Raw genomic sequence first — 46,351 nt, forward strand, 5'->3', positions numbered from 1 at the left:
GGCATCATCATACTATCAAAGTTCCTATCGCGGGAGAGGGGGTAGATCGAAGTGAAATTAAAAAATCTGTGACCAATTCAAAATAAAATCTTGTCTATAAAAACTTCAGGGACGTTGCCTAGTGATAAATTAATAAAAACATTGAATTAAAATAAGCAGACAACAAATATAACCAATAAACCAAGTGAGGGAGCGTAAACTCGCTAAATCCATTAGATATAAAACGTGATAAGCCACTCGCGAAATGACATAAATGATGGCTAAAATTTGAATGACTAAACTGCTGTGCTGAGTAGCAATAGCGGCAAGAATAGCCGTAGCAAATACACTAAGGGCTTCAAAACTATTTTGATGGGCTGCTAAGGCTCGCGCCCCAAAACCGGTTAATTTAGCTTGCTGTTCCCGGGGTTGATTATTGTCATAACCCCCTAGTTTATTCATTGCATAGCCCAAAGGTAATTTGGCTAAGTAAGGCAAAATAAGCATAATCAATAAGCAGGCCAATAAGGTCGTCATTAAGCATCACCTTGATTAATAAAAAAATTATCTTACCGAGAAATGGCCTTTATTTCAAACGTAGACTCAAGTTATTTGCTTGGTGTTAACCTTATATTCTATTAATCTTAGGTACTTCCTACTAAGTTCTTGCAAAAACAGAAATTAATTAGTAAGTTAATCCTAATTAACTATTCATTTCTACTTCTTGAACAACAAATAAGTAAAATAAGGATATGAACATACTTATATGTTTAAGCCTCGTAAATCCATAATTATTCTTAGTGTGGTATCAATAATTGTTATTGTTCTTTTTTTACACGCTCGTGAAGCCGCTCATCGCCTTCATCGAGATCCAGAAGTGTTAATGAATCGCTATTATTTACTACGCCAATCAAATCCAGAAGCAGCAAACAATGCCCTACTTATCCTCTTACAACAAGATAAAAATCATGTACAAGCCTTGGAAGAGCTGAGCCAGATTTATCTGCAACAGCATCACTTAGCGCAAGCTAAACCCCTATTAGCCCAATTACACCAGCTAAAACCAGAAGAGCAAGCTTATACCTTCGAATTAGCTTCTCTTTATTATGAGGAGGGCAACTGGGATAAAGCCCAACAGCTATTGGATGAATTAAAAAAAGGAACTAACTGGGATTATAAATTAAAGGCACAAACTCTATTAAGCCAAATGGACTCTTATCTTCCCTTTTATCAACATAAAGCACTAGTGAGCTCTATAAGCACAGAGGAGCAACCACAGGCCTCAGGACTCACCACTATCCTCCTTAATTACTTTTATACTATTCAACACAATGAACCAGAAAAAGCAGCTCAATTATTAAGCCTATTAGACACACTCACCGCCGACAATACCGCTATTCCCTTAGAAATGGGGTATTTATCCCTACAAAGGAAGGAAAACAAGCAAGCTATAAGCCATTTTTTAAAGGCTTATGCCTTAAAACCTAATCCCGAGCTTGCCTTACAACTGGCTTATCTCTATGCCAGCGACAAACAAGAATCCGAAGCCGCCCAATTTTTCCTACTTGCCATGACCGCGCAAGATCTAAAAATAAAGAGAGCTGCAGCAAAAGGCTATGCTGTAGTAAACTCGAGCCAGCCCTCCCCATCTAAGCTAGCATTAACACAAATACCTAAAACTCATGATAGTTTACTACTAGACCAATTCTACCTGCTTAAAAAACACAATAAACAAGCGGCCTGGGAATTAATCCAACAAATTATTACTCAATACCCCAATAATCTGACCGCCTTGAAAGAAGCTGGCTTTTTAGCAATTGATCTAAAACAGCGAAATGATGCTATCCGCTATTTTAGTAGAGCCTATGAACTTTGTTACCAACCTGATTTAGCGATGCAATTAGGCTATCTTTATGATGAGCCTAATGGAATGAAAACCATTAGTACTGACAAATATTGGGCTTATCATTATTTTAATTTAGCGACCCGGGCTGCTGACAAACAATTAGCCTTACGGGCGCAAAACGCGATGACTAATCTCTCAGGCTTACAAACCAAAGTCCTCCCCCCTCCCTACTTCAGTGAAGTATTTTTCGACCCCTTCTCACAAAGTCGTTTTGGGATAACGGTTCGACCCTTGGTAGGCCGTTTAGGGATTGAGCATGATAATCGCTGGCAATCCAAAACTTATTTTGTCTTTCGTCGAACTCAAGATAATAAATCCGAAAATGCAGGCCAAGTTCCGCAAATTTATGAGGATAATGTGCAAATCTTGGGAGTTGGTGAGCAAATAACACCCTTTGCGGCGATACCTCTCGTAGGTTTTTTTGAAGCAGGCAGAGCTTATGATCTAGTCTATAGAGATAGGAATAGATGGCGCAATGATGTCAGGGCTGGTCTTATGTATTACAATGAATTTGGAGCAAAACCCGCCTATTTCGAGCACATTACAGCCAATGCGAAGTATTACAGCACCGTATATGGTGATGTGACTTATTTTTCCCGTTATAAAAATAATATTATTGCAACGGTAAAGACACACCAGGGATTGCGCTTGTGGCAATACCATAGCACCATGCTCAATGTTTATCTTTCAGGACGCGTAATAGAAGACACAAACCGTGACTTTTTTAACAATATTGCGGAAGTGGGACCCGGAATTGGCTTTATACCCTCTAATCGCTATAAAATAGAACTGCGGTATGAACACATCAATGGCATGTATTTACCGGTAGGAAATAGTACTAATCCTTATGGAAAATACTATATTAATAACTTAGTTCAATTATTCTTTTATACAAAACTCTAATGGCTAATGAACTCGTACTCAGTCTTTTTTTCCTCTTTTGGTATTTTCTTACCATTTTGGCCGTATTGTTTATTATATCCGGCTTAGATGACTTATTTTTTGATGTTTATTATTGGACCCGGTACTTAATTCGCCTGTGGCGAACTCGTAAGTTTGAGCCTTTAAGTTATGAGCAGTTAGCCAAGAAAGAAGAACAGATGATTGCTATTCTCGTCCCCTGTTGGCATGAAGCGGGGGTTATTGGAACCATGCTAAGGCATAACTGCTATTCCATTGATTACACTAATTATTATATTTTTGTCGGGGTCTATCCTAATGATCCTGCTACCGTTAATGAGGTGCAGGAAGTTGCCAAAACCATTAAAAACGTCCAATGCGTCATCGGAAAAACTCCAGGCCCCACCAACAAAGCCGCCAATTTGAACGGTGTTTATGACTATGTGCGCGAGTTTGAAAAAACCTTAGACCAGCCCTTTAATATTTTTGTGTTCCAAGACTCCGAAGATATTATTCACCCTTTGTCACTCAAATTATATAACTACCTGATTCCTCGTAAAGAGATGATTCAAATTCCGGTTTTTCCACTTCAAGTTCCTTATAAAAATTTTACCCATTGGCTTTATGCAGATGAGTTTTCCGAAAACCACACTAAAGACATTATTGTGCGTGAATCGATTCAGGGGCATGTACCCTCGGCAGGAGTAGGAACTGCCTTCTCTCGCCACGCCTTACATGTACTTGAGGATCCGGAAACCAAAGCCCCTTTTGCGACTAATTCATTAACAGAAGATTACCGGACCTCTTTGGCAATTCGCGTGCATAAGCTCAAACAAATCTTCGTTTCTCAATACATCACTAAGATGAAATGGCAAAGACGTAGCTTTTTCCGCAAAGGTTATGTACAAAAGCCTACCCGAGAATACATCGCCACCCGCGCCTTATTTCCGATGGAATATAAAAAAGCAGTCCGCCAAAAAGCGCGTTGGATCATAGGAATTGTATTTCAAGAATGGCAGCACACCCAATGGCCGAAAGAGTGGCGGATTAAATTTACCCTCGCCCATGATCGCAAAGCATTTTTAACTCATTTTATTAATGGTTTTGGTTATTTTGTCTTCCTATTTTGGCTTTTATACTCTCTTTTAACTTTTAGCTCCCCCCAATACCCCTCTTTACAGGAAGAATTAAATAATAACCCCTGGGTTTGGTGGCTTATCGTTGCGGTGACCATTATTATGCTTGAACGCATGCTCCAACGCATGATTGCAGTAAAACGAGTTTACCATAGCTGGATCCCGGCCCTACTTTCAATTCCACGGGCTTTTTATGGTAATGTGCTTAATCTCCACGCCTTAATTCGTGCTTATAAAGTATATTATGAAACCCCAAAAACACCGCAAAATAGTACTCAACCCACGCAACCAGCCTGGGATAAAACGGATCATCATTTTCCAGGCAGTCATATCCTAACCCCCTATAAAGTTAAAATTGGTGATCTGTTGCTTAAAAATAATGTCATCACTAAACAGGAATTAGAGCAAGCTATTTTAGAACAACAAAAAACAGGAGAACGTTTAGGTGAGGTTTTAGAGCGCTTAAAGCTCCTCACCCCACAAAAACTGGTGCAATTACTCTCTGAGCAATATAATTTACCCCTCTTCCCCCAAAGCCAACTAAAGGATATTACCCTGCCTGAGCATACCTTAAGCAAAAGAACCTTGCGCTGGTTAACCGAACATCACGTACATCTTATTAATTTTGAGCCTCAATCTAAGCGTCTTGTTTTAGGTTTAAATGATCCTACTAATGAATTACTTATTGAAAAAATCATTAACCGCACCCTGCCTCTTAAAACTGAATTCGTTTTATTAGATCCAAGTGCATAAGACTGAGCAGAGCCTTACTTAAGCTCAATCCCTTGAGAGGCCGACCGGATCATATCTAGCATAGACTCCCCCAACCAGGGTTCAACTACCGCTTTAGGAACCATAAACTCAATGATCGTCTCGCCGAGCTTTTGATTTAAATCGACAAAAGAGCGCATTTCTTTTTCATATTGAGGAAAAGCGCTAGCATAGTCACCCTTAGCCTGCGCTAATTCTTTGGCAAGTACATAAGCTGCTACTAAGGCTAGGCTTGTACCTTGACCTGAAGCCAGGCAAGGGCTAAAGGCGGCATCCCCAATAAGTATGGTTCGTTCTTTATACCACTGGGGCATACGAATTTGTTTGACTTCGTCAAAGTAGAACTCAGAAGACTGCTGCATAGATTTTACAAGGTGCGGCACTTCCCACGCCGCATCAGCATAAATTCGGGATACAATCGCTTTTTGCTGTTCGAGATCTCGATGCTTAAAAGTCAGATTGGGGGCACGAAAAACAAACAAGGCTTTAGCAGCGGCTCCCGGGGTACAATAAAGATTTAATAATTTATCAATTTGGGAGTAGAAAAATTCGTGTCGGTTCAAATTTAAATCAGTTTCTATAGAGCAAATGGCCGCATAATAGTCACCCAAGTTATGTGAAAATTGTGCTTCATTACCAAAAACTAAATGACGCACATTGGAATGAATACCATCTGCGCCAACTAAAAGATCAAAATCTTGTTCTGGGCCATTATTAAACTCAACCTTCATCCCTTGCGCATGTTGCTCAAGCGCTTTAATTGATGTGCTAAACAAATACTGACACTGCTTGTTCGTAGCATGATAAAGAATACGGCTCAGCTCCCCTCTTAATAATTCTATATCATCCCCCACATGCATTCCCATTAACTCAGCAGGGATTTGATCAATGAGTTCACCTTGTTCATTTAGGACTGAGCCACTAAGCTGTACCACTTTAAACCGACAAGCTTCTTGGTAAAGGGCCATTTTTTTCATTACCTCAACTGCTTTGCCGCGGATATCAATTTTATAGCCACCCAGCCTTAAGCTATCGGCTTGCTCAACAATAGTTACTTCAAAACCATAATGATTTAGCCAGTACGCTAATGCGGGGCCTGCAATACTCGCCCCCGAAATTAAAACTCGTTTATTGTTCATAGTATTTGTTCAATATCCTGTGTAGTAAGGAAGATGTTGTCTTCTTTATAAAAAAGAACCTAGCTTTGCGAAGAGATCGCGCGCCAAACATTCTACGATCCGCTGTGAGGCTAAACCATCGCCATAAGGAGAGACTCCTTTAGCCATTTGTTCATATGCTCTTTTATCGGTAAGTAAATGATATACTGTTTTTATAATCTGTTCAGAGTCTGTCCCCACGAGTACCCCTACCCCTGCGGTGACAATCTCAGGACGCTCGGTAGTATTTCTTAAAACCACCACCGGTTTCCCTAAAGCAGGCGCTTCTTCTTGAATACCACCTGAATCGGTCAGAATGAGTAAAGAACGGTTCATTAAATGGGTAAATTCATCATAGCGCAGAGGGTACAATAAATGGATGCGCGGCCGTTTATTTAATAAAAATAAGATATCCTTTTGTACATTAGGGTTTGGATGCACAGGAAATACAAAATTAATATGCTCTAATTTTTCCGATAATTCGATGATCGCATGGCAAATATTGCGCATGTTTTTACCGAAATTTTCCCTTCGGTGGGCCGTCACAATTACAATGTTATCTAATTCTAATAAAACACCAGGATCGGGAGTATTTTTTAATACCCACTGGAGGGCATCTATCACCGAATTTCCGGTAATGAGGATTTTAGATGCTGGAATATTTTCCCGCATCAAATTTTCTTTTTCTATTTTAGTAGGGGCAAAATGCCATTCAGATAAAGGAGCCGTTAAAACTCGGTTCACCTCTTCGGGAAAAGGCTCCTTAATATTATAGGTCCGCAAGCCTGCTTCAATATGCCCAAAGGGGATACGGTTATAAAAGGAAATCAAAGAAGCTACAAAGACTGTCGTGGTGTCCCCAATTGCTAATAAAGCATCAAATGGGTACTGTTGTACCAGAGCCTCTAATTTAATACATAAATTTCCGGTTAGACTACCCAAGGTTTGATTCTCGGTCATACTATTAAGATCAACATCCGGGCTTATGTTAAAAAGAGTTAACATGCCATCCAGCAGACTACGATGTTGGGCTGTATTAATTACAATAACCTTAGCCCAGTGACATTGTTGGAGTTGAAAAATAATAGGGGCCATTTTTATGACTTCGGGTCGAGTACCGACCACACAACCAATGGTTAACCGTTTTTCTACTGCACTCATCCTTAATCTCTATTCCTACTAACCACTAAACTCTATACATAGGATAGATGAAGTTTGATGAATATTAAATAAAGCAAGTGTTGATTTTTTGTTTTATTTTTTTTTCCAAACTTAAGGTCCACCCAGATGATGGAGTTTTAAAGGGGTACGCACCCCCAGCACATCACGCTTTGCAACCTAACTATTGCCTGATCTTAGCCTTAACTTCTGCTATTTTCCTGCTACTTAAGTCTATTTTCATCTTCAACCGATGCATCTCTTCTGCTATGATAAGGCTCAAACTGAGCAAGATAGACGATTTTCTTGCTAGAAATTAAAAGGACTATGAAATGACACACGATGAGTCTAAGAAAAAATCTAAAAGTCATATTGTTTTAACCTCTCACCCAGCAGGCCATACCGCAGCGCATTATAAAATCAAATGGAATGCCGAACACCCTAAAGAGCGTGGTCCTGTAATTGCCTCACTAACTAATATTAGAAACCGGAATGTGATTGGCACTCATTCGGGCTCATATTCGGTTTATCGAGCTCTTGCAGTGGCAGCCGGAGTACTCGATGCAGAACATGTTCCTGATTTAACCAATACTACTCCCCCTGTTGATATTGGGCCGCATCCTCAATGGAGTGAACCAGGTAAAATTGTATCGATGGATCCCTGGGGACATTTAGTGGCTTCAGTTTATGCTGATGAGATTCATGCGGGCTACGATATCCGCCCGACTATTGCGGTAACAAGAGCGCATATTAATATTCCAGAATTACATACAGCCATGCAAAAAGGCCGTCTAAAGCCTGATGGAAAAATTTTAAGTGAAAGCGGGGATGTAGTGGTAACGAAAGCAGCCATTGAGCCCGTATGGTATCTCCCGGGAATTGCTGAACGCTTTCAAATTTCTGAGTCGCGCTTAAGAAGAACGCTTTTTGAGCAAACCGCCGGAATGTTCCCTGAATTAGTTACTCGTAGTGATTTGGATGTTTTTTTACCGCCTATTGGGGGATTAACCGCATACTTCTTTGGTGATGTCACCAAGATTCATGACCCAAATGTGGAATTAACTTGTCGAATCCATGATGAATGTAATGGCTCTGATGTGTTCGGTTCGGATATTTGTACTTGTCGCCCTTATCTAACCCATGGCATTGAGCTTTGCATTGAATCAGCCCAACGTGGAGGTACAGGTTTAATTGTGTATAACCGGAAAGAAGGCCGTGCTTTAGGTGAAGTGACTAAATTCCTAGTATACAATGCCCGCAAACGTCAACAAGGCGGGGATACGGCTGCCAAATACTTCGAACGCACGGAGTGCGTAGCCGGAGTACAAGACATGCGTTTTCAAGAATTAATGTCTGATATTCTGCATTGGTTAGGTATTACTAAGATTCATCGCTTTGTTTCAATGTCTAACATGAAATACGATGCATTGATACGCTCGGGAATTGAGGTGGTGGAACGCATTAAAATCCCCGATGAGCTAATCCCCCCCGATGCCAATGTCGAAATGGATGCAAAACGCGCTGCCGGCTATTATTCACCGGATCGCATCTTAGATATCAATGAGCTTGCTGCAGTCAAGGGGCGCGATCTCCATGAATAATGTTTTAGCACGTTTAAATAATTTAGAGACCATCCGCTCACGCGCTCATCAACTCTTAGCTTTAGCAAAAGAAGATAAATTGAATTATTTTTCTTTACACCAAGAAAAGATGGCCCCTACTGCGTCGTTCATCATGGACGTTATTACTAAAAACTATCCTACTCTTGATATTCCTTATCATAGTAGGTGGCGTCATTTTGAAGTAGGTGGCCTAGATCGCATCAGCAAAATGATGGCCACGCTCAGCCATCTTCCCGCCAAAGATCAGGGAAAAATCTTATATGAACTAGTCATTATTAGCGTCTTTCTTGATGCGGGTGCAGGTGCACGGTGGCGATATTGGGAGGAAGAAAGTCAACAATATTACACTCGCTCTGAAGGCTTGGCCTTAGCCAGCTTAAAGTTATATCAAAGCGGCATGCTAAGCTCAATGGCGAATGAACCCTTCCGAGTGGATGCCCAAAAGCTAATAGAATTTACTGAAACTGACTTAAGCAAAGCCTTTCAAGTGACTCAAGATAATCCTTTGGAAGGCTTGAAGGGGCGAGTTGCGTTATTAAATCATTTAGGAAGAATTGTAAAAACCCAACAAGCCTGTTTTGGTGAACAAGGCCGTTTAGGGGATTTTTATAGCTACGTGCTTTCTTTAGCGAAAGAGCATAGTTTATCGGCTATAAACTTATTTGAGGCAGTTTTAAAAGCATTTAACCGTATTTGGCCTCAACGTTTAAGCTATGAGGGTACCTCCTTAGGGGATGTATGGATTCATAGTGCCTTAAAAACGGAGCAAGCAGGTTCTGAATTTATGCCTTTCCATAAATTATCACAATGGCTAAGTTATTCCTTAATTGAACCTTTAGAACAGACCGGTATTCAAGTGCAGGATATTGATAAGCTCACCGGGTTGCCGGAATACCGCAATGGCGGACTTTTGATTGATACAGGTTTATTATCTTTAAAAGATGAGGCGATGCTGACACAAGCTCATGAACCGAGTTCTGAGTTAATTGTGGAATGGCGGGCATTAACGGTCGCCCTCCTCGATGAATTAGCCCAGTTAATTCGTCAACAACTCCATAAAGACGCCCTAAGTCTTCCGCTTGCAAAAATTCTGCAAGGGGGGACCTGGGAAGCTGGCCGACAGATCGCAAAGCAAAAAAGAGAGGGTGGTACACCTCCGCTGCAAATTATCAGTGATGGCACTGTGTTTTAACAAGGACTTAAATATGGAACAGAAACAAGTTGAAGTAATCACTCACCCTTTATTGCAACATAAACTGACGATTATGCGCAAACATGATACGAGCACTGTTAAATTTCGTACCTTAATGAACGAAATAAGCATGCTTTTGGCCTATGAAGTTACGCGCGATCTAGAGATAGAGTACGAAGAAATTCAAACCCCTCTAGCCACTATGCGCTCCCCTGTTTTAAAGGGAAAAAAATTAGTTTTTGTTTCAATCTTAAGAGCAGGAAATGGGCTTGTTGAAGGCATGTTGCAATTGGTTCCTAGCGCCCGCATCGGCCATATTGGTTTATATCGCGATCCCAAGACGCTAGAAGCTATCGAATATTATTTTAAATTACCAGAACATACTCATGATCGGGATGTCATCGTAGTTGATCCTATGCTTGCAACAGGAAATTCTGCCATTGCAGCGGTGCACGAAATAAAGGCATTTAATCCTAAATCGATTAAGTTTCTTTGTCTTTTAGCTGCGCCAGAAGGAATTGCCGCTTTTCATCAGGAGCACCCTGATGTGCCTATATTTACAGCGGCCATTGATGAAGCCCTTGATAGTCATGGCTATGTAATACCCGGTTTAGGTGATGCAGGCGATAGGCTCTATGGCACCAAATTAGAGAATTAATAAGATAGGTCGCGCCTTTGGCTCGACCTTACTTACCCCTTCTTAAGACTCCACTAAACTCGATGTTTTCGACGCAAATTTTTCGCCATTAAGTTCTTTTTGTATACGCTCATAGTCCAAAGATTTTTGCCATGCAGAAATGAGAATCGTTGCAATCGCGTTACCAATCATATTAATAATCGCCCTTCCTTCATTCATGAATTTATCGATACCCAAGACCAACACCACACCAGCAACCGGGATATAACCAATGGTTGCTAAAGAGCTTGCTAAGACGATAAAACCGCTACCAGAAACACCCGCAGCCCCCTTAGAACTAATAATCATTACTCCTAAAAGAAATAATTCATGCCAAATAGTAAGAGGCGTGTTTGTAGCCTGAGCAATAAATAAAGCAGCCATAGTTAGATAAATAGCTGTCCCCGCTAAATTGAAAGAATATCCTAGGGGCAAAACTAAGCCAACTACTGATTTCTCACAACCTAATTGTTCTAACTTTTCCATCAGTAAGGGTAAAACTGTTTCAGAGGAGGCAGTACCCCACACAATAATTAACTCTTCTTTTAAATAACGCAGTAAATGAATAATATTAATTTGACAATAGCCATATAAAATAGAGCCTAAGATAAGCACGATAAATGCAATACAAGTTAAGTAATAACATAGTAACAAACCCATTAAGCTAAATAAGGGCGCTATTCCAAATTTACCGACACTAAAGGCCATAGCGGCAAAAGTTGCCACGGGAGCCAAATACATCACCAAATGAATTATTTTAAAAAAGACCGTAGCTAATTTTTGCATCCCATCTACAATAGGTTTGTTGGTGGGACCTAAGAGAATTAAACCAATTGCGAATAGAATAGAAACAAAAATGACTTGCAGCATATCGCCATCCACAAAAGCACTGATGAAGGTATGAGGAATCATATTAAGAAACAAATCAGCAACATTACTAATCGGAGCAGCCTTACCTAAATAGGTGCTAGCGACTTCCATGTTCAACGAGCCGGGATTAATATTTAGCCCCATCCCAGGTTTAAAATAATCAGCAGCAAGCAAGCCAATGATTAAAGCAAAGGTAGTAGTGATCATGAAAAAGACTAGTGCACTGCCCGCCAATTTGCTGATCTGGCGCATGTCATTCATCGCCGCAATCCCAGAAACTAAGGTGAGAAAAATGATGGGGGCAATAAGCATTTTTATTATTTTAATAAAAATATCGGATAAAATTTTAAATTGAACCGCTAATTCAGGATAGACATAGCCCACTAAAATACCAAGAAATAAACCGATAAACACTTGCACATATAGTTTTTTTAAAAAACTCATTACACTCTCCGAGCATTAGCAGTCAGGGGTAAACGTTTAGATTTAAGGTATAGAATGCCACACTAAAGAATTTAGTTTCACATAACTAAGGCGGCCATACCAAAAAACGCGCAATTTGCCTATTCAAACTGCTATAATTAACTGGGTGATTCTACGATGTGTTTTATATTTTAGCGAGAACTTTTATTTCATTTGCTCTATTTTAAGATTATGTTAGTGTATCGCTTGCCTTATTAATCTCGGATGGGTTAAAAATAATATGAGCTTGTTCTCTTCTTTCATTGATTACATTTTACATATAGATGTCTATCTAAACACTTTTGTAAGCAGTTATGGGTTCTGGACTTATTTGCTATTATTTCTAATTATTTTTTGCGAGACTGGTTTGATTATTACTCCCTTTCTACCAGGAGATTCGCTCTTATTTGCCGCAGGAAGCATTGCCGCCCAACCGGGGAATTCATTGAATAGTATTTATTTATTCCTACTTCTAAGTCTAGCCTCCATTTTGGGAAATCAGATCAATTTTATGGTCGGTAGGCTGGTTGGTCCTCGCGTATTTACGGCTAAAGATTCTTGGTTATTAAATAAAAAACATCTAGACCATGCTCATCAATTTTATAAGCAACACGGTGGAAAAACACTGATTTTCGCACGTTTTCTTCCTATTATCCGTACCTTCGCACCCTTTATTGCTGGCATAGCAAAAATGCATCTGGTTCGCTTTTTCTTATATAATTGTTCTAGCGCTATTTTATGGATAGGAAGTTTGCTTGGTTTGGGTTATTTCTTAGGTTCTCTACCTTTTGTTAAAGAACATTTTACCGTGGTAATCTATGGAATAATCGGCGTTTCTCTGCTTCCTGCTGTCTTAGCTTATTTGGGTAAAAGAAGCCACCATCCGGCTTAAGTAGAGCAGCGAAGCAGGCGGAGTACTGTGTATGAAACCCTTTAGTGTTCCTGAAGAAAATTAACAATCCATTGGGCAATTAAAGCATCATCTTCCGGCAATTTTAAGGATTCAAGGCCTCGTTGGAATAACTCTTCACCCAGTATTGATTTACGGTAGTCCATTAACGCTTGCGAATAGGCTTTGGTAAATTCCGGATGCCCTTGGACGGTAAGGACATGTGAACCAATTTGGGTCATATAATAAGGACAAAACTCACTGCTGGCTAAAATTTCCGCTTCTTTAGGCAACTCTAACACCTGATCTTGATGACTCACTAATAAATTAAATTTATTTTGGTTAGGCTGCATCCAGTTTTTGAATTGATTAATTTTATTTTGCGACATTCCCACCCCCCAACCATGGGGCCACTTAACGACTTTGCCGCCTAGGGCTTTAGCAATAAGTTGATGCCCAAAACATATACCAATGAGTTTTATATGAGCCTGATATAAACTACGAACAAAGTCTTCAAGCTCGCCTATCCAGGGAAAATTATCATTAACGCTATGACGGCTACCCGTAATTAAATAAGCATCTGCTGCATGAATATCCTTAGGCAATTCGCCGTGTTCTGCATCAAAAACAGTAAAGCAAATGGAGGGATAAATCGGTTTCAAAAGTGTAGCAAATCGCTCTGAATGTTGGCCATGAGAGGCAAATTCTTCTCTTACTGTATCACACTGTAAAATACCTAAATTCATCTTACCCCCTATTGCTTATTTAAGAGCAAGTACTAGCGCGGGTATTGGGAATCTCCAATAGCCGCAATTAAAATATTTTTATATTCTTCTTGCGTAAATAAAATAGGATTAGAACCCGAAGCAGCATCTTCTGTTGCCATTTTTGCAATCTTATCGACGTGTTCCTGATTAATCCCTATATGAGCTAAGCAAGATTCGATCCCTAATTCCATTCTTAATTGTAAAATCCAATCCATAAAACCATCGAAACCATTAGAAATAGTTAAATAAGTTGCCAGTCGAATAATTTTCTCTTCAATTGCCGCACGATTAGCCAACAACACATAAGGCATTAAAATAGCATTAAGACGTCCATGGTGAGCATCATACAAGGCCCCCAAAGGATGAGCGAGAGCATGCATCGCTCCTAAACCACGTTGAAACGCTGTGGCCCCCATGCCGGAAGCGACGAGCATATGTGTACGTGCCTCTATATTAGCTCCGTCATTATAGGCAGCAATTAAATTTTCTTTAATTAAGCGGATTCCCTCTAAAGCAATAGCTTCTGCCATCGGATGATAAGCAGGCGCGCAATAAGCTTCAAGACAGTGGGATAAGGCATCCATTCCCGTTGCCGCCGTGAGTTTAGGAGGCAAACTACAAGTTAATTCAGGATCTAGAATAACTAGTTTAGGTAACATGTTCGGATGAAAAATAATTTTTTTAACTTGTTGCGCTGTATCAGTAATTACTGCTGCACGTCCAACCTCTGAACCAGTACCTGCAGTGGTAGGAATAGCAATCACAGGAGCCATTGTCTCCACCCGGACTTTCTGCCAATTGCTGCCAATATCTTCAAACTCCCAAAGCGGCAGCTCTTGTCCAACCATTAGGGCAACTGTTTTGGCAACGTCTAAACTAGAACCTCCGCCACAAGCAATAACACCATCATGAAGACCAAGCTGATATGCGTGTACCCCCTCTAAAACGTTTCGCTCGGTAGGATTGGCTTGGATTTGGGAGAAGATACCCACTTGTAATTCGGCCTGCTGGCATAGGTGCACTAAGCGACCTATTAATAAAGAACCGGCTAAGCCGGGATCAGTAATAATTAACGGCGCTTTAATACCCAATTCGTGACAAAGGTCTGACAATTCATTGACGCGCCCCGCACCCACCCGTATTCGAGTAGGATAATTCCAATTGGTAGTTAGAGTAGTTTTATTCATATCACCCATCCATATACTAGTGTTAGTTCAAAATTAGAGAATAAGCAAATAAGCCGCTAAGACGTTTATTCAGGATAAATCCCAGCTATTGTAAGGTTGACCATTCCTCAATGCCAAGTTTAGGCTGGTGCTTGCCCGTATTCGGTCGAGCAATCCCTAGGATGATTAGCTTGGCACTCAATCATCCATTTTTATATGGAAGGACTTAGGGCGAGTCAAATAATCATACCCTAAGGTTGATAAACTACAGCCACGACCTGATTTCTTTATACCCGTCCATGCTAAGGCAGGATCCAAATAATCACAACGATTAATAAAAAACGTGCCGGTATTCAATCGCTCACCGATTGCGACCCCAGCGGCAAGGTCCTTAGTAAATACTGCCGCAGTTAAACCATAGTCACTATCATTCATTAACTCTATTGCTTCCTCATCATTGGCAACAGGCATAATACCGACTACGGGGCCAAAAGATTCTTCCCACATGATCCGCATGTTATGGTTCACTTGGGTTAATACTTGTGGGGCTAAATAAGGGCTCCCTGGTTTATCCATGGGAAAGTCATGCGGATTTATATGTGCCCTTGCCCCCATTTCTACTGCTTCTTTGATTTGTTCGCGCACAAAATCAGCAGCTGAGGCACGTACCATTGGACCTAAAGTAGTGTTAGGATCGTCTGAACGCCCTAATTGATATTGTTTTACTAAATCGACTGCTTTCCGAATGAATGCATCATAAATCGAGACATGAACATAAATACGCTCAATGCCACAACAGGATTGGCCAGAATTAAAAAAAGCCCCATCAATAGCAAGGGCAACCGCCTCATCTAAATTAGCATCAGCCCTAATATAGGCAGGATCTTTACCGCCTAGCTCAAGTCCAATAGGAATAAAACGTCCCGCTGCTGACTGTTCAATTTCAACACCCGCGGTTACAGAACCGGTAAAGCATACAGCATCCACCGAAGAAGACTGGATACAACATTTAGTTTGCTCATGAGTTAGATGTAAATACTGAAATACCCCCGCCGGCAGATCCGCCGCCTTGAATGCTTCGGCAAAACGTTCAGCTACTAAAGGCGTTTGTGCTGAGTGTTTCAAGAGGACGCAATTCCCGGCCATAATCGCAGGTATAATGGTATTTACCGCGGTTAGATAGGGGTAGTTCCACGGCGCAATGACAAAAACTAAACCCAGTGGCTCACGTTTTATATAACGAGTAAAGCGTAATTTCTCAGGAAGATGCACGTCTGCTAAAGAATCTCGCGCCTGCTCAATCATATAACGAGCCCGCTCTTCAAGCCCTCTTAGTTCATTTTTTGCATACCGAATTGGACGTCCCATTTGCCAGCTTAATTCTTCACCTAAAATGTCTTTATGAGCGACTAAAAAATCCACAGCAGCCTGACAAGCTTTTTCCCGGGTAGTTAGGGAAGATAATTTCCACCGCTCTTGAGCTTGTTTTGCTTTGCTCACCGCCAGTTCAATCTTGTCAGGCTTAGCGTAGCTCCGTTCTACATATAAAGAATTATCAATAGGAGAATAGGTTTTTAAGGTTGGCATCATGCTAAATCCCTTATTTAAATGATTTCAAAATAGCGATCGAGTTCCCAATCAGTAATATGCTTTCTAAATTCCCGCTCTTCCCATTCACGCGTGGCGGCGAAATGATTAACGAAATCCGCGCCAAATAGCTCATGCGCCGCTTTAGAGCTGCGTAAATTTTGGGCTGCATCCCATAAAGTGCTCGGTAAGTGCAATTCCTTAGGATGCTCTTGAGTATAAGAATTGCCTCTAACTTCAGCTTCCGGTTCTAATTGCTGTTCTATGCCGTATAATCCTGAGCCAATGGCTGCGGCTAACGCAAGATAGGGATTAGCATCAGCAGAACCTAAACGATATTCAATGCGTTGACTTTTTTCAGTTCCAGGGATAAGCCTTAAGGCAGTAGTTCGATTTTCAACCCCCCAAGTGGCAACTGTAGGCGCCCACGCCCCGGGGATAAGTCGGGTATAACTATTAATGGTCGGGGAAAACAGAGCTAAAAACTCTGGCATTAAACGCTGCTGCCCGGCTAAAAAATGCCGCTGAATTGCGCTCATATTATGGGGTTGACCCGCTTCATAAAAGGCTGAACGGCCGTTTTCTTTGTGCCGCAGTGATAAGTGGATATGCCCACTTTGACCGGGGTAATTTAAAGACCACTTAGCCATAAAAGTGGCCATTTTATTATTACGCTGGGCTAGTACCTTCATAAAGGTTTTAAATAAAGCCGCTTTATCCGCCGCAGCCTGGGCTTCATCGAAAAGGAGAGCGGCTTCTAAAACTCCAGGGCCGGTTTCAGTATGCAAACCTTCAATAGGAAAATCCATCCGCTCGCCCATGGCTAAAATTTGGTGATATAATTCAGCGTGAACGGTATTACGGATAATGGAATAACCAAAATTATCAGGAGTAAAGGTTTTAAGATTACGAAAGCCTTTTTCTCGCACGCTTTGCGGTGTTTCATCAAATACAAAAAATTCATATTCTAAGGCTGCAAACACCTCAAAACCCAGCTGACCTGCTTTGTGGATGACACGATTTAATAAAGCACGAGGACAAATGGCTTCGGCCGCGCCTGAAAACTCGCCTAAAAACAATAAAGTATTTTCTAAATATAAATCGCGGCAACTTGCAGGGATAATTCTCACCTGCGCATCAGGGTAGCCCGTATGCCAGCCAGTGTATTGTGCATTATCATATAAGCGATCTTTTAAATCCCAACCGAGGATCACATCGCAAAAAGCAAAACCCTGCTCCAAAGCGCTAAAAAACTTTTCGCGCGCCATATATTTGCCAAGGAGCACCCCATCAATATCGAAAACCCCTACTTTCACATGAGTTAATTGTTTCTCTTCGATAATGCGTTTGGCATCCGCAATAGTTTTAACCTCTCTGGGATTTAACATAACATATCCTTATGTTGTAGAAAGACGAGTATAAAAGAAGAAGTGCAAGAATCAAAGAGCGAAATTAAACTTAGCCAAGGCCTAGGCCTGAAAAGTTCAGATTTAGCATATAAAGTAACTACTGTTGTTTTTAGCGGGCCGTAGCGAAGCACTCAAGACCGACTTTCAAGGCAGTTCAATGCGGATTGTCTTGCTAAGACAGAATCATTTTTTTGCGGAGGGTTTGAAAATTTATCTATACGGTCCTGAGGGCGCCTCAGTGTCCGAGGGCTCTTTAGATTCTTTAGATTCTTCTTTTTCGGCAAAGTCCTGCCTTGAACTAATTATTTTAGAGGCAAAGAATCCATGAATGGAGGAGTTGATGATAGGCACACTACCTGAGGTAACCTCTGCAGAGTGGTTGCTCGGTTCGCTATAGCTATCAGCTAACCTATCTTTTAGATCATCCGCTGTGGGGGCTACTGCACTCTCTCCACCACCGGCTGCGGCAATTTCCACTTCCGAATAGCTTGGGGGCAGATTGAAGGTTGCTAAGACTTGGTGGAACTGGACCTTTGCATGGTTAGTAAACCGCGTATGCTCTGAGTCTTTTAAGACGTGATAATTTCCTTGAACAACAAAATTCTTCATTTGCTTTTGGAAGCTTTCTGCCATTTCTGCTAACTTAGCTTTATTATCATTGATATACTTAGCAAAACCGTCAATTCTTAGAGCATGTTTGAGTAAAGTAGTGCGTCGTTCAATTAAAAAATCACTGTATTCTTTAGCACCAGCGGGCATAAAGGCATCCACAAATTTGCTAAAATAATTATCAGGGATTAATAATAGTTTAAAAAGGGTTTCAAATTTTTCCTGCTGAAATTGTGCATTACTGGTGATGTCCGAAGAAACGATCTCACTTTCACTAGCAAGGCTTCCTTCAATAAAAATATCCAGCCAATTATAAGCTTTATAGGTCATAGGAAAAGGAAGACGGTTAATTTGTGCGGCGGCAATAGCTCCACTAATTTTAGGGAATTGACCTCCGCTGCGCATTGAAGCAAAAGACCAATCCCCATCAATTTTAAAGACTACATTATCTTTGTTAAGGCCTATGTTGCCGTTTTTTAAATCGGCTTCATGAATAAAATAAGCACCCGTGATAGCATGGCCCAGGCCGGTATAAGTTCCATCAGTAAATTTGCTTGGCTCATGCAAAGGTAGGGGGCGAAAACCAGGTACTTCTTTAGAAAGAATGAAATAAACATTGCTTTCAGGCTTATAACCCAGACGGGTTTCAGTTTGATTAGGAATAATTAACCGTAAAAACTCCTGTGCTAACCATTCCCTTCGTGCTTTAACCGGTGTTTCAATTTCTTTGCGGTACCAAACGGTAGTTGAATCTGGAAATCTGACTCTGTCTACTGTATGACTCATAGCCGCTGCGGACTCCACCAGACCTAATGAAACCAACTCACGCACATCTAGCGGTTGTGGCTTGGGGTCTACCGCAGAAGTTGCGGAGGAAGTACTAGAGAAAGAGGCCGATGTCGCAGTAGAGGAGGAGGCACTACCAGCAGTTTGAGCAGCTCTTAAATTACTATAGGTCGGTTCCGAGTCTCTAGGCATATGTGCTCACTTTATTAAATGACTATTTAAAATTGTACATCATATACGCTAACTGCTCAACATATCATCCCATATATTTTATCAAAACTCCCTCATTAGAATACTTTTTTTAACAATAGTGAATATATTTTGACTTCTTAAGCAAGTATTAAGCTTATTTGTGTAAAATTAATCTAAAAATAGACTAAACTAGACTATTAGAACAACTGCACAAACTGAATCTTAGGAGAACATAATGCCATTTATAGTAGATTTGAGGACGATGCAACAACCAAAAATATGGACTTCTCGTGCTGATACCGATGCGGCCCGTCGTTTACAAGCCCTCTATGATAAAGAAGACTCTGAAGGCTATAAAAAATTACTTGCAGAATTAAGAGCTGAGTATGTCAAGGAAAAAGGTAATGATAAGCGCGAACTGCATGATTTTCGTTTAACCGATGGCAAAGTGTTTGAGATTTGGGATACTGGACGCACTGAACCTACCTCAATTCAATTTATGGTTAAAGGTTCGGTAATCACTTGGTCTTTTCGCGCTGGTAAAGATGAGACCCATCAAACCTGGCGTGATAAAGTATTTAATACAGCGGCGATTGCTCATCAAAACGTAGAGCACGGTTGTGAAACTTATTACCGGGGAAGTAATGCCTACCATCTGAAAAAAATGCACTCGCATCGAGGTGAGTCTGACTATAACCACAACCATTATCGTTTAAAAGAAGACCGCCCAATTACTCCTAAAGAAGTAGAAGAACACTTAAGAGCCTTTTATAACCAAACCTATGGTAAAGAATTCATTCCTGAGCAAAGTGAAGTGGATTCAATAATCGGTAAGTATAAAATGTATTGGGCCGAATATGAATTAGATCCGCGTTATAATAAACACTATCCTATAGTAAACCACACTAAACGCTCGGTTCTCTTTAATGAATTATTAGACGCAATGGATGATGAGCAAAGAGAGAAAGCCCTCGATAACTATTGCGCCAAGATAGGTGTTGCTCAGCCTAATGTAAGACAAGCTTATGAAAAGTTAATGACAGAGGCAAAAGCCATTGGGGTAGTAGGACATTTTACTCGCGAGGTCCTAAAAGATACCATGGAAAGAGCCGCAGGCAGCGAATTTAAATCAGCTGACGCCATTCTTAGAATTGCACAAATGGAAGCCTTATACCCGGCAGCACGATATGTTAAATTTATTGCTGCTTTCAATGAGTTTAACAGCGTAGTTAACTTTTCTAATGATTTCCATGCTACTAAAGGATATTGGCCTCCTGATGATTATGAAGTAAGCGAAGATGATGAGTATTCGTCTTATGTATCATTAGATGTCGAAGGTACTCACTCCAAAAGCGGCAGTCCCACCTCCTCTGTACGAAGTGGTAGCCCCAGTGAACAATACAACAATGCCATTGACCAGATGATGACTTAGGATGATGAGGTTGAATTTAAACTCTTTGCTGAAGCATTAACCAACCGTTGTCGTAGTATTGATGATGCAATGTTAGGAGAATTAAGACCTGAAGATTTCCGTAAAGCCTTGCGTCTTTATAATGCGATGAAACACTTAAATAATGGAAGAATAACGGTAGAAGAATCTAGCGAGCAATTTTCCATGATTTCAGAAAAAAGTAAAAAATCCGTAGAAAGCCGCTTTTCTCCAGAACTCTTTGCGCAAGTAATAAGCATGCAATCGGAAATATCTGGTATGGTCAGTGTAGAACAAGACCCAGGTCCTGCTTTAAGCCATATTTTTGAGTGGATTAAAACTGCCTCACCCGAATTAGAAAAATGGTTAGCTTGGGTAGAAGAAAACGGATCGCGTGGTTTAGGTGCAGAAATTGCCCACACTAGAGAGCAAGAAGGTTCGAAAATTACTCGCCACAGCTTCTTTACTGAAATGGATGATAGAGGCCCTAACTCTAAAGTTGCTAACGTACTAAGCCTAAAACCAAAAAGTGAAAGTGCTGAAGATCAATTAGCCTTTAAAGTGCGAACTTATCTGCAATCCGTTATGCACTTAATGGGTGAAGAGGTTTATGTCCATAAGTCGAAAGTTGCTGATGTGCTTATTGATATCATTGAAGGTAAGAAATCTTATGATGAACTTGCCCCTGCTTTAGAGACCTACCCCAGATGGAACGAAGTTGAGAAGGCAGACCCAGTTATTAAAGGAGCGTTAACTGCTCTCGTAACTGAAACCCAAGAGTTAAAAGCTCCTAAAGCCCCTACTTTATCCTCTACCAATATGTAAGGTTAATTGAGATTGGTGAAACTCCAGCATCTGCTGGAGTTTTTTTTTTGCCAATAATAAATTTATCAAGTCCACCAAATTGGAAAACAAACTTAAACAAATTGGGGAATAGTTGCACCCGCTCTAGCTTTTATGCCACTAAGAAAATCTAAAGAACGCTCAAGACTTACTAAATCTTTGGCTCCGGCATTAGGGCCCAAATTTTGAATTTGCTGTTGATACATTTGAATCATATCAATTTTCTGATCTTTAGGAATGCCCGAAGTTTGCTGAATGGAATTTATTTGCTTAAAAAAATTCTGGCCATCTTCTGACGAGAGCTTCCCTTGCTCCATTAAGGTCAAAGTCATCGCGTTTAAATCATTAAACGACATATGGTTGACATTATAACTATCAGGGCTCGTTAGTTGAGTAAGCGGGTCTTTCTCTTTGTCTTTTTTAGCATGATGTGAGGTAAGATCGCTAAATAATTCAATTGCGCCCATTGCTGCGGTAAGAGGATTTATTAACATAATAGTCCCTTATTTTTAGTTTTATTTTTATATGCAGGTTTTATGCCACTTTTAATTCGGCCAAAATACCTTTAGTGATCCAGCTTTTTAAAAAACCCGCGGCGGTCATTGCCACCTTATCAACGGCAATCCACTCGCATAAACCTTCACATAAAGCCGAAAACGACAAGCCCTTTAACATCCCATCCATCATCCAAGCTTCTTCTTTCCCCAGACTATAATATTGAATAACATAATCAGCGGAACGCCATAAAAGCCACGCCCTAGCCGCCGTATCTTCAACTAAGTTAGGTAATTCCTTATCATCAACTAAGGCTTTCCAAAGAGGTAGAGCATTCCAAAAATAATTAGGCCTTTGAACGGAAGGATGTACAATAAAGGAAAGATTTACCCAGGCCTCAGGAGCGAGAGCTGCCATTTCTTCAATACTCACCCGCTTAGTATCTTCAGCGTCAAAGGCTAAAGTCATCTTCCATTCAAAATCAGCAAGCTCTGCTAAAAAAGAATACGCTTTATCGTAATAATTTTTTAAAAAAACAGATAATAGATCGCCATACCAACGAATGGAACGATAGTAAGAGGGATGGGCGTCAATAAAACAGCGACACATTTTTTGAAATTCTTCGGTGCCTAAATAACTGTGTAAAGCAGGAAAGGTAGTCGTTAAACATTCAATTAAACGTAATTGGTAAGCATCACGATAAATACCTAGACGTTTCTCGGCACTAAAGTCTTTAGTAGAAAGTACCGAGGGCATAATGTCTGGTTTACCCGCTAAAATAAATTGCTGAAATTGCTGCTGTAACTGGCTTAATTCACTCATGAACCACCTCTTCGGCCAATACCTGCTTGGCAATATGCTTCGCCTGTTCTAACTCTGCAAGTAATTCTGCCAGCGGCGGCATATTATCATCCCGCTCAACCATGGTAGACACCGGCCCTAAATGGTTTAAGGTAGCTGCATACAAATCCCAAACCTCTTTAGCAATAGGGGCATCGTGCGTGTCAATAATATAATTGCCATGATTGGAATGACCAGCCAAATGAATTTGCGCAACTCGCGATGCTGGCATGGCATGAATATATTCTAAGGGATTGAATTGGTGATTGACTGAACTAACATAGACGTTATTGACATCAAGTAAAATATAACAACCCGCTTGGCGGACAATTTCAATAATAAAGTCCCACTCACTCATTTCGGACTGTTGATAGCTTAAGTAACTTGATACGTTTTCAATTAGAAGAGGCCGCCCTAAAAAATCCTGCACTTGCTGAATCCGGGAAACAATGTGCTGCACCGCTTCATAAGTATAGGGAATGGGCAACAAATCATGGGCATTAACCCCTTTGACTCCGGTCCAACATAAATGATCAGAGATCCATTGTGGTTCAAGGCGTTTCGCCAAATGGGCTAGCTGATCAAGATACTCGCGATCAAAAGGATCGGTACTTCCTATAGATAAAGAAACCCCATGCATGACCAGTGGGTACTCTGCACGAATTTTATCGAGATAATAAAGAGGTTTTCCACCCGGAACCATATAATTTTCGCTGAGGATTTCAAACCAATCAATGTCAGGTTTAGTCGCTAAAATTTCTTCGTAATAATCAGGACGCAGACCTAAACCAAAACCAAGAAAAGACATTTTAGAGAGAAGGGAATTATTGTTTGCTACATCCATATAAGCCTTAGTTTTAAAACTAGGCCTAAATTATTTAGGCCCAGTTAGGATCAATAATTAGCTTGCCTTATCATCAGCAACTTTACCGCCAGCTTTTGTACAATCATCAGCAGACATTTCAGCCATACCTTTGCCTTTGCAAGAGTTTTGACCTTTGCAAGCGTTGTCAGCAGTTTTACACATGCTTTTACCTTTACATGCATTACCACCTATGCACTTAACCTGTGCATCAGTAGCAGCATCAGCAGCCATAGCTGGAGCAATAGAAAATAGAGCAGCAGCACCTACTGCAAGAGCAGCGCCAGTTAATTGTAATTTGTTCATTTAATTCCCTTGTAAATTAATTTAAAAGTAAACTTTTTGGCTAATTCAATTTAGCCAAAAATATTGTAAGGAGAAACAAGAAAAATTGTCAATACGTAGTTAACTGACTCTGTTCCATACCGGGAAAGACTTAGATAGATTAATTTTTTAAGGTACTATTTTTTAATAAAGTGAGCCATTTTTGCCGATTTTTGGATCCCATATCGCTTTTCTTAGTGGCATAATGAAGAACATAGATACCGTCGGAACCTTTCACAATTTTTTGCAATTCATCTTGTTGTAGATTTTTCGGTTGCATTACTTGATACTCAAAAATGACCATCTTTGGTTGTTTATCAATAAAATTAGATTTATAAAGTACCCCGGTTTTTTTCAAGTTGCTTAAAAAACGATTGGCAAATTCTTTTGCACTTACCTCTTCTAAACCAGGGATAAATTGGCTGGTAATTAATTCGTTCCAATGATTAATATTCTGCCCCATAGGCAAGTATTCAATGGTGGTGATGGCGTCTTTATGCTCACCCCAAACTGCTTTCCACACCCGGTTATCAAAGGTAATTTTTTGTTTTTCATAAGCCAAGAGCTTAGGGTCCATTGGCTTATTATCAATAGTCATTAAGCTACAATATAAGGTTCCTTTGTAATTATAATACTCAACACAATTAGGATTATTTACTTTAGTCACCTTAACTGCATTAGGGGGTAAAGCTAAATCTGTATTCGCGGCAAAACTTATCGAATACAAGAGGAAGGAGGATAGGATCAACTTTATATTATTCATAAGCGAAAACTCTGCAAGCTAACATGAATTAAGTGTAGATTATTGCGAGTATGCTTGCTTTAACTACTGATTGTTATCCCTCTAAGAGCGTGTCAAAGAAGTATTAGCGCAGGCTGTTTGCATGGTAGAAACTATTGTAAACAACCCGCTTGCTGCAAATTTAACGACGGACAATAATACGGTTATCTACATTTTTCACACCGGGAACTTTACGGGCAATTTGTTCTGCGACATCACTTTGACGAATCTTCTTAACATAGCCGCTTAAAATAACGAGGTTTTGAGTGGTTTGTACACGCACTTGTCCAATCACAGGATCTCCACTTTGGATTAAGGCGTTTTGCACTGATTGCGCTAAATTAGCTTCTGCTGAAGGAGGCGAGAAACTAAATACATTGGCCATAGGATTAGAACTTGTGGTTGTAGTATGGCAAGCCGATAACAAACATACGCAACCCGCTACAGCCGCTTTTACTAAATAATTTCGCATTACCTTCTCCATAATATTCTTATTTTTAATGTCAAAGCTTAAGAGTGTCATTTTGACTGAGGTCGTGCCATTGTGCAAGTGTTCCTCACTGCTCAAGCCTAAAAAAAAAGCTGGCATATCAATTACTTTCTTAAAAACTGCTATACTAATTTTTAAATCAAACCTACAGGATGTAGTGATGAACAATACAGCCAAAAAGACAACTACACGAGCCTCTAAAATAAAGAAGGAAAAGGACAAAATCGAGGCTAATCAAGCTAAAGAAAGCCACCCTGCAGAAACAGATTCTTTATTCCGTTTTATGGATAAATTTTATCAAGCCAATCTAGCCAAATTAACAGCAGCGATTAGCCCTGCAGCTATTGGTACGTCCTATTTTTCTTGGCTTGCCCAATTAGGACAATCCCCAGGCACTTTGTTACGCTTAGCGACTTATCCAATGCGCCACCTTGGTAATGTGACAAATAACTTGACCACCCAAGTACAGCCACGAAACGGTAAAGATGTACGCTTTCAAACCGAGAATTGGAGTAACTATCCTTGGCGTTTATGGGCCGAACAGTTTTTATTGTTAGAGGAATGGTGTCTTCAAGCCACTAAAGTCCCAGGGCTTGCTCCTCATGTAAAACGTACGGTCGCCTTTGGAATTAAACAAATGTTAGATGCTTTGTCTCCATCCAATTTTGTGCTCTCCAACCCCGATTTATTCCAAGAGACTATCCGTTCCCAAGGGAAAAATTTAGTCCGGGGTTCGGAATTGGCCATCCAAGATTTCTTAGAAAAAATATCAGGCTCCCCTCCGGCCGGAGTGGAGAATTTCATTCCAGGAAAACAAGTAGCCATTACAAAGGGGAAAGTAGTCTACAGTAATCACCTGATTGAACTCATTCAATATGAAGCGCAAACTACGAAAGTATACAAAGAACCGGTGTTAATGCTCCCTGCGTGGATAATGAAGTATTATATTCTCGATTTATTACCAGAAAATTCCCTCGTCAATTGGCTCACCAAACAAGGCCATACGGTATTTATCGTCTCTTGGCGTAATCCTGGTAGTGAAGATCGAAATATTGGCTTCGATGATTATTACCGCCTAGGTGCTATGGCTGCTATTGATGCCGTATCCAAAGCAGTACCCGAAGCTAAAATTCATCTTTTAGGCTATTGCCTCGGAGGAACCTTAGCCATGGTTACCGCTGCTGCTATGGCTAATAATAATGATCAGCGTCTAAAGAGTTTAACTCTGTTGGCTGCACAAGGTGATTTTACCGAGGCTGGAGAGTTATTATTATTTATCACTAAAAGTGAAGTCTCTTTCTTAAAAAACATGATGTGGGAACAAGGCTATCTCGATACCAAGCAAATGGCTGGATCCTTTCAAATGCTGCGCTCCTACGATCTAATTTGGTCTAAGATGGTACAAGATTACATGCATGGCAAACAACGAGGGATGATTGCTTTATTAGCATGGAATGCGGATGCGACCCGCATGCCCTACAAAATGCACAGTGAATATTTAGAGAAACTTTTCTTAAATAACGATTTTGCTGAAGGGCGTTTTTCTTTGGAAAATAAACATGTAGTAGCCCGGAATATCCAAATCCCAACTTTTGTAGTCAGTACCGAGAAAGATCACGTCGCACCATGGAAATCGGTTTATAAAACTCATCTCTTGTTAAATAGCGATATCACTTTTGTATTAACCAGTGGCGGCCATAATGCAGGGATCGTGAGTGAGCCAGGCCGGGAAGGCCGGAGTTATCGAATGAGTGAGCGGGCTAAAAATGATTCCTACATTGATCCCAAGACCTGGCTAGAAGAAACCCCGTTACAACAAGGTTCTTGGTGGGTTGCCTGGCAAAAATGGTTAGCCAATGAATCAACACCAATTATGGTCCCTCCTCCTAAAATGAGCGATAAATTACCCCCTGCTCCGGGTAAATATGTGCTCCAAAAATAGGAGGAACTCCTAATATAGGCTTGGTCTTGCTCTTAGTCTGAACCAAGGTTAGTCATAATAATGAGCTTTAAGAAGGGTTATATGGATACTATACTCGAGAATGTCACCTTTGATGAATTAACTATCGGTCAAAAAGCAGAACTAGTTAGAACCTTAACCAAGGATGATATTATTTTATTTGCGGCTATGTCTGGTGATATTAATCCTGCGCATCTCGATCCCGACTTTGCAAAGAACGATCTTTTTCATGAAGTCGTTGGTCATGGCATGTGGTCAGGAGCGCTCATATCTAATTTATTGGGGACAGTGTTACCAGGACCCGGAACCATTTATGTTGAACAAGATATAAAATTTAAAAGCCCTATGCATTTAGGTGATACATTAAAACTTAGCATCACTGTCCGGGAAAAAATAAATAATTCCCATAAGGTGTATTTTGATTGCCTTGGTATAAATCAAAAGGGCCAAACGGTTATTGAAGGAAATGCTTGCGTGATTGCCCCCCTGCAGAAACTGAAGGTACCCCGAAGTGAGTTGCCCCGGGTAAGCATTGATCACAAAGACCACTTCAATAAAGTTATAAAAGAATGCAAACAATATCCCCCCATTCGCACTGCCATCGTTCATCCTACCAGCGCTAATGTTTTGGAAGCCGCGTTTGACGCTCAGCAAGAGGGATTAATTATCCCTATTTTAATAGGGCCTGCCGATAAGATTCACAAAGCAGCGCAAGAGGCTCAAATTGGCATTGAACACTGGGACTTGATCGATACTGAGCATAGCGATGCCGCTGCCCAAAAGGCGGTGGAATTAGCTGCTGCTGGCAAAATTGAAGCGATTATGAAAGGCTCTTTACATACGGATGAGCTAATGTCGGCTATTGTGTGCAGTAATTCAGGTCTTAGAACTAAATACCGGATTAGTCATGTCTATATCATGGACGTACCCACCTACCATAAACCCTTATTTATTACTGATGCTGCGATTAATATTGCCCCTAATGTTGAAATAAAAGCCGACATTTGCCAAAACGCAATTAATTTATGGCATGTCTTATATGGAGATGAATTACCAAAAGTAGCCATCCTTGCTGCAGTAGAAGTAGTTAATCCCAAAATGCAGGCTACCGTTGACGCCGCCGTTTTATGTAAAATGCTCGATCGAGGACAGATAACAAACGCCATTCTTGATGGACCACTCGCCTTTGATAATGCAATAAATAAAGAAGCGGCCCGTACCAAGAATATTAATTCACCCGTTGCTGGTGATGCTGATATCTTGTTGGTTCCTGAAATTGAAGCAGGGAATATGCTTGCTAAGCAATTAAGCTTTCTTACCAATGCCGATGCCGCAGGAATTGTATGTGGTGCTCGAGTACCGATTATTTTACCCAGCAGAGCGGACTCCTTACGTACTCGCCTTTTATCTTGCGCAGTCGCGGTTAAAATGGCTGATGCACGTAAAACAGGGAAATTAAAATAGCCCAAAGATCTAGCTCTAGAGTAATTAATCCCCCGAAAAAGGATGCATGCCAAGGTATTTAGGCTTTAAGAGCCTAATAATCCGTCTTTAGCATGCAACTGAGCGAGCTCGCTTTTCTTAGCCTTTCTTTTAGCTTCCCAAGTATGGAGCAATACATAAAAAGCAGGGACAAAAACCACAGCTAAACAAGTGGATGCGAGCATCCCACTGCATACAGCGATACCAATAGAGTTACGAGCATGTGCTCCTGCGCCTGTTGCGAATACGAGTGGCATTACCCCTAAGATAAAAGCAAAAGAAGTCATTAAAATTGGTCTGAACCGTTTTTTAGCCCCTAATACTGCCGCCTCCATTACCGTTTTATTATTATACAGCTGTTCTTCGCGTGCCACCTCAACAATAAGAATGGCATTTTTTGCAGCTAAGGCAATCAATAAGAGAATACCAATTTGGGTATACATATTATTTGCTAAACCCAAAGCCGATAAAGCCAAAACGGTTCCGATTAAAGCTAAAGGTACGCTAAGTAAAACTGCGGCTGGCGTGATCCAACTTTCATATTGTCCGGCTAAGATTAAATACACTAACACTAAAGAAAGAAGGAAAATATAATAACTAACATTTCCGGCAATTTTTTCTTGGTATGCTGTACTAGTCCATTCATAGCTTACTCCAGTAGGCAGTATTTGTTTTGCCAACCGCTCCATCGCAGCCATTGCCTGTCCCGAACTATAACCCGTTGCTGAAGCCCCATAAATATTGGCGGAGGGATATAAATTATATAAAGAAATTAGTGAAGGGCCTACATCGGGATAAATATCGGTTAAGGTTCCTAAAGGTACCATACCCCCATTTTTATTTTTTACATAAAAATTACGGACATCTTCAATCGTCATTCGAGAGGAGGCTTCAGCTTGTACATAGACTTGAAACACTTGGCCGAATTTAGAAAACAAATTCACATAGGAAGAACCTAGATAGGTTTGCAAGGTATCGGTGGCATCACCAATAGCAACCCCTAAGGACTCCGCTTTAGTTCTATCAATAGGAGCCGATACTTGCGGCACAGAAGCTCGAAATGAAGTCATTAAACGTTGCACTTCGGGTTGCATACTGGCGTAATGGATCAGCTGATCGGTGGCCGCTTGTAATTTACGGTAATCGAAGCTTCCATCGGTTAACTCCAATTGCATTTGAAAACCACCTGACATCCCTAAACCCTGGATGGGCGGAGGCACCATCACTAAAACTTTGGCGTCAAGAGTTTTCCTTGCGATGTTATTGAGTTTTTCGTACATATGTAAAAGATCTTCGTCTTTACCGCGTACACTCCAATCTTTAAACATCACATAAAGCACACCGGCATTAGCAAGGGTAGCATTGCTATCTAATAATGAAATGCCATCAATAGTAATGACATTTTCCACCCCGCCTAATTTAGAAGCTTGAGCACTTAATTTCTGCATCACCGCCTCTGTACGCTCTAAAGAGGCCCCATCAGGTAACTGAACGTTCAACATCATGTAGCCCTGATCTTCAATGGGTATAAAACCGGTTGGAATTTTACTGATGCCAAACACCGCTAAAGCAACGAGAGCAAGCCCTATTAAACACACTTTTTTATAATTATGCACTAGGGAGTCAATAAAATTAATGTAGCGATTTTCTAAGGGATAATAGACTTTATCAAAAGCACGGTAGAAGATATTTTTCTTTTCTACTTCTGGTACTGGCTTTAGCCATAAAGCACATTGTGTGGGTTTTAGGGTCATCGCATTGATCGCACTGATAAAGGCGGTAGCCGCAATCACTAAAGCAAATTGGGCGTACATTGAACCGGTTAAACCGGGCATAAATCCAGCCGGTACAAATACTGCCATAAGAACCAGGGTAATACCTAAAATAGGGCCAATTAATTCGCGCATTGCTTCAATGGCGGCTTCCTTAGGTGGTAAGCCTCGCTCAATATGTTGGGTAACGCCTTCAACGATTACAATCGCATCATCCACCACAATGCCAATCGCCAGTACTAAGGCAAAAAGGGTTAAGAGGTTCACCGAGTAACTTAATAAAAGCATGGCAAAGAATGCGCCGATAATAGTCACGGGAACAGTGGTAGTAGGTACTAGGGTTGCGCGAGCATTTTGTAAAAAGAACAGAATAACAATAAGTACTAAAATACCTGCTTCAAATAAAGTTTTATACACTTCATCTACCGAGGCTTTAACAAAAATTGTGGTATCAAAAGGGATGGAATATTTCATCCCAGGTGGGAATTGTTTTGCCATTTTTTCAACAGCAGCCCGAACTTCATTAGCGACATCTAAAGCATTGGCTCCAGGCAATTGGAAGATACCGATAGCAGCCGTTGGTTGATTATTGAGTTTAGAAAGCTGATTATAACTTGAAGAACCAAGCTCTACTCGTCCTACGTCCTTAACTCGCACGATTTGTGCACTGGAGCTGGCATTCGCATTCTGATTAGGTTTAGTGGATTCGGACTTCACTACAATATTGGCAAATTCTTTAGGATCAGCTAATTGTCCTGGTACATTTACCGTAAATTGGTAAGCTTGATTTCCAGCGGTTGGAGGCGAGGCGATTTGCCCCGCAGAAACTTCTTGGTTTTGTCGGCTAATCGCATTTACTACATCACTGGGATTCAATCCATAAGCGAGCATTTTTTTCGGATCAAGCCAAATACGCATCGCATAACTTCCGGTACCAAAAATCACCACATTCCCTACTCCAGGTAAACGCGATAATTCATCTTGCATATTGATGGTTGCATAGTTATTTAGAAATAAACCATCATACTCGCCATGTTCAGAGGTAAGCGTAATAAATTGCAGAATAGCCGTTGATTTTTGTTGGACTACCACCCCTTGTTTTTGCACCGACTCCGGGAGCTGCGCCATCGCGGCTTGCACTCTGTTTTGGACTAAGATCTGGGCAAAGTTAAGATCAGTTCCGATTTCGAAAGTTACAATTAAGGTATAAGTACCGTTGTTGGTGTTGGTCGATTGCATGTAGAGCATTTTCTCCACACCATTAACTTGTTGCTCAATAGGTAAGGCAACCGTCTTTATTAAGGTTTCTGCATTCGCCCCCGGATAACTGGTCGTCACTTGGATAGTGGGCGGTACGATAGAGGGATACTGGGTGACCGGTAAAACTAAAATGGCCACAAAACCTAAAAAAACGATGAACAGAGCAATAACGTTCGCTAAGATAGGGCGTTCTATAAAAAATTTAGAAATCATTGTCTTATATTCTCACTTTCCCTGATACGATCAGCATTAGTAATTTTACAGTTACAGAGGGTTTAGTACGGCCTATAATAGCCAGTCAAGGTTAAAAATCATCAGTGCAAGTCCGGGCTAGGCAAGACCAAAGATGCAGACCATTGATGAGCCTACTACTCAAGCCGCTGTTTTTTGCGCTCCCTGAATTTCTACTTTATTACCCGGGGATGCATTTTGTAAGCCATCGACTATCACCCTTTCGTCTGCGCTTATACCTTTAGTAACCGCCTGCTTGCCATTTTCAGCAACGCCCAAATCAATATGTTTTAATTGCACTACATCGTCTTTATCGACGATCAGCACATAGGGACCAATTTGATCATAAAGAATAGCGGTGCTGGGGATGGTTAATTGTTTTTTAGGCTGTGATACTGCGATTTGCACCTGCACAAATAAACCAGGTACAAAAAGGTTATCTTTATTTTCTAATAAGGCACGCAATTCCATGGTTCCAGTAGATGCATTAAGACCGGTATTCACAAAATCTAAAGTAGCTTTGTGCTTATACCCTGTTTCATTTTGGAAATTAATATATACAGGAATTTTATGAATGTCTGCAGGTTTAAAGCCACTGGCTCTCGCTGCAGCTCGGAGTTTAATCAAGTCTAACTCGTTAAGATTAAAATAAACATACAGTTTATCGACTTGATCTATAGTTGCTAAATTGGTTGCCACCCCATTGCCTACTAAGTTCCCAATATCGACTAAATGTCGGCCAATACGTCCATCAAAAGGAGCTGAGATATGGGTATAACTATAATTAATTTGGGCATTGACCTCATCCGCCTTGGATTTATCTAATTCAGCTTTAGATTCGTCCATTTTTGCCAGCCATTTTTGTACGTTATTCAAGGAGGTAGCATTTTGCTTGTACATCCGTTGTTGGCGCTCATATTCTAACTTGGCATAGTCATAGGCTGCTTGATTGGCTGCAACCGTTGCTTGTGCTGCTAGTAATTGTTCCCAATAGGGTTCTGGTTGAATAACGAATAATTCCGTACCTTTTTTCACAAAGGTTCCATCAACGAACTCGATGGAATTTAAATAACCCGAAACTCGGGCAACTAAATTTACAGAGTTAAAGGCGACCGTAGTCCCTGTTTGCGTTACAAACTCGATCATGTCGGCTAATACTGGCTTTTGAACTACCACCACAGGGAGTGGAAGCGTTATTTCTTCTTTTTTTGTAAAATGCTGGATAACAAAATAAGCTAATACAAGCACTGCAATAAAGACTATAACTTTTGTTTGCTTAGATTTTTTTTCTTGGTTCATGCTCATTACCATTTTGGTAGATAAAGTTGTTGTATTCTTTGGGCTTTAGTCATTGGTGGCATATGATTTTGTTGTTTTAACAAAGTACCCCAATTAGTTCGAGCCGCCATTTCATCTTTTATTTTTTGCGGAATCACATCATCAAACCCTCTAATTTGCCAACCGCCACCTAAAGAGCGATATAAAGCGATTAATGCTTCAGGGATATTGCCTTGTGCATTAACTAAAGAGGTTTGGACACTTAATAATTGCTGTTCAGCATTTAAAACAGGGGTAAAATCGGTTTCGCCCTCTTTATAGCGCACAATGGCTAGTTGTAAGGACTTGGTAGCGGAGTTGTTAGCTTGGGTTAAATAATAAACCGCCGCTTTTGCCTGAATATAAGCGCTAATATTATCCTGCACTTCTTTTTGCGCTTGTAAAACTAGATTAACATAGTTTAATAAGGCCTGTTGGAACACTGCGTCTTGAACGCGCACGGCATTGGTAATTTGCCCATAATTTAACAGGGACCAAGCCAGCGAAGGCCCGGCAGTAATCGTCCTATTGGACCAATTAAACATATCAGCGATGCTTGCACTACCAATAGAACTGGAAGAAAAAGTAAAGCTGCCTACTAAAGATAAAGCCGGGAACAATTCTGCTTTTATAGCACCAATTGCCGCTCCTTGTTGTACTGCTTGTAATCGGGCTTTATGGATGTCTGGTCGTCGGGCAATCGTTTCTTTAGGGATACCTACAGCAACTGAATAAGGCGCCTTGGGTATGCCGTAGCTTTTTTTCAGCAGGCCGTCAACGCCATTAGGAATAGTACCGAGTAATACGGCGATAGTATCTTTTTGGGTCTGTAAATCATTAATATAGGGAGGTAAAGAGGCCTGGGTTTGCGCCAATTCGGTTTTGGCCTGCTCAACATCAACCAAGCTTACTTCACCCGCATTATATCGTGCTAGTGCGATCTTTAAGCTCATTTTTTGGACTACAATATTCGCATTAGTTACTTTAATGAGTTTTTCGGTAGTACGAATTTTGGTATAAGAAGTTGCAATATCCGAAGTCAGGGTAATCAACGCATTGTCATAAGCGGCAACCGAGGCTAGAAAAGCGGCATCATTAGATTGGATTGCCCGGCGGTATTTACCCCAAAAATCCAATTCCCAGCTTGCTGAAAATCCGAGCGCCGCGGTATCAAAACTAGTGGGTAGAATACTTTCTAAGGAGCTTCCACCTATACGGTTGTAAGTATAGTTGCCAATCATGCCTTGTTGTTGTGGATAAAGCTCACCAACAGTTTGAGCCAACTGGGCTCTGGCTTGTAAGACGCTTGTCCCGGCAATTTGGATGGAAATATTGTTTTTGTAGCCCTGCTTAATGAGTTCGGTAAGGGTAGGATCTTTAAAGACTCTCCACCATAAGACATCTTTAAAAGGCGTTTCTTTAACTGAAGCATTCTTTTGCGGCCAATGTTCCGCGATAGTTTTTTGCGGTTCCTTATAATTAGGCCCCACCATACAGGAACAAAGAAATAAACAGAGCATTAAAGTAAAAGTACGTAACATGTTTATTTAAAGTTCCCCATCAAATCAATCCATGACATCCTGAGCTATTTTCCTATCATGAACCTAGTAGAAAAATATCTAGAATTTATGACTTTATCATCACTTAATTAGATTTGGTAGTAAAAAAAATTTAAAAATCAATTAGAGTTAACATTGGCTTAACAATTTATCTACTGTTAGCCTATACTGTGAATGATTAGGAAGATGAGAATCAACATGGACAAAGATTATTATAAAATAATGGGCCTAGCCTCCACTGCCACCGAACAAGAAATTAAAACCGCTTATCGCCGTCTTGCCAGAAAATATCATCCCGATATTAGTAAAGAGCCTAATGCGGAGGAGCGCTTTAAAGAAATGGGTGAGGCTTACGAAACCTTAAAAGATCCTAAAAAACGTGCTCAATATGATGATTATCTTAAAAACCGTGAATTCTATGAGCAAGCACAACAGCACAATACGCCCCATTATTCCTATCACAATTACAGTGGTCCTGAATTTCAGAGTGCAGATTTTAGTGGTACTGAATTCAATAGTGATTTTTTTGAGTCCCTATTTGGTCATGCCCGTACGCACAACCAGCCTCGCGCCGGTCAAGACTACCACGGTAAAATAAGCATAAGTTTAGAAGAGGCGTTTAATGGTACGGTCAAAAGCATTCAAATACCTACCGAGAGCGGAAAAACCCAAACCTTAAATGTTAAAATCCCTGTAGGCGTAAAATCAGGCCAGCAAATCCGTCTCCCAGGTCAAGGGGCAGCAGGGCTAAATAATGGTCCCAAAGGAGATTTATATTTAACTGTAGAGGTAATGAAGCATCCTCTGTTTGATGTACAAGATAGTGATATTTATTTAACACTCCCTTTAACCCCGTGGGAAGCGGCCCTAGGAACAACCGTCGTAGTCCCCACCCTAGCAGGTAAAATAGATTTAAAAATTCCCGCCGGTTCGCAAGGCGGACAAAAACTAAGAATAAAAAATCGCGGCCTTCCAGGAGCTACCCCCGGAAACCAATATGTATTATTAAAAATAATTACTCCACCAGCCACTACTGATGCAGCTAAAGAATTATATCAAAAAATGGCCGAAGTAATGCCTTTTAATCCTCGCGCATCGATGGGAGTATAAACATGAACAAAGAGCAAGTGATTGTTGGAATGCTGATTGAAGAAACTCTTTCTTTTAAAGAGGTATGCCATAAATATAATATTCCGCAAGAATTATTACTAGAAATGATGGAATACGGCATTTTTTCTACATCCTCAAACGGTAAAGAAAACCAGTTAGATGCAAAAGACTTACGCCGGATGGAATCCGCTTTTCGCCTCCATCGAGATTTAGAAATTAACCTACCTGGAGTGGCCTTAGCTTTGGAGCTGTTAGATGAAATCGAAGGCTTGCGTAGAGAGCTTGCCATTTTGCATAAACATTTTTAAAGAAGCTCGGAGGCTGTGCTCCTATAAGATTTCTTTAAACAGCACTTTTCTCTGCTCGCTAGAAAGCTCTTATGCCTACGATTAGGTTAATTAAAATAATAATTTTGCTCTATACAAAGAATAATTTTAATTAATGAATTGTATTTTTGCATTGTCCTGTATAATCCTAGGTTTAGCCCCCTATAACTATATTATGAATTCTACTACCGTTACCGAGCAAACCCTAAATTGGGTACGTTCTTTTGTTATTGAAAACAACCTATGTCCTTTTGCAAAAGGCCCAGTAAATAAGAACGCTTTGCGAATTACAGTCTCTGAGCATAGAAAGAAAGCGCTTGCCTTAGAGGACTTAATGACTGAGATCCATTTTCTAGATGAGCACCCCAAAATTGAAACGACCCTCCTGGTCTTTCCAACCGGCTTTAAAGATTTTTTTGCCTATCTTGAACTCGTGGATTTAGCAGAAGAACTTCTAGAGCAATTAGAATACGAGGGAATCTATCAAGTAGCCTCCTTCCATCCGGATTATTATTTTGCCGACTCAGAACCTGATGAGGTGAGTAATTACACCAATCGTTCTCCTTACCCGATGTTACATATCTTACGCGAAGAGGATTTAGAAAAAGCGATTCAAGCCTACGGTGATACGAGTAAAATACCGGAACGTAACCGGGAGTTGTTACAACATTTGGGTTTAGAAAAAATAAAGGAAATACTTAAATAATAGAGCCCAAGGTCTTTTTTTGTACTAAAATTATACATATAGGCACATGGAATCTTCTATTTGAGGTGCATCATGGCAAAAAAAGATATCGCATTAAGTATATCCAATCCACGATTGATAGCCGCAATTTATTTTGGTTTACTTTCCGTAGTAGGCACCATTTTAATCAATGCTTTCCTAACCTTAATTGGTATCCAAGAGTTGATTCCGGTTTTTGAATCTATTTTAATTGGGGTATTGGTTGCAGGATGCACAGGGGCAATCTTTGGCGAACAAATTGTCCATTGCAAAAAACCTTATAAACAACGCGTCTTTTGGCTTGGTTTTATTATGGTTCTGGCCTCACTGCCTGTCTTTGATTTAGGTTTAGTTTTTTGCATGCTGGCAGAACATACAACCCCATCTAGTTTGTTAGGGATAAAATCTATGGTTTATCTCTATTTAGTGGTTTTAGCGTATAGTTACGTTCTTTTTGGTATTTGGCTTGCGATTGCTTCAGGTTTAGCAGCTATGTATTTACGCGGCCAATTAGTATACGATATCCTGCATTCCTACAAAGAATCAAGCATTGAAACCCAAGTGCTTCCGGTAAAAATAACAAAAAGACCATACCATGAAGATCGTCCCGGTAGGAAAACGGTATAGAGGTATGGCCACTAAGGCATCCTTATCGACTCATGCAAGAATTTCACGACAAAAAATGGCTCCTTGAGTTAATTCATCAAGGGGCTATTGTTATTAGCCCGAATAATCGACTTAGTGCAGCGGTGCTTCACAGCTACTTCACGGTTCGCCAACAAAATACGCTGGTAAAACCACAATGCCTCCCTTATAAACAAATGCTTTTAAAGCTTTTTGCACAAATCCGGTTTAACCATTATCAACCCGCCCCTCCGATGCTACTTAATGAAGCACAATGCCGCTATCTTTGGCTAACTATTCTCCAAGAGACAGAGGCACTTACTTATAGCGAAGGTTTACTTAGCTCGGTGATGCAAGCTTGGAAACAATGTGAGCAATGGTTGGTACAACCTGAAAATTCAAGTTTTTCTTACACGCCACAAACCCAACTGTTTCAAAAATGGTGGCAAACCTTTAATAAACGTGTCCAAGATTTACAAGGAATTACTGAATACCAACTCGTTAGTTATTTAATAAAAACCCAAGCACCTTTATTTAATAAGCCACTGATCTGGCTGTGCTTTGATGAATTTACCCCAGAGCAAGCGCTCTTACAGGCTCATTTAGGTCAGCAAGGAATAGCACAATATCGTTATGATCTGGCTGAGAACCATGCTAATACAAGGCTTTGTGCCGCCGAAAATAATAAAGAAGAATGCCAGCAGCTAATCCAGTGGTTAAAATTAAAACTCGAAGAAGGCAAACAACGCCTAGGTGTAGTCCTACCAGAGTTACAACAAGGGGCACAGGGATTTAAACGTCTACTAAGCCAACATTTTGATCCTACCTTATTTAATATCTCTTTAGGAGAACCTTTAAATGACTATCCTTTAGTGGCACATGGATTATCCTGGCTTGCCTTGGAAACCGAGCTTAACCCTCATCAAGCCGCTTTACTGTTGCAGTCACCCTATTTAAGCGCAGCCAAAGAAGAATTCCTACCAAGAGCGCAATTCTTACAGGACAATAATTTAATTCACCAAAGTCACTTTAGTTTAAAACAATTAAAACAGCATTTAAGTATATCTGTCCCTAAACTTTCTAATCTATTGAATAACTTAACCCCTTATCCTGCTTTCGCCTCCGTGAATGCCTGGATTACTTTATTCCAAAAACGATTAAATGACTTAGGTTTTCCTGGCGATCTGGGACTAAATTCAATCCAATATCAATGTTATCAACGTTTTGTTGCTTTATTCGATGAATTTCGTCAATTAGCAGTGATTAAAGCGGAGTTTAGTAAAAATGAAGCTCTGCATGCCTTAACTCAATTAGCAAGGAATACTATTTTCCAAGCCCAGAAAAAAAATGCGCCCATTCAAATATCGGGTTTATTGGAAGCGTCGGGCTGTGAGTTTGATGGATTATGGGTTATGGGCCTAACCGATCAATGTTTGCCAGGCTCAGTCCAATTGTCCGCCTTTATTCCACCGCAGTTACAACGTGAACAGTATATGCCCCACAGCACAGCAGCGCGTGAATTATATTTTGCACGCCAAACCTTGCAGCGTTTACAACGCGGAAGTCCTTCAGTGGTCTTTAGTTATAGCCGCCTAGATGGTGATAAACCTAATTTACCCAGTGCTTTAATCAGTCATTTTCCTCTTTTTTGCAATTCTATTATTAAGCTTAAGAACGCTAAAGAGGTTTTAACGCATCACGAAGAAAGCTATTCCCTTCCTTTAAAAGAAAAGGAACTTTTAAGTGGAGGAACGGCCCTATTAGCCAATCAAGCGAAATGCCCTTTCAAAGCCTTTGCAGAACACCGACTAAAAGCAAAGCCTGTGTTAAAAAATGTTGATGGGCTGGATAATAAGGAACGCGGGAAAATTATCCATAAAATTATGGAGTTATTATGGCATGATTTAACAAACCAAGCCCAGCTCTTTGCTTATCCACAAGACAGGCTTGAGCAACTTATTGCTAATGCAATTAAGCAAGCCTTAAAACAACAAGCTGTTGACTCTCCCCACTTCATCCAAGACTTAGAATATTGCCGACTAAAGCGCCTGGTTTTAAGTTATTTAGAGTGGGAAAAGCAACGACCGGCTTTTGTTATTGCGGGCCTAGAGCAATCTTACACCTTGAACCTGTCGGGTCTAGAGATTAAAGTCCGCGTGGATAGGTTAGATAAGGTAGGCGACAAAACCTGGGTGATTGATTATAAAAGTACCCTTCCCAGCACTAAACCTTGGAATGAAGAGCGGCCCCAAGAACCACAATTACTGCTTTACGCCTTACTTGATGAAGAAATTAATACTTTAATTTTAATGCAAATAAAAGCGGGTAAAATCCTCTGCACTGGTCTTAGCGAAACAAAAACCGAGATCAAAGGAATTAACAGCTTAAGAAAAGAAGAGAGTTGGCATGAAACGCGCGAGAATTGGCAGGAACAATTAAGCCGCTTAGCTCAAGAAGTACTCAACGGGTATTGCCCTCCTCAGCCAATAAACCCCAATATTTGCAGCTATTGTGATTTTAAAAATTTATGCCGTATTGATAATTAGTGAATTAGAGCTTAAATTTCTAGACCAAGTATGTTATACAATAGAGCAAATAGAGGTGATTATTTGTTTAATTAGCACAGGGAAAAAACTATGACTAAGGATGCTACTATTCAATTATTTGATAGACTTAATCAATACATCGAAGAGGTAAATGATTTATTTAAAAATGAAAATCTGACCGAATCCTTCCAGCAAAATATCCAACGGCTAAACAATTATTTTATTCGTCTGTTTAACAAAGATATTAACTATTCTAAAAGACAAGCTTTAGTAAACGAATATGATCTTTTATTAAACACCATGAGGCAAATAAAAGCCGGTTCGCTCACTGCAGATCAGGCCTTACAAAATTTAAATAGTCTGGCTAGAGACAGAAAAATTGATGTCATTGTGCACAATATTTTCAAAACCTGTGAGCTACTTTTTTGGTTAACCGCAGCAATGACCTCTTATGCCTTTTGTATTGGTTTTGGTATTCCATTAATGTTTTTCAATTTACCCGTGGGACTTGCGATTACTCTAGGTACTAGTGTTTTAATGTTGCAAGCAGCCAATCAGATCCTTGAATCCGCCAATGAATTCAAATCCTTTAATGCTATAGATACACAAGAGCGCTTAGAACGCAATGTAGTTTCTTTTTTCCTCCCCCCGAAAAAAGATGAGGAAGAGCTGGAAGCTAATCTCAGATCTGAGCTATCTCCTTGTTATTAAGAACATTCGGCTAAGGGTGCTTATTGATCCAGGGGCGAGCTATAAAGTATTGTCTTAAAAGCTAGCCCAGGGCAAACACATTTAAATAGTGCATCAGTTAAGCCATTGGTTACGTACCTAAGCCTGCTCTTGTCTACGTACCGTGCTTTATGCACGGTATCCAGCCAATCATGCCTGAGAATATAGACTAGGTTACCCGCATAAAGCCCGGAATGCATCTTGTTTGGTCACATAATTTACAATGGGATGCATTTGCCCTGAAGGTCACCTCGAGGCTTTGTCAAAGCTAATTAATTGGATGAAACCCAATAACATTTCTTTAAAAATCATCACCATGATTTTCATCAGAGTGATTGCGAAAATTAACTAGATGCTTAATAATGATTAAATCTTTATATTAATGGAGTGGGCATGGTAGGCAATACCACGAGATCGAAATTTATCATTACAGGACTAATGATTGGTCTGCTTAGTAGTTGTGGTGTGCACCCACCCTATAACAATTTTAAACCGGATAATCGAATGGGTCGAACAGCGGCAGCAGGAGCAGCTAGCGGTTCAGTGGTGGGGGCAATTACTAGTGGCACCTTAACCGGCACTTTAGCAGGAGGCGCAGTTGGAGGGACCATTGGTACAATTCGCGCTATTTATAAAGACAGCAAACCGGCCATCGTCAAACAACTTAAAAAAGAAAGTATCCAATTCGTTGAGTATGGGGACACTATGACTCTTATCATCCCCACTGATAAATATTTTATGTTTATGAGTCCAAGATTAAATGAGTTATGTTATCCTGGCTTAATGAATGTGGTAAAACTATTAAAACTTTACCCGCAAAGCCCAATATATGTAGCAGGGTTTACCGATAACGTAGGTTCTCGCCGCCATAAAAAGCTCATGTCACAAGCACAAGCAGAAACGATGATGACCTATTTATGGGCGAATGGAATACGCTCAATACAATTAAAGGCCGAAGGATATGGAGATAAAAACACAATCGGTGACAATATGGTGGTGCATGGAAGTGCTTATAATAGACGAATTGAGATTCAATGGTTTACAGGATTAGTAGCCAAAGCAGATCAACCAATTCTTGATATGAAATAAGGCTGTTAATGCGTTCCAGATTTATAGGTGGTATTCTTTTAATTGTGGGCACCTCCATCGGTGGGGGTATGCTTGCTTTGCCTGTAGCCAATGCAGCAACCGGGTTTTGGCAATCTTCTTTTTTTCTTTTAGTCTGTTGGGCCTTCATGACCTTAGGGGCTTTTTTTATTCTCGAGGCCAACCTTTATTTACCGCGGGGTAAACATATGGTTTCCATGGCCTCAGCAACTTTAGGTAAATATGGCTTACTTGCAGCCTGGGTTAGCTATTTATTTCTTCTTTATGCCTTATTATCCGCTTATGTTTCAGGAGGAGCTGACGTTTTAAATAACCTTTTGCACAAGCTAGGACTTAGTTTAAATGAATGGCAAGCCAGTACCCTATTTACCTTACTGTTCGGGCTAATTGTCTATGGCGGGATTCACTCGGTAGATTATGCCAATCGTCTACTCATGTTTGGCAAATTAGCCGTCTATTTTATTCTTGTAGTACTTATCGCCCCTTATGTCGAACTCTCTAATTTTGAACATGGATCTGTTCAATATATAGCGGGATCCATAATGATTTTAATCACCTCATTTGGTTTTGCGATTATCGTGCCTAACTTAAGGGATTATTTTGATGATGATATTAAACAACTAAAAAAAGTGATCTTTATTGGCTCCTTAATCCCTTTATTTTGTTATATGGCTTGGGATGCCGTCATTATAGGCTCCCTACCCTCCGCAGGGGATCAAGGTCTAGAAAGTTTAATGCACAATTCCCATACTACGAGTGCTTTAGCTAATTTATTGTCCGAAAAAATTCACAGCAAAACTATATCTGCTTTATTTAACTTTTTTACCTCTATTTGTATGCTTACTGCCTTTTTAGGTGTCTCGTTGTGCTTGTATAGTTTTTTGGCGGATGGCTTAAAATTACGGGAAAAAGGAAGACATGGTCTAGGATTATTTATCTTAACTTTTGCCCCTCCCTTAGTCTTAGTGCTTTTTTATCCAGGTGCTTATATTCATGCTTTAAGCTATGCCGGAATCTTCTGTATCATTTTATTATTACTCCTACCCGCTTTAATGTGTTATTTTGGTAGGCGAAAATACAGCTCCCCTTTTTTAGTACCTGGAGGGAAGCTGACTCAATTAGCAGTCATCGGGGTTGCCCTAATTTTACTTATTGATGAGTTATGGAAAATTGTATAACTATTGGATAAAATCATTGACTTTACATGCAAAACAAAGTAACATTTTGTGTTATAATTGAACAATTATGGATTTATTAAAGTGCTCAATTCAAAATTAATAGGCGGTATATTATTGATTGTTGGAACCTCAATTGGCGGGGGGATGCTCGCATTACCCGTTTCTACTGCTGAGGTAGGCTTTGGTAATTCCTTATTTTTTCTTATAGCTTGTTGGTTAATTATGACTTCAGGCGCCCTTTTAGTGCTTGAAGTTAATTTACGCCTCCCGCCGGGCAGCAATATGATTTCCATGGCTAAATCGACGCTCGGCTTACCGGGGCAAATTATTGCCTGGATTACCTATCTTTTTCTCCTGTATACCTTATTAGCGGCTTATATTTCAGGAGGCAGCGACGTATTTAATGCCTTACTGCAAAAAATTAATGTTCATCTTCCCACTTGGCTAACTTCTGTTTTTTTCACTCTAATTTTTAGTTTAATTGTTTATAAAGGTATTCGCTCTGTAGATTATGTGAATCGGGGACTGATGTTTGGTAAGTTAGGTGTTTATGTCTTACTGGTCATTATTATAAGCCCCCATGTAAGCCCCACTAGTTTAACTGGAGGTTCTGCCAGTGCCTTCACGGGAATGTTAATGGTTTTAATTACCTCCTTTGGGTTTGCTTCTATTGTGCCTAGTTTGCGGGATTATTTTGAAGATGATATCCCCACGTTAAGACGAGTTATCCTCTTAGGCTCTCTAATCCCTTTATTTTGTTACATTGTTTGGGATGCAATCATTATGGGCGTGGTAGCACGTGAAGGAGACCAGGGATTAATTGCCTTAATGAGCTCAGAACATGCAACCAGCGGTTTAACTGAGGCGTTAAATCAAGCCATTCATAACTCTTGGATTAGTGGCTTTTTTGGTTTTTTTACCTCTATTTGTATGATAACCGCCTTCCTAGGTGTTTCTTTAGGTTTATTTGATTTTCTCGCCGATGGCTTAAAGTTAAAAAAATCTGGAAGCCAAGGTAAATACACTTTAGCCTTAACCTTTCTTCCACCTTTAGCCGTAGTATTATTTAATCCAGGAATCTATTTACATGCTTTGAGTTACGCTGGCGTTTGTTGTGTTATTTTACTGCTTTTATTACCCGCAATCATGAGCTGGCAAGGTAGAAAAAACTGTGTACTAGCCGCAAATGAGCGCCATATTATGGTTCCTGGAGGGAATATAAGCCTAACTATTCTTGGTTTCATTGGTTTAGGTTTATTAATTCTTGCCATGATGTATTAAGTGTACCTGAAATTTAAAGAATAAAGGGACATAAGTAGGTACAGTTACAATGACGCAACTTAGGTTTTGTTCTAATCCGCTTGCTCGAGTTGCTTATACCACCGAGCAAAAAACTACCGTCTATTTTATTCTGTTTATCTTACTGCATACCCTCTTTTGGACCTTAGGTAGCTATTTTTCTCGTCCCTCTTTGCCTCATGATACTTTGGAAAGTATTACCTGGGGTTTGCAATGGCAATGGGGTTATCCGAAACATCCTTATTTAACAGCCTGGCTTTGTGCGGCTGTTTTTTCTTTATTTAATCAGGCCGATTGGTCTATTTATTTATTAGCACAGTTAGTAAATACCAGTACGTTTGTCGCTGTCTGGTATTTAGCAAAACAGTTCCTTCCCTCTCGCCATGCCCTAATTGCTGTATTACTTTTGGAAGGGGTTCTTTTTTACAATGTAAATTCGTTTAATTTAACTTGTGATAGCTTACAAGCTCCTTTATGGGCCTGCTGTACGCTGTTCTTTTACTATGCCCTAACTACGGAAAAATTGCGCCATTGGCTATTAACTGCTTTTTTTGCAGCTTGTTGCATCTGCACCAAGTATCAATCGCTTATCTTATTTGCCTGTATGCTTTTTTTGTGTCTTGAACATCCAAACCTGCGGCAAAATTTTAAAAAAAAAGAGCTGTATTATGCTTTTACATTTTTTTTATTGCTAGTAAGCCCGCATTTAGTTTGGTTGTATCAGCATCAGTTTATTTCATTAGTTTATGTGAAAACCATTGCCTATGATTATACCGAAACTAAAACCGTTTGGGGGCATCTACTCTATCCCATCCTGACTTTGCTCAACGATTTATTTTACATTGCCGGGGTTTTTATTTTAAGTTGGCCTTTTTATAAAAAAAATAAAGCAAGGTTTAATATTTCACCTTTCCAATGGCATTTCCTGCTTATTATGGGTTTAGGGCCTGTTTTTATAACCACGCTCTTAGGCATCATTGATGGCAATTATTTTCCGCCTCGTTGGGCCACCCCTTATTTTTTTCTGCTAGGGATTATCGTTATAGGCTATTTAAAACCCCTTCTAAATCCCGCCCAACTAAAAAAATTTAGCATAGGTTTTGTGCTCTTTAGTAGTTTGCTATTTGGGGTTCGCATGGTGACTTTGACTCTTTTTCCTAAGCCCAATAATGATGCTTTTTTACCGAATAGAGCAATGGCCTTATCCCTAAGCCAATTGTGGCAAGACCGATATCATCGCCCCTTAGCTTATGTGGTTGGCTCCAATTATCTGGTCTCCTTGATTACTCCGTATTTACCCACTAAAACCAAACCCTATCTTAATTGGCGACTGAAACAAAATCCTTGGGTAGATGAATTGGAATTGAGTAAAACCGGGGCACTCTTCATTTGGGATGTAGGCTTTAATTATGCATGGGATCTCGAAGGAACTACTACTTTTCAACTACCACAATGGCTCTTTTATCGGTACCCAGAACTCATTGTTCTACCTAATGCCACTTTTTATAGATTATCCAATAAGGCACCCATTGTTATAGGGATAGCAATTTTACCTCCACGAGAGGTTTAAGAGCTAATTACTGCAGGGGATAATGGCATCTTCTTAAAAAAGCTTATTCTTCCGGCTCCCACCCTTTTAGCTTTAAGAAATCGTAAGAAGCCAAAACAAATGGACAAATTTAAAACAAATTCTAATCTATAGTTTATAATTAACTCATGTTACGCACGGTCAATTTTAAGCTGCCATATTTTTAAGCTCCTGCCAAGCAATCTGGTTCGCTCTAAGAATCAATTTGTACTTAATAGCAAAGTGATTTAAATGAGTTTTT

Annotated in this window: 38 protein-coding genes; 20 read left to right on the top strand and 18 right to left on the bottom strand. The window is 40.2% G+C overall.

What is annotated here, in order from left to right:
- Positions 1-129 precede the first annotated feature (129 nt).
- Positions 130-516 (bottom strand): MAPEG family protein, encoded by a 387-nt coding sequence (locus ELY15_RS01435; protein WP_127097880.1) that lies wholly within the window; start codon positions 514-516, stop codon positions 130-132.
- Positions 517-745: 229 nt separating this feature from the next.
- On the opposite strand from ELY15_RS01435, the gene ELY15_RS01440 reads away from it, so the two are divergent.
- Positions 746-2,788 carry a tetratricopeptide repeat protein gene (locus tag ELY15_RS01440; protein WP_127097881.1) on the top strand — a complete coding sequence of 681 codons (2,043 nt, stop codon included), beginning with the start codon at positions 746-748 and terminating at the stop codon, positions 2,786-2,788.
- Entirely contained in the window at positions 2,788-4,674 is a 1,887-nt protein-coding gene (locus ELY15_RS01445; RefSeq protein WP_127097882.1) for a glycosyl transferase family protein, read from the top strand. Before ELY15_RS01440 ends, ELY15_RS01445 begins: the two co-directional genes overlap by 1 nt.
- A 14-nt stretch (positions 4,675-4,688) precedes the next feature.
- Here the strand turns inward: ELY15_RS01445 and ELY15_RS01450 are convergent, their stop codons facing one another.
- Together ELY15_RS01450 and wecB are read right to left on the bottom strand one after the other, a co-directional pair.
- Positions 4,689-5,831 carry an FAD-dependent monooxygenase gene (locus ELY15_RS01450; RefSeq protein ID WP_127097883.1) on the bottom strand — a complete coding sequence of 381 codons (1,143 nt, stop codon included), beginning with the start codon at positions 5,829-5,831 and terminating at the stop codon, positions 4,689-4,691.
- Positions 5,832-5,876: 45 nt separating this feature from the next.
- Complete coding sequence (gene wecB, locus ELY15_RS01455; RefSeq protein ID WP_127097884.1) at positions 5,877-7,010, bottom strand: non-hydrolyzing UDP-N-acetylglucosamine 2-epimerase; 1,134 nt, start codon at positions 7,008-7,010, stop codon at positions 5,877-5,879.
- Between the two features lie 329 nt (positions 7,011-7,339).
- Between wecB and ELY15_RS01460 the strand changes: the two genes are divergently transcribed.
- Genes ELY15_RS01460 through upp form a run of 3 tightly spaced genes read left to right on the top strand, consistent with a single transcriptional unit; the run spans position 7,340 to position 10,479 of the window.
- Positions 7,340-8,608: a GTP cyclohydrolase II gene (locus ELY15_RS01460; protein ID WP_127097885.1), complete on the top strand. Its 1,269-nt coding sequence runs from the start codon at positions 7,340-7,342 to the stop codon at positions 8,606-8,608.
- Positions 8,601-9,821, top strand: a complete 1,221-nt coding sequence (locus tag ELY15_RS01465; protein ID WP_233586478.1) for a URC4/urg3 family protein — start codon at positions 8,601-8,603, stop codon at positions 9,819-9,821. Before ELY15_RS01460 ends, ELY15_RS01465 begins: the two co-directional genes overlap by 8 nt.
- Before the next feature lie 13 nt (positions 9,822-9,834).
- Positions 9,835-10,479: a uracil phosphoribosyltransferase gene (upp, locus tag ELY15_RS01470; protein ID WP_127097887.1), complete on the top strand. Its 645-nt coding sequence runs from the start codon at positions 9,835-9,837 to the stop codon at positions 10,477-10,479.
- Positions 10,480-10,521: 42 nt separating this feature from the next.
- On the opposite strand, the gene dctA is transcribed toward upp, so the two are convergent.
- On the bottom strand, positions 10,522-11,811 hold the full coding sequence (dctA, locus tag ELY15_RS01475) for a C4-dicarboxylate transporter DctA (RefSeq protein WP_127097888.1): 1,290 nt from the start codon (positions 11,809-11,811) through the stop codon (positions 10,522-10,524).
- Positions 11,812-12,070: 259 nt separating this feature from the next.
- Between dctA and ELY15_RS01480 the strand changes: the two genes are divergently transcribed.
- Positions 12,071-12,721, top strand: coding sequence for a DedA family protein (locus tag ELY15_RS01480; RefSeq protein ID WP_127097889.1), 651 nt, complete (start codon positions 12,071-12,073; stop codon positions 12,719-12,721).
- A 41-nt stretch (positions 12,722-12,762) separates the two neighbouring features.
- Here ELY15_RS01480 and ELY15_RS01485 read toward each other — a convergent pair whose 3' ends face one another.
- From ELY15_RS01485 to ELY15_RS01505, 5 genes are all read right to left on the bottom strand, one after another.
- A complete protein-coding gene (locus ELY15_RS01485; protein ID WP_127097890.1) occupies positions 12,763-13,464 on the bottom strand; it encodes a GMP synthase in 702 nt (233 codons plus the stop codon).
- A gap of 32 nt (positions 13,465-13,496) precedes the next feature.
- Positions 13,497-14,672: an iron-containing alcohol dehydrogenase gene (locus tag ELY15_RS01490; RefSeq protein WP_127097891.1), complete on the bottom strand. Its 1,176-nt coding sequence runs from the start codon at positions 14,670-14,672 to the stop codon at positions 13,497-13,499.
- A gap of 177 nt (positions 14,673-14,849) precedes the next feature.
- A complete protein-coding gene (locus ELY15_RS01495) occupies positions 14,850-16,241 on the bottom strand; it encodes an aldehyde dehydrogenase family protein (RefSeq protein ID WP_127097892.1) in 1,392 nt (463 codons plus the stop codon).
- Positions 16,242-16,255: 14 nt separating this feature from the next.
- Positions 16,256-17,626, bottom strand: coding sequence for a glutamine synthetase family protein (locus ELY15_RS01500; protein ID WP_127097893.1), 1,371 nt, complete (start codon positions 17,624-17,626; stop codon positions 16,256-16,258).
- Positions 17,627-17,857: 231 nt separating this feature from the next.
- The gene (locus ELY15_RS01505) at positions 17,858-19,234 is read right to left on the bottom strand and encodes a hypothetical protein (RefSeq protein WP_127097894.1); all 1,377 of its coding nucleotides are present in this window, start codon (positions 19,232-19,234) and stop codon (positions 17,858-17,860) included.
- Between the two features lie 235 nt (positions 19,235-19,469).
- On the opposite strand from ELY15_RS01505, the gene ELY15_RS01510 reads away from it, so the two are divergent.
- Positions 19,470-20,666: a hypothetical protein gene (locus ELY15_RS01510; protein ID WP_127097895.1), complete on the top strand. Its 1,197-nt coding sequence runs from the start codon at positions 19,470-19,472 to the stop codon at positions 20,664-20,666.
- A gap of 69 nt (positions 20,667-20,735) precedes the next feature.
- Entirely contained in the window at positions 20,736-21,488 is a 753-nt protein-coding gene (locus ELY15_RS01515; protein WP_127097896.1) for a hypothetical protein, read from the top strand.
- Between the two features lie 92 nt (positions 21,489-21,580).
- Here the strand turns inward: ELY15_RS01515 and ELY15_RS01520 are convergent, their stop codons facing one another.
- From ELY15_RS01520 to ELY15_RS01545, 6 genes are all read right to left on the bottom strand, one after another.
- On the bottom strand, positions 21,581-22,000 hold the full coding sequence (locus tag ELY15_RS01520) for a hypothetical protein (protein ID WP_127097897.1): 420 nt from the start codon (positions 21,998-22,000) through the stop codon (positions 21,581-21,583).
- Between the two features lie 40 nt (positions 22,001-22,040).
- Entirely contained in the window at positions 22,041-22,823 is a 783-nt protein-coding gene (locus ELY15_RS01525; RefSeq protein ID WP_127097898.1) for a DUF2063 domain-containing protein, read from the bottom strand.
- Positions 22,816-23,685, bottom strand: coding sequence for a DUF692 domain-containing protein (locus ELY15_RS01530; protein WP_127097899.1), 870 nt, complete (start codon positions 23,683-23,685; stop codon positions 22,816-22,818). Before ELY15_RS01530 ends, ELY15_RS01525 begins: the two co-directional genes overlap by 8 nt.
- 57 nt (positions 23,686-23,742) lie before the next feature.
- Entirely contained in the window at positions 23,743-24,009 is a 267-nt protein-coding gene (locus ELY15_RS01535; protein WP_127097900.1) for a hypothetical protein, read from the bottom strand.
- A gap of 139 nt (positions 24,010-24,148) precedes the next feature.
- Complete coding sequence (locus tag ELY15_RS01540) at positions 24,149-24,790, bottom strand: hypothetical protein (RefSeq protein WP_127097901.1); 642 nt, start codon at positions 24,788-24,790, stop codon at positions 24,149-24,151.
- A 160-nt stretch (positions 24,791-24,950) separates the two neighbouring features.
- Positions 24,951-25,397, bottom strand: a complete 447-nt coding sequence (locus ELY15_RS01545) for a BON domain-containing protein (protein WP_233586479.1) — start codon at positions 25,395-25,397, stop codon at positions 24,951-24,953.
- Positions 25,398-25,458: 61 nt separating this feature from the next.
- On the opposite strand from ELY15_RS01545, the gene ELY15_RS01550 reads away from it, so the two are divergent.
- The gene (locus ELY15_RS01550) at positions 25,459-27,240 is read left to right on the top strand and encodes an alpha/beta hydrolase (RefSeq protein WP_127097902.1); all 1,782 of its coding nucleotides are present in this window, start codon (positions 25,459-25,461) and stop codon (positions 27,238-27,240) included.
- Between the two features lie 81 nt (positions 27,241-27,321).
- A complete protein-coding gene (locus tag ELY15_RS01555; protein ID WP_127097903.1) occupies positions 27,322-28,722 on the top strand; it encodes a bifunctional enoyl-CoA hydratase/phosphate acetyltransferase in 1,401 nt (466 codons plus the stop codon).
- 65 nt (positions 28,723-28,787) lie between these two features.
- Here the strand turns inward: ELY15_RS01555 and ELY15_RS01560 are convergent, their stop codons facing one another.
- The 3 genes from ELY15_RS01560 to ELY15_RS01570 form a co-directional block, all read right to left on the bottom strand.
- Entirely contained in the window at positions 28,788-31,985 is a 3,198-nt protein-coding gene (locus ELY15_RS01560) for an efflux RND transporter permease subunit (protein WP_127097904.1), read from the bottom strand.
- 159 nt (positions 31,986-32,144) lie between these two features.
- Entirely contained in the window at positions 32,145-33,302 is a 1,158-nt protein-coding gene (locus ELY15_RS01565; RefSeq protein ID WP_199744141.1) for an efflux RND transporter periplasmic adaptor subunit, read from the bottom strand.
- Between the two features lie 5 nt (positions 33,303-33,307).
- Positions 33,308-34,861, bottom strand: a complete 1,554-nt coding sequence (locus ELY15_RS01570) for an efflux transporter outer membrane subunit (RefSeq protein WP_127097906.1) — start codon at positions 34,859-34,861, stop codon at positions 33,308-33,310.
- Positions 34,862-35,077: 216 nt separating this feature from the next.
- Between ELY15_RS01570 and ELY15_RS01575 the strand changes: the two genes are divergently transcribed.
- The 10 genes from ELY15_RS01575 to ELY15_RS01620 all read left to right on the top strand — a co-directional run bounded on the left by ELY15_RS01575 (position 35,078) and on the right by ELY15_RS01620 (position 46,092).
- On the top strand, positions 35,078-35,989 hold the full coding sequence (locus tag ELY15_RS01575; protein ID WP_127097907.1) for a DnaJ C-terminal domain-containing protein: 912 nt from the start codon (positions 35,078-35,080) through the stop codon (positions 35,987-35,989).
- 2 nt (positions 35,990-35,991) lie between these two features.
- Complete coding sequence (locus ELY15_RS01580; protein ID WP_127097908.1) at positions 35,992-36,297, top strand: chaperone modulator CbpM; 306 nt, start codon at positions 35,992-35,994, stop codon at positions 36,295-36,297.
- A gap of 193 nt (positions 36,298-36,490) precedes the next feature.
- The gene (locus ELY15_RS01585) at positions 36,491-37,021 is read left to right on the top strand and encodes a DUF1415 domain-containing protein (RefSeq protein ID WP_127097909.1); all 531 of its coding nucleotides are present in this window, start codon (positions 36,491-36,493) and stop codon (positions 37,019-37,021) included.
- Positions 37,022-37,093: 72 nt separating this feature from the next.
- Positions 37,094-37,666 carry a hypothetical protein gene (locus tag ELY15_RS01590; RefSeq protein WP_233586481.1) on the top strand — a complete coding sequence of 191 codons (573 nt, stop codon included), beginning with the start codon at positions 37,094-37,096 and terminating at the stop codon, positions 37,664-37,666.
- Positions 37,667-37,698: 32 nt separating this feature from the next.
- Entirely contained in the window at positions 37,699-40,209 is a 2,511-nt protein-coding gene (locus tag ELY15_RS01595; RefSeq protein WP_127097910.1) for a PD-(D/E)XK nuclease family protein, read from the top strand.
- A gap of 90 nt (positions 40,210-40,299) precedes the next feature.
- Positions 40,300-40,920, top strand: a complete 621-nt coding sequence (locus ELY15_RS01600; RefSeq protein WP_127097911.1) for a DUF5638 domain-containing protein — start codon at positions 40,300-40,302, stop codon at positions 40,918-40,920.
- A 411-nt stretch (positions 40,921-41,331) separates the two neighbouring features.
- Positions 41,332-42,027, top strand: a complete 696-nt coding sequence (gene cmpA, locus ELY15_RS01605; protein ID WP_127097912.1) for a C-OmpA-like family protein CmpA — start codon at positions 41,332-41,334, stop codon at positions 42,025-42,027.
- Between the two features lie 8 nt (positions 42,028-42,035).
- Positions 42,036-43,223 (top strand): amino acid permease, encoded by a 1,188-nt coding sequence (locus tag ELY15_RS01610; protein ID WP_127097913.1) that lies wholly within the window; start codon positions 42,036-42,038, stop codon positions 43,221-43,223.
- Positions 43,224-43,304: 81 nt separating this feature from the next.
- Positions 43,305-44,504, top strand: a complete 1,200-nt coding sequence (locus tag ELY15_RS01615; RefSeq protein ID WP_127097914.1) for an amino acid permease — start codon at positions 43,305-43,307, stop codon at positions 44,502-44,504.
- A 49-nt stretch (positions 44,505-44,553) separates the two neighbouring features.
- Positions 44,554-46,092: a glycosyltransferase family 39 protein gene (locus ELY15_RS01620; protein ID WP_127097915.1), complete on the top strand. Its 1,539-nt coding sequence runs from the start codon at positions 44,554-44,556 to the stop codon at positions 46,090-46,092.
- Positions 46,093-46,351 lie beyond the last annotated feature (259 nt).

The organism is Legionella sp. km772, from assembly GCF_003989735.1.
GTDB lineage: Bacteria > Pseudomonadota > Gammaproteobacteria > Legionellales > Legionellaceae > Legionella.

What these genes read in the sequence shown, in the direction of transcription:
- ELY15_RS01435 (WP_127097880.1), bottom strand. Translation starts at nt 516, where the DNA reads ATGACGACCTTATTGGCCTGCTTATTGATTATGCTTATTTTGCCTTAC.
- ELY15_RS01440 (WP_127097881.1), top strand. Translation starts at nt 746, where the DNA reads ATGTTTAAGCCTCGTAAATCCATAATTATTCTTAGTGTGGTATCAATA.
- ELY15_RS01445 (WP_127097882.1), top strand. Translation starts at nt 2,788, where the DNA reads ATGGCTAATGAACTCGTACTCAGTCTTTTTTTCCTCTTTTGGTATTTT.
- ELY15_RS01450 (WP_127097883.1), bottom strand. Translation starts at nt 5,831, where the DNA reads ATGAACAATAAACGAGTTTTAATTTCGGGGGCGAGTATTGCAGGCCCC.
- wecB (WP_127097884.1), bottom strand. Translation starts at nt 7,010, where the DNA reads ATGAGTGCAGTAGAAAAACGGTTAACCATTGGTTGTGTGGTCGGTACT.
- ELY15_RS01460 (WP_127097885.1), top strand. Translation starts at nt 7,340, where the DNA reads ATGACACACGATGAGTCTAAGAAAAAATCTAAAAGTCATATTGTTTTA.
- ELY15_RS01465 (WP_233586478.1), top strand. Translation starts at nt 8,601, where the DNA reads ATGAATAATGTTTTAGCACGTTTAAATAATTTAGAGACCATCCGCTCA.
- upp (WP_127097887.1), top strand. Translation starts at nt 9,835, where the DNA reads ATGGAACAGAAACAAGTTGAAGTAATCACTCACCCTTTATTGCAACAT.
- dctA (WP_127097888.1), bottom strand. Translation starts at nt 11,811, where the DNA reads ATGAGTTTTTTAAAAAAACTATATGTGCAAGTGTTTATCGGTTTATTT.
- ELY15_RS01480 (WP_127097889.1), top strand. Translation starts at nt 12,071, where the DNA reads ATGAGCTTGTTCTCTTCTTTCATTGATTACATTTTACATATAGATGTC.
- ELY15_RS01485 (WP_127097890.1), bottom strand. Translation starts at nt 13,464, where the DNA reads ATGAATTTAGGTATTTTACAGTGTGATACAGTAAGAGAAGAATTTGCC.
- ELY15_RS01490 (WP_127097891.1), bottom strand. Translation starts at nt 14,672, where the DNA reads ATGAATAAAACTACTCTAACTACCAATTGGAATTATCCTACTCGAATA.
- ELY15_RS01495 (WP_127097892.1), bottom strand. Translation starts at nt 16,241, where the DNA reads ATGATGCCAACCTTAAAAACCTATTCTCCTATTGATAATTCTTTATAT.
- ELY15_RS01500 (WP_127097893.1), bottom strand. Translation starts at nt 17,626, where the DNA reads ATGTTAAATCCCAGAGAGGTTAAAACTATTGCGGATGCCAAACGCATT.
- ELY15_RS01505 (WP_127097894.1), bottom strand. Translation starts at nt 19,234, where the DNA reads ATGCCTAGAGACTCGGAACCGACCTATAGTAATTTAAGAGCTGCTCAA.
- ELY15_RS01510 (WP_127097895.1), top strand. Translation starts at nt 19,470, where the DNA reads ATGCCATTTATAGTAGATTTGAGGACGATGCAACAACCAAAAATATGG.
- ELY15_RS01515 (WP_127097896.1), top strand. Translation starts at nt 20,736, where the DNA reads ATGTTAGGAGAATTAAGACCTGAAGATTTCCGTAAAGCCTTGCGTCTT.
- ELY15_RS01520 (WP_127097897.1), bottom strand. Translation starts at nt 22,000, where the DNA reads ATGTTAATAAATCCTCTTACCGCAGCAATGGGCGCAATTGAATTATTT.
- ELY15_RS01525 (WP_127097898.1), bottom strand. Translation starts at nt 22,823, where the DNA reads ATGAGTGAATTAAGCCAGTTACAGCAGCAATTTCAGCAATTTATTTTA.
- ELY15_RS01530 (WP_127097899.1), bottom strand. Translation starts at nt 23,685, where the DNA reads ATGGATGTAGCAAACAATAATTCCCTTCTCTCTAAAATGTCTTTTCTT.
- ELY15_RS01535 (WP_127097900.1), bottom strand. Translation starts at nt 24,009, where the DNA reads ATGAACAAATTACAATTAACTGGCGCTGCTCTTGCAGTAGGTGCTGCT.
- ELY15_RS01540 (WP_127097901.1), bottom strand. Translation starts at nt 24,790, where the DNA reads ATGAATAATATAAAGTTGATCCTATCCTCCTTCCTCTTGTATTCGATA.
- ELY15_RS01545 (WP_233586479.1), bottom strand. Translation starts at nt 25,397, where the DNA reads ATGCCAGCTTTTTTTTTAGGCTTGAGCAGTGAGGAACACTTGCACAAT.
- ELY15_RS01550 (WP_127097902.1), top strand. Translation starts at nt 25,459, where the DNA reads ATGAACAATACAGCCAAAAAGACAACTACACGAGCCTCTAAAATAAAG.
- ELY15_RS01555 (WP_127097903.1), top strand. Translation starts at nt 27,322, where the DNA reads ATGGATACTATACTCGAGAATGTCACCTTTGATGAATTAACTATCGGT.
- ELY15_RS01560 (WP_127097904.1), bottom strand. Translation starts at nt 31,985, where the DNA reads ATGATTTCTAAATTTTTTATAGAACGCCCTATCTTAGCGAACGTTATT.
- ELY15_RS01565 (WP_199744141.1), bottom strand. Translation starts at nt 33,302, where the DNA reads ATGAACCAAGAAAAAAAATCTAAGCAAACAAAAGTTATAGTCTTTATT.
- ELY15_RS01570 (WP_127097906.1), bottom strand. Translation starts at nt 34,861, where the DNA reads ATGTTACGTACTTTTACTTTAATGCTCTGTTTATTTCTTTGTTCCTGT.
- ELY15_RS01575 (WP_127097907.1), top strand. Translation starts at nt 35,078, where the DNA reads ATGGACAAAGATTATTATAAAATAATGGGCCTAGCCTCCACTGCCACC.
- ELY15_RS01580 (WP_127097908.1), top strand. Translation starts at nt 35,992, where the DNA reads ATGAACAAAGAGCAAGTGATTGTTGGAATGCTGATTGAAGAAACTCTT.
- ELY15_RS01585 (WP_127097909.1), top strand. Translation starts at nt 36,491, where the DNA reads ATGAATTCTACTACCGTTACCGAGCAAACCCTAAATTGGGTACGTTCT.
- ELY15_RS01590 (WP_233586481.1), top strand. Translation starts at nt 37,094, where the DNA reads ATGGCAAAAAAAGATATCGCATTAAGTATATCCAATCCACGATTGATA.
- ELY15_RS01595 (WP_127097910.1), top strand. Translation starts at nt 37,699, where the DNA reads ATGCAAGAATTTCACGACAAAAAATGGCTCCTTGAGTTAATTCATCAA.
- ELY15_RS01600 (WP_127097911.1), top strand. Translation starts at nt 40,300, where the DNA reads ATGACTAAGGATGCTACTATTCAATTATTTGATAGACTTAATCAATAC.
- cmpA (WP_127097912.1), top strand. Translation starts at nt 41,332, where the DNA reads ATGGTAGGCAATACCACGAGATCGAAATTTATCATTACAGGACTAATG.
- ELY15_RS01610 (WP_127097913.1), top strand. Translation starts at nt 42,036, where the DNA reads ATGCGTTCCAGATTTATAGGTGGTATTCTTTTAATTGTGGGCACCTCC.
- ELY15_RS01620 (WP_127097915.1), top strand. Translation starts at nt 44,554, where the DNA reads ATGACGCAACTTAGGTTTTGTTCTAATCCGCTTGCTCGAGTTGCTTAT.